The sequence below is a fragment of the Paenibacillus sp. JJ-223 genome (assembly GCF_927798175.1).
Taxonomy (GTDB): Bacteria; Bacillota; Bacilli; order Paenibacillales; family Paenibacillaceae; genus Paenibacillus; species Paenibacillus hubeiensis.
This window is the reverse complement of the sequence record NZ_CAKMMP010000016.1, coordinates 1-57,671: the sequence shown is the minus strand read 5'-3', so window position 1 is coordinate 57,671 and position 57,671 is coordinate 1. Positions and strand designations below refer to the sequence as shown.

Annotated in this window: 49 protein-coding genes and 1 riboswitch (1 of these 50 running past the window's edge); of the genes, 35 read left to right on the top strand and 14 right to left on the bottom strand. The window is 53.7% G+C overall.

The features are described 5' to 3' along the window. Positions 1-617, top strand: the 3' portion of a protein-coding gene (locus L6H98_RS24515; RefSeq protein WP_236420313.1) for a response regulator transcription factor. 82 nt of this gene lie to the left of the window's left edge; the window shows 617 of its 699 coding nt (coding positions 83-699); the start codon falls outside the window, past its left edge; the stop codon is at positions 615-617. Between the two features lie 81 nt (positions 618-698). Here the strand turns inward: L6H98_RS24515 and L6H98_RS24510 are convergent, their stop codons facing one another. Beyond that, positions 699-2,000 carry an alpha-glucosidase/alpha-galactosidase gene (locus L6H98_RS24510; protein ID WP_236420312.1) on the bottom strand — a complete coding sequence of 434 codons (1,302 nt, stop codon included), beginning with the start codon at positions 1,998-2,000 and terminating at the stop codon, positions 699-701. A gap of 222 nt (positions 2,001-2,222) precedes the next feature. Here L6H98_RS24510 and L6H98_RS24505 point away from each other — a divergent pair, with 222 nt between their 5' ends. The 6 genes from L6H98_RS24505 to L6H98_RS24480 all read left to right on the top strand — a co-directional run bounded on the left by L6H98_RS24505 (position 2,223) and on the right by L6H98_RS24480 (position 8,484). Then, positions 2,223-3,071, top strand: coding sequence for an AraC family transcriptional regulator (locus tag L6H98_RS24505; RefSeq protein ID WP_236420311.1), 849 nt, complete (start codon positions 2,223-2,225; stop codon positions 3,069-3,071). A gap of 71 nt (positions 3,072-3,142) precedes the next feature. Next, a riboswitch (cobalamin riboswitch) is annotated at positions 3,143-3,334 on the top strand. Positions 3,335-3,447: 113 nt separating this feature from the next. After that, a complete protein-coding gene (nikB, locus tag L6H98_RS24500; RefSeq protein WP_236420310.1) occupies positions 3,448-4,437 on the top strand; it encodes a nickel ABC transporter permease in 990 nt (329 codons plus the stop codon). Beyond that, on the top strand, positions 4,434-5,270 hold the full coding sequence (gene nikC, locus L6H98_RS24495; RefSeq protein ID WP_236420309.1) for a nickel transporter permease: 837 nt from the start codon (positions 4,434-4,436) through the stop codon (positions 5,268-5,270). The genes nikB and nikC overlap by 4 nt, the downstream gene beginning before the upstream one ends. Before the next feature lie 15 nt (positions 5,271-5,285). Further along, the gene (locus L6H98_RS24490; RefSeq protein WP_236420308.1) at positions 5,286-6,878 is read left to right on the top strand and encodes an ABC transporter substrate-binding protein; all 1,593 of its coding nucleotides are present in this window, start codon (positions 5,286-5,288) and stop codon (positions 6,876-6,878) included. Beyond that, positions 6,875-7,666: an ABC transporter ATP-binding protein gene (locus L6H98_RS24485; RefSeq protein ID WP_236420307.1), complete on the top strand. Its 792-nt coding sequence runs from the start codon at positions 6,875-6,877 to the stop codon at positions 7,664-7,666. The genes L6H98_RS24490 and L6H98_RS24485 overlap by 4 nt, the downstream gene beginning before the upstream one ends. Further along, positions 7,663-8,484 (top strand): dipeptide/oligopeptide/nickel ABC transporter ATP-binding protein, encoded by an 822-nt coding sequence (locus L6H98_RS24480; RefSeq protein WP_236420306.1) that lies wholly within the window; start codon positions 7,663-7,665, stop codon positions 8,482-8,484. The genes L6H98_RS24485 and L6H98_RS24480 overlap by 4 nt, the downstream gene beginning before the upstream one ends. Positions 8,485-8,606: 122 nt before the next feature. Here L6H98_RS24480 and L6H98_RS24475 read toward each other — a convergent pair whose 3' ends face one another. The 3 genes from L6H98_RS24475 to udk form a co-directional block, all read right to left on the bottom strand. Next, positions 8,607-9,755, bottom strand: a complete 1,149-nt coding sequence (locus L6H98_RS24475; RefSeq protein WP_236420305.1) for a DUF4179 domain-containing protein — start codon at positions 9,753-9,755, stop codon at positions 8,607-8,609. Continuing rightward, positions 9,739-10,272 (bottom strand): sigma-70 family RNA polymerase sigma factor, encoded by a 534-nt coding sequence (locus L6H98_RS24470; protein ID WP_236420304.1) that lies wholly within the window; start codon positions 10,270-10,272, stop codon positions 9,739-9,741. The genes L6H98_RS24475 and L6H98_RS24470 overlap by 17 nt, the downstream gene beginning before the upstream one ends. 518 nt (positions 10,273-10,790) lie before the next feature. Next, positions 10,791-11,423: a uridine kinase gene (udk, locus tag L6H98_RS24465; RefSeq protein ID WP_236420303.1), complete on the bottom strand. Its 633-nt coding sequence runs from the start codon at positions 11,421-11,423 to the stop codon at positions 10,791-10,793. Between the two features lie 361 nt (positions 11,424-11,784). On the opposite strand from udk, the gene L6H98_RS24460 reads away from it, so the two are divergent. From L6H98_RS24460 to L6H98_RS24440, 5 genes are all read left to right on the top strand, one after another. Then, entirely contained in the window at positions 11,785-12,633 is an 849-nt protein-coding gene (locus L6H98_RS24460; RefSeq protein WP_236420302.1) for a PRD domain-containing protein, read from the top strand. Between the two features lie 119 nt (positions 12,634-12,752). Then, positions 12,753-14,675 carry a beta-glucoside-specific PTS transporter subunit IIABC gene (locus tag L6H98_RS24455; RefSeq protein ID WP_236420301.1) on the top strand — a complete coding sequence of 641 codons (1,923 nt, stop codon included), beginning with the start codon at positions 12,753-12,755 and terminating at the stop codon, positions 14,673-14,675. 93 nt (positions 14,676-14,768) lie between these two features. Continuing rightward, positions 14,769-16,226 (top strand): family 1 glycosylhydrolase, encoded by a 1,458-nt coding sequence (locus L6H98_RS24450; protein WP_236420300.1) that lies wholly within the window; start codon positions 14,769-14,771, stop codon positions 16,224-16,226. Positions 16,227-16,231: 5 nt separating this feature from the next. Then, positions 16,232-17,182, top strand: coding sequence for a 2-keto-3-deoxygluconate permease (locus L6H98_RS24445; RefSeq protein WP_236420299.1), 951 nt, complete (start codon positions 16,232-16,234; stop codon positions 17,180-17,182). A gap of 243 nt (positions 17,183-17,425) precedes the next feature. Next, positions 17,426-17,896 carry a hypothetical protein gene (locus L6H98_RS24440; protein WP_236420298.1) on the top strand — a complete coding sequence of 157 codons (471 nt, stop codon included), beginning with the start codon at positions 17,426-17,428 and terminating at the stop codon, positions 17,894-17,896. Positions 17,897-17,964: 68 nt separating this feature from the next. Here L6H98_RS24440 and L6H98_RS24435 read toward each other — a convergent pair whose 3' ends face one another. Continuing rightward, on the bottom strand, positions 17,965-20,976 hold the full coding sequence (locus tag L6H98_RS24435) for a DEAD/DEAH box helicase (RefSeq protein ID WP_236420415.1): 3,012 nt from the start codon (positions 20,974-20,976) through the stop codon (positions 17,965-17,967). 5 nt (positions 20,977-20,981) lie between these two features. Next, positions 20,982-22,748, bottom strand: a complete 1,767-nt coding sequence (locus L6H98_RS24430; RefSeq protein ID WP_236420297.1) for a hypothetical protein — start codon at positions 22,746-22,748, stop codon at positions 20,982-20,984. Between the two features lie 137 nt (positions 22,749-22,885). Between L6H98_RS24430 and L6H98_RS24425 the strand changes: the two genes are divergently transcribed. After that, positions 22,886-23,704 carry an endonuclease/exonuclease/phosphatase family protein gene (locus tag L6H98_RS24425; RefSeq protein WP_236420296.1) on the top strand — a complete coding sequence of 273 codons (819 nt, stop codon included), beginning with the start codon at positions 22,886-22,888 and terminating at the stop codon, positions 23,702-23,704. Positions 23,705-23,842: 138 nt separating this feature from the next. Here the strand turns inward: L6H98_RS24425 and L6H98_RS24420 are convergent, their stop codons facing one another. Beyond that, entirely contained in the window at positions 23,843-24,670 is an 828-nt protein-coding gene (locus L6H98_RS24420; protein WP_236420295.1) for a methyl-accepting chemotaxis protein, read from the bottom strand. 478 nt (positions 24,671-25,148) lie between these two features. Here L6H98_RS24420 and L6H98_RS24415 point away from each other — a divergent pair, with 478 nt between their 5' ends. The 15 genes from L6H98_RS24415 to L6H98_RS24345 all read left to right on the top strand — a co-directional run bounded on the left by L6H98_RS24415 (position 25,149) and on the right by L6H98_RS24345 (position 44,929). Continuing rightward, a complete protein-coding gene (locus L6H98_RS24415) occupies positions 25,149-27,443 on the top strand; it encodes a glycoside hydrolase family 88 protein (protein WP_236420294.1) in 2,295 nt (764 codons plus the stop codon). 218 nt (positions 27,444-27,661) lie between these two features. Next, positions 27,662-28,996, top strand: a complete 1,335-nt coding sequence (locus L6H98_RS24410; protein ID WP_236420293.1) for an extracellular solute-binding protein — start codon at positions 27,662-27,664, stop codon at positions 28,994-28,996. A gap of 43 nt (positions 28,997-29,039) precedes the next feature. Then, the gene (locus L6H98_RS24405) at positions 29,040-29,990 is read left to right on the top strand and encodes a sugar ABC transporter permease (protein WP_236420292.1); all 951 of its coding nucleotides are present in this window, start codon (positions 29,040-29,042) and stop codon (positions 29,988-29,990) included. Next, positions 29,987-30,835, top strand: a complete 849-nt coding sequence (locus tag L6H98_RS24400) for a carbohydrate ABC transporter permease (protein ID WP_236420291.1) — start codon at positions 29,987-29,989, stop codon at positions 30,833-30,835. Before L6H98_RS24405 ends, L6H98_RS24400 begins: the two co-directional genes overlap by 4 nt. Before the next feature lie 27 nt (positions 30,836-30,862). Beyond that, positions 30,863-32,719, top strand: a complete 1,857-nt coding sequence (locus L6H98_RS24395; protein WP_236420290.1) for a sensor histidine kinase — start codon at positions 30,863-30,865, stop codon at positions 32,717-32,719. Further along, positions 32,716-34,323 carry a response regulator gene (locus L6H98_RS24390; RefSeq protein WP_236420289.1) on the top strand — a complete coding sequence of 536 codons (1,608 nt, stop codon included), beginning with the start codon at positions 32,716-32,718 and terminating at the stop codon, positions 34,321-34,323. The genes L6H98_RS24395 and L6H98_RS24390 overlap by 4 nt, the downstream gene beginning before the upstream one ends. A 57-nt stretch (positions 34,324-34,380) precedes the next feature. Continuing rightward, complete coding sequence (locus tag L6H98_RS24385) at positions 34,381-34,929, top strand: GNAT family N-acetyltransferase (protein ID WP_236420288.1); 549 nt, start codon at positions 34,381-34,383, stop codon at positions 34,927-34,929. 188 nt (positions 34,930-35,117) lie between these two features. Then, positions 35,118-36,983: a 3D-(3,5/4)-trihydroxycyclohexane-1,2-dione acylhydrolase (decyclizing) gene (iolD, locus tag L6H98_RS24380; protein ID WP_236420287.1), complete on the top strand. Its 1,866-nt coding sequence runs from the start codon at positions 35,118-35,120 to the stop codon at positions 36,981-36,983. A gap of 21 nt (positions 36,984-37,004) precedes the next feature. Beyond that, positions 37,005-37,934 (top strand): myo-inosose-2 dehydratase, encoded by a 930-nt coding sequence (gene iolE, locus L6H98_RS24375; protein WP_236420286.1) that lies wholly within the window; start codon positions 37,005-37,007, stop codon positions 37,932-37,934. Then, entirely contained in the window at positions 37,931-38,941 is a 1,011-nt protein-coding gene (iolC, locus tag L6H98_RS24370) for a 5-dehydro-2-deoxygluconokinase (RefSeq protein ID WP_236420285.1), read from the top strand. The genes iolE and iolC overlap by 4 nt, the downstream gene beginning before the upstream one ends. Positions 38,942-39,385: 444 nt before the next feature. Beyond that, the gene (locus L6H98_RS24365) at positions 39,386-40,861 is read left to right on the top strand and encodes a CoA-acylating methylmalonate-semialdehyde dehydrogenase (protein WP_290371489.1); all 1,476 of its coding nucleotides are present in this window, start codon (positions 39,386-39,388) and stop codon (positions 40,859-40,861) included. A 176-nt stretch (positions 40,862-41,037) separates the two neighbouring features. Beyond that, on the top strand, positions 41,038-42,090 hold the full coding sequence (gene iolG, locus L6H98_RS24360) for an inositol 2-dehydrogenase (protein WP_236420284.1): 1,053 nt from the start codon (positions 41,038-41,040) through the stop codon (positions 42,088-42,090). Between the two features lie 115 nt (positions 42,091-42,205). Continuing rightward, positions 42,206-43,015 carry a 5-deoxy-glucuronate isomerase gene (gene iolB, locus L6H98_RS24355; RefSeq protein WP_236420283.1) on the top strand — a complete coding sequence of 270 codons (810 nt, stop codon included), beginning with the start codon at positions 42,206-42,208 and terminating at the stop codon, positions 43,013-43,015. Positions 43,016-43,168: 153 nt separating this feature from the next. After that, a complete protein-coding gene (locus L6H98_RS24350) occupies positions 43,169-44,176 on the top strand; it encodes a LacI family DNA-binding transcriptional regulator (RefSeq protein ID WP_236420282.1) in 1,008 nt (335 codons plus the stop codon). 393 nt (positions 44,177-44,569) lie between these two features. Continuing rightward, positions 44,570-44,929, top strand: a complete 360-nt coding sequence (locus L6H98_RS24345; protein ID WP_236420281.1) for a hypothetical protein — start codon at positions 44,570-44,572, stop codon at positions 44,927-44,929. A gap of 81 nt (positions 44,930-45,010) precedes the next feature. On the opposite strand, the gene L6H98_RS24340 is transcribed toward L6H98_RS24345, so the two are convergent. The 4 genes from L6H98_RS24340 to pyk all read right to left on the bottom strand — a co-directional run bounded on the left by L6H98_RS24340 (position 45,011) and on the right by pyk (position 48,843). Beyond that, positions 45,011-45,811 carry a DUF4261 domain-containing protein gene (locus L6H98_RS24340; RefSeq protein WP_236420280.1) on the bottom strand — a complete coding sequence of 267 codons (801 nt, stop codon included), beginning with the start codon at positions 45,809-45,811 and terminating at the stop codon, positions 45,011-45,013. A 108-nt stretch (positions 45,812-45,919) separates the two neighbouring features. Further along, a complete protein-coding gene (locus L6H98_RS24335) occupies positions 45,920-46,291 on the bottom strand; it encodes a DUF1304 domain-containing protein (RefSeq protein ID WP_236420413.1) in 372 nt (123 codons plus the stop codon). A gap of 148 nt (positions 46,292-46,439) precedes the next feature. After that, entirely contained in the window at positions 46,440-47,189 is a 750-nt protein-coding gene (locus tag L6H98_RS24330; protein ID WP_236420279.1) for a WecB/TagA/CpsF family glycosyltransferase, read from the bottom strand. A 238-nt stretch (positions 47,190-47,427) separates the two neighbouring features. Next, a complete protein-coding gene (gene pyk / locus L6H98_RS24325; RefSeq protein ID WP_236420278.1) occupies positions 47,428-48,843 on the bottom strand; it encodes a pyruvate kinase in 1,416 nt (471 codons plus the stop codon). A gap of 112 nt (positions 48,844-48,955) precedes the next feature. Here pyk and L6H98_RS24320 point away from each other — a divergent pair, with 112 nt between their 5' ends. Beyond that, entirely contained in the window at positions 48,956-49,735 is a 780-nt protein-coding gene (locus L6H98_RS24320; protein WP_236420277.1) for an AraC family transcriptional regulator, read from the top strand. 56 nt (positions 49,736-49,791) lie between these two features. On the opposite strand, the gene L6H98_RS24315 is transcribed toward L6H98_RS24320, so the two are convergent. Beyond that, entirely contained in the window at positions 49,792-50,472 is a 681-nt protein-coding gene (locus L6H98_RS24315) for a phosphatase PAP2 family protein (RefSeq protein WP_236420276.1), read from the bottom strand. A 298-nt stretch (positions 50,473-50,770) separates the two neighbouring features. Here L6H98_RS24315 and L6H98_RS24310 point away from each other — a divergent pair, with 298 nt between their 5' ends. The 3 genes from L6H98_RS24310 to L6H98_RS24300 all read left to right on the top strand — a co-directional run bounded on the left by L6H98_RS24310 (position 50,771) and on the right by L6H98_RS24300 (position 52,448). Then, positions 50,771-51,556, top strand: a complete 786-nt coding sequence (locus tag L6H98_RS24310) for a CPBP family intramembrane glutamic endopeptidase (RefSeq protein WP_236420275.1) — start codon at positions 50,771-50,773, stop codon at positions 51,554-51,556. A gap of 357 nt (positions 51,557-51,913) precedes the next feature. Beyond that, on the top strand, positions 51,914-52,114 hold the full coding sequence (locus L6H98_RS24305) for a cold-shock protein (protein WP_236420274.1): 201 nt from the start codon (positions 51,914-51,916) through the stop codon (positions 52,112-52,114). A 115-nt stretch (positions 52,115-52,229) separates the two neighbouring features. Next, on the top strand, positions 52,230-52,448 hold the full coding sequence (locus L6H98_RS24300) for a cold-shock protein (protein ID WP_236420273.1): 219 nt from the start codon (positions 52,230-52,232) through the stop codon (positions 52,446-52,448). Between the two features lie 162 nt (positions 52,449-52,610). On the opposite strand, the gene L6H98_RS24295 is transcribed toward L6H98_RS24300, so the two are convergent. Further along, positions 52,611-52,958, bottom strand: a complete 348-nt coding sequence (locus L6H98_RS24295) for a hypothetical protein (RefSeq protein ID WP_236420272.1) — start codon at positions 52,956-52,958, stop codon at positions 52,611-52,613. Between the two features lie 159 nt (positions 52,959-53,117). Between L6H98_RS24295 and L6H98_RS24290 the strand changes: the two genes are divergently transcribed. Then, on the top strand, positions 53,118-53,861 hold the full coding sequence (locus L6H98_RS24290; protein WP_236420271.1) for a class I SAM-dependent methyltransferase: 744 nt from the start codon (positions 53,118-53,120) through the stop codon (positions 53,859-53,861). Between the two features lie 136 nt (positions 53,862-53,997). On the opposite strand, the gene L6H98_RS24285 is transcribed toward L6H98_RS24290, so the two are convergent. Continuing rightward, positions 53,998-54,642: a GntR family transcriptional regulator gene (locus tag L6H98_RS24285; RefSeq protein ID WP_236420270.1), complete on the bottom strand. Its 645-nt coding sequence runs from the start codon at positions 54,640-54,642 to the stop codon at positions 53,998-54,000. Between the two features lie 278 nt (positions 54,643-54,920). Between L6H98_RS24285 and rocD the strand changes: the two genes are divergently transcribed. Beyond that, a complete protein-coding gene (gene rocD, locus L6H98_RS24280) occupies positions 54,921-56,117 on the top strand; it encodes an ornithine--oxo-acid transaminase (protein ID WP_290371488.1) in 1,197 nt (398 codons plus the stop codon). A 64-nt stretch (positions 56,118-56,181) separates the two neighbouring features. Then, entirely contained in the window at positions 56,182-57,144 is a 963-nt protein-coding gene (rocF, locus tag L6H98_RS24275) for an arginase (protein WP_236420268.1), read from the top strand. Positions 57,145-57,671 lie beyond the last annotated feature (527 nt).

Here is a 57,671-nt window from a genome sequence, read left to right as displayed (position 1 = left end):
CGCATCAATTCGAAATCCATGAATGCATGGATGGGGAAGAAGCCGTCGCTCAAGCCGGAATCATGCATCCCGACTTGGTTGTGCTTGATCTAGGCTTGCCTGGCATGTCTGGAATGGATGTGCTGAAGCGGATTCGTGAGTGGTCGCAGGTTCCGATCATCGTGCTGACGGCCAAGGACCGGGAGGAAGATAAAATCGCCGCATTGGATGGCGGTGCCGACGATTACGTGACAAAACCCTTCGGCATGGGCGAACTGGTCGCCCGCATCCGGGTTGCGCTTCGCCATGCAGCCAAATCGGCCGACGAACCCGTATTGCGCTGCGGCGCTTTGACCATTGACCTTGCCCAAAGGCAGGTGGAGTTGGAGGGCATGCCCATCAAGCTGACCCCGACCGAGTACGACATGCTGAAGGTGCTTGCCTCCAATGCAGGCAAAATCGTGACCCAGCGCCAATTGCTGCAGCAGGTGTGGGGCAGTCATCACAACGAATCGGACAGCCATTATTTACGGGTATATATAGGACATTTGCGCAAAAAATTAAACGAAGATCCTGCTCAGCCGCGATTCATCCAGACTGAACCAGGCATCGGATATCGATTTTTAATGCAAGACTAATGCCACTAGCAATAAAAAAGAACAAACGCCATTCCCGTACGATCCGAGAATGGCGTTTATCGCGTTACCACTATTGTAATGTTAAGACGTAAATTTCGGCAGCCAGTCGCCGTGAGCTTCGATCAGCTCGTCGCACAGGGAAACGATGTCGTCGATGGAAAGCTCGGCCGACGTATGCGGATCAAGCATCGCTGCATGGTAGATGTGATCCTTTTTGCCTGTGATGGCAGCTTCGATGGTGAGCAGTTGGGTGTTGATGTTGGTGCGGTTCAGCGCAGCCAGCTGCGGTGGCAGGTCGCCGATGTACGTCGGAGTGATGCCCGATCCGTCGACTAGACACGGTACCTCGACACAGGCTTCGCGCGGCAGGTTGGTGATGAGTCCGGTGTTCATGACATTGCCGCCGATTTTATAAGGACGGTTCGTCTCCATGGCCTCCATGATATGGGAGGCGTACTCCCGGCTGCGGGTATGCTCGATGTTTTCGCTGGCGAACAGCTTCTCGCGCATTTCTTTCCAGCCTTCGATCTGATTGACGCAGCGGCGCGGATATTCGTCCAGCGGAATGTTGAAGCGCTCGATCAGTTCGGGGTAATTCTTTTTGATGAAATACGGATGATACTCGGCATTGTGTTCGGAAGATTCAGTCACATAATAGCCGAAGCGATGCATCAACTCGAAGCGCACCATGTCGTCGTGCTTCTCCTGTTGTTTGATGCGGGCAAGGCGTTTGATTTCCGGATACAGATCCTGTCCGTCCCGCGTGACTTCAAGCAGCCAGGCCATATGGTTGATGCCCGCAATTTTAGCGACAACACCGGTCTGATCGATCCCGAGGGCGTCGAAGAGATGCGGTACGCACACTTGCACGCTGTGGCAGAGGCCGACCGTTTTCACGCCGCCATGCACGCTCATGACATTGGTCAGCACCGCCATCGGATTCGTGTAGTTCAGGAACCAGGCATCCGGGCAGACTTCCTGGATATCCCGGGCGAAATCCAGCATGACCGGAATGGTCCGCAAGTTGCGGAAAATGCCGCCGATGCCGAGCGTATCCGCAATCGTCTGGCGCAGGCCGTATTTTTTCGGAATTTCGAAGTCGGTGATCGTGCACGGATCGTATCCGCCCACCTGGATGGCATTAATGACGTATTTGGCTCCGCGCAGCGCTTCCTTGCGATCGGAATAGGTTTGCACCTTGCAGCCGCTGCCAAGCGAACGTGCCATGCTGACCAGCAGCCGTTCGGAATCGCGCAGCCGCTCGGCATCGATATCGAACAGTGCCAGTTCAAAATCTTGCAGCGCTTCGGTCATCATGACGTCGCCGAGGACGTTTTTTACAAACACGGTGCTTCCCGCACCGAGAAAAGTAATTTTGTTCATTTCAGGCTCAGCCTCCCTGGTAGATTGGTGTACCTCCACTATAGGGCGATTTGGCACGTTTCACTATGGCGCAACCTCACGTAAACATGGCATAATCCCATTTTTGCATTCGTTTACATTGCGATATGGCCCGGTTTGCCTGTTATAATTTTGATAAAACTTGAAGAAGTGAGTCGTGGGTGCAAACGTTGGCGGCTCTCCAAACAGAAGGAAGGGACAGACGTGAGCAGAATCGAAATGAATGTGGTGCCGATGGATTGGACGCAGATGGAATTGGTCATGCTTTTTTTCGGGTGGGAGGACTGTGAGCCTTTGCATTACTGGGGGCCGGGTGTGCGTGACAGCTACATTATCCATTACGTTCACAAGGGACGCGGCAAGGTGCTGATGAACGATCGGCAGCATATGTTAACCAAGGGACAAGGTTTTCTCATTCTCCCCGACACGATCGTGCATTATGAAGCCGACGAGGCGGACCCATGGACGTATTCGTGGTTTGGCTTCAAAGGCGTGCAGGCCAAAGCGTTCATGCAGCGCGCGCAGTTGAATTCCGATCATCCGGTGTTTCGGGCAAGGAACGAGGCGGCGCTGGACGGATTGTATCAGGAAATGGTTCAGGTGTCCGGCCGCTCGGGCGCGGACGTGTTTACTCAAAGCTTGTTGTATCGCCTCATAGCCGAGCTGATTGCTTCTTCACCGGAAGAGGAGGGCAAGCGGCAGCCTTCTTCTACCAAAGAAGAGTACATACGACAGGCGGTGAGATACATGGAGAACCGATATAGCCAAAAAACGAGCGTTCTCGACATCGCGCAGGCCGTAGGACTGGATCGCACGTACCTGTCGGGGCTGTTTAAGGAAAAGTACGGCAAGCCGCTGCAATCTTTTTTTCTGGAATACCGGATGAATCGCGCCGCCGAGCTGCTGCAGAGTCCGATGCTGTCCATTAGCGAGGTGGCACATTCGGTGGGATATACGGACCCGCTATTGTTCTCCAAAATGTTCAAAAAGGTCACCGGCATGTCTCCGAAGGGAGCCAGAACCAAGTCCGCTGAAACGAGTGATACACGATAGAATAAGTCCCTTAAATTTGAAGAAAAAGCTATGATCTTGCCTACCTGCCAGTTATACTGGAACACATACCAATCGAATAGATGGAACTGGGTGCTGTACCCGATCGGGTACAAGCTTAATAGGGAAGCCGGTGAAATGCCGGCGCGGTCCCGCCACTGTAACAGGGGAATCAGGCAGCGATAAGCCACTGGCCATAGCCGGGAAGGCGCTGCAACGATGTTGATCCTGAAGCCAGGAGACCTGCCCGGTTTGACAACACAGCAACAGCCTACGGGAGATAGGAAGGTGTTTTGAATTAGCGCGATTTTTGTATGGGAATCGGTTTATTTGAGGCGTCCTTATCCGGGAATATACGGGAGAGGGATGCCTTTTTTGCATGGCAGAGATCGGGTTTGCTGTGAATCGAAGCAGAGAGGACGGCTGGCTTTTGGGCAAATACATCGGTAAAAGAATACTTCAGCTGGCAGCCGTTCTGTTCGGCATCACCTTCCTGACCTTTCTCCTGACCTACCTGTCGCCGGGAGACCCGGCCAGGCTGATGCTCATGGCTACGGGCGTGACGCCATCCGAGGAGCTGGTTGAGCAGGTGCGGGCAGAATTGGGACTGGACAAGCCCTTTTGGGTGAGGTACGGCCTATGGCTTGGACAAGTCGGGACAGGAGATTTCGGTACGTCGTACAAATACGGACGGCCCGTGTTCGACGTGCTGATGTCACGTTTGCCGGCGACGCTGCGTTTGACAGGCGGTGCCATGCTTCTTGTAGTCGTTGTTTCGTTTCCGCTCGGCATCCTGTCGGCCATCCATAGAAATAAAGTGCTGGATCTCATCATTCGCCTGTTCTCCTTCGCAGGGTTGTCCATGCCAAGCTTCTGGCTGGGCATGCTGCTTATGCTCTGGTTCGGCGTGCATCTGAAGCTGTTTCCCGTCACGGGCAGCTCGGGTCTGCATAGTCTCGTATTGCCTGCATTAACGCTGGCACTGCCTTTGATCGCTCAGTACAGCAGGCAAATCCGCGCCGTCATTCTGGAGGAACATTCCCAGAACTACGTAGACGGAGCCAGAGCCAGAGGCATGAAGGAAGGAACAATCATGATCCGGCATATTCTTCCGAACGCGATGCTTCCGGTCATTACTTTATTAGGCATGTCGACCGGGGCACTGCTCGGCGGGGCCGCAATCGTAGAGAGCTTGTTCGTGTGGCCGGGCGTGGGCCAGATGGCGGTGGAAGCGATCTTTTCACGGGATTATCCGCTCATTCAGGGTTATGTGATCTGGATGGCTACGATGTATGTCGTGTTGAATCTGTTGGTCGATGTATGGACCCATCTGCGAGACCCGCGGATCCGATTGGATGTGGATGTATGATGAGGACATTCCGGCTTACGTTGTCGCAGCATCGTTGGTTCGCCGTGGTGCTCGCGTTGACGGCGTGTTGGATCGTGCTCGCCATGATCGCCCCCCTGTTTGCGCCGCATGATCCGCTGGCCACCAACTTCGGCATGGTGCTGCAACCAGCCAGCCCCGAGTATCCGCTCGGGACAGACCAATTGGGACGATGCATTCTGTCCCGTATCCTGTATGGGGCACGCACGTCGCTGCTGCTGACCTTCATGATGATCGGCATCGTGTTCGGGATCGGCGTAGGCATCGGCATCATTGCCGGTTATGCGCGCGGCATCGTGGATTCGCTGTTGATGCGGCTGGCCGATACGATGATGGCTTTTCCCGGAATCATTTTCGCCATCGCCGTCGTCGGCATGTTGGGTCCGGGTCTGCTTCATACGGTCATCGCGCTGTCGGTGGTCTGGTGGGCCAAATATGCGCGCATGGCGAGAAGTTTGGTCATATCGCTGCGACAAAAGGAATATGTCGCCGCCGCCGCTTTCAGCGGGGCGCGTCGTACCCGAATCGTTTGGGGCACCGTTCTGCCGAACATGCTGTCACCGTTAATCGTGATGGCCATGATGGATGTGGGCGGCATGATGCTCTCCATATCCGGCTTGTCCTTCCTGGGGCTTGGAGCGCAGCCGCCGGAACCGGAGTGGGGAGCCATGCTGAACGAAGGCCGGAGATACCTGCAGACGGCCCCATGGCTATTGCTGTATCCGGGCCTGGCGATATTTTGTACGGTCATGATTTTTAATTTGTTGGGCGACAGCCTCAGGGATGTGCTGGACCCTCGAAAAAACGCAGCTTGACTGGAGGATATAGAAGTGAAAACAACCCGTTTAAAAGCAGTACTGCTTACGTTCGCGTCATTTTTTATTGTATTTGCCCTAACGGCATGCGGAAGTACCGATTCATCCAGCAGGACTGGTACCGGTGGGAAAGAAACAAGCCCGGCAACGAGTGCATCCGCTGCGCCGACGCATTTGAACGTGGCTCTGTTCTGGCTCGGCACCAATCTGGACCCGGCGGTGGAATGGAACGGCTGGACGCTGACACGCGCGGCAATCGGCGAGACGTTGGTCCAGTTTGACGAGAACATGCAGCTTGTGCCCAAAATCGCCGAATCGTGGGAACAAGTCGATGACACCACATGGAAGTTCCAGATTCGCGATGGCGTTACGTTCCATAATGGCAACAAAGTCACGGCAGATGCTGTGAAAAAATCGATTGAGCGTGCCTTGGAGCTGAACGAAAGAGGGCTGTCCACACTGCCGATCGAATCCATGAAGGCGGAAGGGCAAGATTTGACGATCCAAACGACGGAACCTTACGCTTCCCTGCTCGGAAACATTGCGGAACCGCTGTTTGTCATCGTGGACACCAGTGCAGATACATCAAGATTCGAGAGCCAGCCGGTTGCAACGGGTCCGTTCATGGTAACCTCGTATACCCCGGATCAAGAAATTCAGGTGAAAAAGTATGACGGGTATTGGGACGGTGCTCCCGAAACGGATACGATCACGTTCAAATACATTAAGGATGACAGCACGCGAGCACTGGCCTTGCAGTCGGGCGAAATCGACGTGGCGAGCAACGTTGGGCGCAGCAGCCTCTCTTTGTTCGAGGACAAGGGCCAGTATGCCATCGACGAAATTCCAAGCTTGCGCACGCAGTTTGTCTGGTTCAATACAACGCATAAGCTGCTTGCGAATGTCAACGTTCGCCGTGCCATCTCGTATGGCATCGACCGCGAAATGTATGCCGGTACGCTGATCGGCGGCCAGGCGGCAAAAGGACCGTTTACTTCCGCGCTCCCGTTCGGATACGACAAACTCAAAGGGTACGACTATGAACCGGAACAGGCCAAGCAGCTGCTGGACGAAGCGGGATTCAAGGACACGGATGGCGACGGCATTCGGGAGAAAGACGGCCAGAAGCTGACGCTTCAGATGATTCTCAACTCTGCGTACGAGTCGGATGCGACCGTTGCGGCTGCGATGCAGTCCCAGCTCAAGGAGATCGGAGTAAACCTGGAGCTGGCCTCTTACGAGGATTTGACCGACCATCAGAGGAGCGGTAACTACGATCTGGCGCTGACCAGCATTAATACGGGCATTACGGGCGACCCCCAGTACATCCTCGATTTCTATTTCAAAACGGGGGCGGAATGGAACGTTGGCGGATACAGCAATCCGAAACTGGACGAAATCATCGACCGCCTGCATTCCGAGTTCGACGTCGAAAAAAGATATGAACTGGCCGCAGAGGCGCAGCAAATCATTCTGGACGATGCCGCTTATATGTTCATTACGTATACGCCGATCAACATTATCAGCAAAAATACCGTTCAGGGTGCAACCATGTATCCGATCGACTTTTATTTGCTGGATCGCAACATCAAGGTGGAGCAGCAATGACCCCGTTGCTTCAGGTACATGATCTGCATGTGGCTTACGGGAAGGAACAAGCTGCGTTGAAGCACCTTTCATTCGAAATGCATGCCGGCGAAGTGCTGGGCATCGTCGGCGAGAGCGGCAGCGGGAAATCGACGCTGCTGCGGGCTCTGCTCGGCATGCTGCCCAGCAGAGGGACATATGCGGGAGGCGACATCTTGTTTCAGGGCCAATCCGTGATCGGCCTTGCCCCAAAAGACTGGAGCAGGATTCGCGGCAAAAGGATCGCCATGGTATTTCAGGACAGCGGGTCCCACCTGAATCCGATCCGCAAAATTGGCAGCCAATACGAGGAAGCGATCCGCACGCATATAAAAGTAACGCGCAAATCGGCCCAGCGTATGGCCGTGGATACGTTGTCCGGCATGGGACTGGCTGACCCTGAGCGCGTCATGAAGTCTTATCCAAACCAACTTAGCGGGGGCATGAAGCAACGGGTGGCCATTGCCATGGCCGTGACGATGGAGCCGGAGCTGCTGCTTGCGGACGAACCGACCAGCGCGCTCGACGTATCGACCCAAGCCGAGGTGATGAAGCGGCTGCGCGAACTCAGCGACCATAGAGGAACCGGTGTCATCCTGGTTACCCATAACATTGCCGTTGCAGCGCACATGGCCGACCGAATCGGTGTCATGCAGAGCGGAGAGATGGTTGAATACGGGCGGACCGCCGACATCATCACGTCGCCGCAGGCTCCGTACACCCGCAAACTGCTGAACGCCGTGCCCGAATTGGAGGAACATAGAGGATGAGTGGTCATGAAGCGCCTATTTTGGAACTTACGGAACTGAACAAATGCTACGCAGCGCCTGGACATGGTTCCGTGCAGGCACTATGCAACGTTAATCTGCAATTATATCCGGGCGAATGTCTGGGGATCGTAGGCGAAAGCGGCAGCGGAAAAAGCACGTTGGCCAGGTGTATCACACATTTGGAGAAAGTGACGTCCGGACAAATGTTTTATCGGGGGAAGGATATAACGCAGCTCAAAGGAGAACCATTGCGACAGCTGTATAAACAGGTTCAGATGGTCTTTCAGGAACCTTCGTCCATCTTCAATCCGCGGACGAGCATCGGCAAATTCGTGCGGGAGCCTCTCCTGAATTACAAAATGATGCGCCGTTCCGAAGCGGAAACGGCCGTGCTGCGCCTGCTTGAGCGCGTCGGTTTGCCCGCTGAAGCAGCGGATAAGTATCCGCATGAGCTAAGCGGGGGCGAGCAGCAGCGGGCGGTCATAGCCCGGGCGATCGGCGTGCAGCCGGACATCATTCTGTTCGATGAAGCTACTTCCGCTTTGGACGCCCCGATCCAGCAGCAAATGTTGGACCTGCTCGTCCAGCTCCGCCGGGAAACCGGCGTATCCTGCATGTTCATTTCGCATGACCTTGCCGTAGTGCAGAAAGTAAGCGACAGGGTTGCGGTAATGAACAAGGGCGAGATCGTGGAAGTGTTGGAGAGCGCTAAGTTAACCACGGCTGCACGGCATCCGTATACCCGTAGTCTGATGGCATCCGTTTTGTCCGTCAGGAAAATCAGGAATGAAATAAGGGGAACCAAAGAAGTCATATAAAAAACCAAGACTTCCCGAGTGATGTTCTGCCCGGGGAGTCTTGGTTTTTGTTTTGCCGGTTATAACCCGTTTCATCTGTTTCAGGAGGTTAATCTGCAGGCGATGACTGCTTTGAGGCCAAATTAGTGCTGGCTCGCAGGTGTGGGGAGCTGAATGGTCATCTCCATGCCCTCGATGAATTGGCGTTCTTTCACTTTTTCGTTGAAGTCATCTTCAATGATGAACGGCCGTACGACGAGGTAACGGGTACCCCCGGGAGTTGTGCCGTATAGGCGATCACTATCCAACCGATTATCGATATACAGACCCTCGCCGTTCAAGGCGGGAAGCTGTCGCCCCTGATCGTCAAATAGGGCAATGCCGACCTTCCTAAGTTTTTTTTTCTCCTCAAGATTCAGGTTTTTCTTGCCATTCATCAAAATGGACGTGGAGATTCGGGTCGTAATCGGCGTGATATGGATGTCTGACACGGAGGCAGTAAGCTGATCGTTGGAGGCGAAGGCCGCATCCGGCTTGAAATCGACAATGTCTTCCGTTGACTTGGTGAAAGGAACGTCCAGTTTGAATTCATGGTCGATACCCTCCAAGGAAATCGAGACTTCTGCGTTAAAGTGGTCGGGCAGAGAGGCACCCTGGCCTGTTTTTTCGAACACATTTTCGAAGACGAGTACGTCAGGCTCAGTCTCTCCTGCAGAGGAGTAGAACAAACCGCCTGTTTGTTGGTAGCCATCGACTTCAAAAAAGACATTGCTGATTCCGCTGCTTAAAGGAATGATATCTTCGCCGGTATCGTACTTCCCATCCTTGAGATTGGGAGCGTTGACCCGTACCAAAAAGGCTGCGCGCGTTCCGTCATACACCGTTTCGAAGACATCCAGCTTGACATCCTGATAAGAAACGGTGCTGTTTGTTTGGGATACCAGCCCGTCTTTTCCAGCTTGTTGCAGTCCGATATCTGCCTGAATGGTGCTGAACAGGCTGCCGACCAAAGGGATTTTTTTGATCGAGTCGGCCATGGCCGGCGATACAAAACCTGAAGCAAATACGGTAACGGCAGCTAAACTGCTGGCCATGGCAATGAACCCTGCGCGGCGCAGCCGGGAGCGTTTCCGGGCACGCGGCTGCGTCTCAATCTCCGGTTGAGTATGTGCATGCGCTGCCGGCAATGAAGCAAGGGTCTCATCGATGCGGCTGCGGACGAGCTCCGATATTTCCGGTTTATTCTCGCCTGTCTCACGTAGTAATTGTTCAATATTAGATGGTTTCAACATTTAATTTTCCCTCCCGAAACAATTTGAATTTACGGTACAACTCATTTCTGGCACGCTGCAGGCGCATTTTAACCGCGCTTTCGGAAATGTTCAGCGTATCCGCGATCTGCTTGGTGGTAAGGTCTTCAAAGTAATGAAGCACAACAACGATCCGCTTTTGTTCATCGAGCCGGTCAACGGCTTCTCTCAAATCCACATGATCGTAATCATGACCGTGATCGGGATTCTCGGGAACTTCTGCATACGATATGGATCGTGATCGACGGGACAATAGGGTGTTGCATTCGTTGATGAGGATGCGGAAGATCCATGTTTTGAAATATTTCGGCTCCCGAAGCGTATGCATGGCCTTGTAAGCCTTCAGTATCGTTTCCTGGACCGCGTCGGCGACATCCTCTTCTTGGCGAAGCATGCTTTTGGCGGTGTTGTACAATGAATGTTCCATATGTCTGATAAGGCTGACGAACGCCTCTCGATTTCCTTGGATGGCTTGTGGAACAAGTTGGGCCCAATCCACAGCGATCACTCCTTTCTGAATGAGCGTGCTATATAAACCGCACTAATCCATCACACAAGGCCACTGCGAGTGCAGTACCATCTTCCGATCGCTGTTATCCCCGGATTTTTTGACTCCCCTTTTTCAAGGGAAAATCCGGTGAACAGCCTATGCTTTCGAAGCAGCTTTCTTTCAGAAAGCTCTTAGACCGCTCCGCTTCTTCAGATTGGTTCTGCCTCTCCGGTAACGTGTGTATGTTTTTTTGCGATTTATATATTTTTTTATCGTTGATACATTAGTTAGACCTGCGTGAGGCATGACATGGTCACAATTATTTTGGTGTACATGAAATATGGACGCTAATTCAGGGGCGAAACCCTGATGGAAACAAAGATTGGAGAGTGGCATGGAGGTAAGGAAAGACACCGCTAGAGCAGCGTGAAGGAGAGGTATACACAAAAAAACGGATACGCAAAGTGCGTACCCGGTAAATCTTTGGACAAGTATAGTTGGATGGATCCATTCGATCCGGCCAGTCCTTATGCCATATTCCAATTTTCGCCGTTCAGGTATTTCTCGGTGAGAATGGACAGCATCTGAATGCCGACTTCGTTGTGCCCGCCTTCGGGAATGATGATGTCCGCATACTTTTTGGATGGCTCGATAAATGCGTCATGCATCGGTTTGACCGTTTCGAGGTACTGTTTGTACACCGATTGGATCGTGCGCCCGCGTTCCTCGATGTCTCGGAGCACTCTGCGCAAAATCCGCACATCGGAATCGGTATCGACGAATACTTTGATATCCATCAGGCTGCGAAGCTGCTCGTCGATCAACACATGCAGACCTTCCACGATGACGATGTGGTTGGGCTCCAGCTCTACCGTTTCATCGGCGGAGCGATTGTCCAAGGTGAAGTCGTACACCGGCGCGTAAGCCGTCTGTCCGTTTTTCAAAAGGGTAAGATGTTCGATCAACAGATCATTGTCAAAAGCGAAGGGATGATCGTAATTGGTCAATCTGCGCTGCTCGGGCGTGAGGTGGGACTGGTCTTTGTAATAATTGTCCTGGGAGATAAACGTAACTTTGCCTGACCCCAGACGTTGAATGACGGAGCGGGCCACCGTCGTTTTGCCGGAACCGGTCCCTCCGGCGATACCTATAATAAGCATGGTCGTTCCATTAACCTCCTAAAAGTGGCTGCTTTGTCGTTTTGTATATGAAATTGAAGGCCGACTGATTCATAGCCTCTCAGTGAATGCACAATTCTTTTATTGTATCACAATGCAGTGCATTTTTCATCTGAGCGGAGGGCGCCAGATTTGGGGAATTGCTCACCCGAGAGTAAACCGACTAGTGCCGGGGCACCATATTCCTGATAATGGATGGTTGACAATTCCGCGCTGCGAACTATAATAAAGTTATATTCCTAACACGGACTGTTACTGGGCGAACCAGGCATGACCGAATTCGATTGCATAACCTGTAATCGCTTTCGGTCATTTTTTATTTTTTGCAGGGGGGTGAGCGTGCATGAAGGTGATCAAGAAAGTGAACAACAACGTGGCGATTGCCATTAATGACAAAAACGAAGAAGTGTTTGTGGTTGGCAAGGGAGTAGGTTTTCTGAAGACGCCATACGAGTTGACCGAAACAGATATGGTAGAGAAAATTTTCGTAGCTCCCAAAAACATCCGCATGTACGACTTGTTGAACAGCATTCCGATCGAGGATATTTACCTCGCGGAGGAAGTCATTAAGCTGGGCAGCGACATTTTGGGCAAAACGTTCAATCCCAATCTGCTGCTCACCCTGTCCGACCATATCAGTTTCGCCCTGGTTCGTACCCGTGAAGGCGTCTCCATCAAAAATCCGCTGGAATGGGAAGTGCGCACCCTGTACCCGGATGAGACCCGTGTAGGAGAAGCAGCAGTCCGATTGATTGAAGAAAAATCGGGGGTCAAGCTCCCGGCAGCCGAAACCACCTTGATCGCTTTGCATTTCGTGAATGCCCAGGTAGGTTCGGGCGAAATGAGCGATACGACCAAAATCATGACCGTGACCGGCGAGATTTTGTCCATCATCAAATACGCACTGAAAATCGACTTTCAGGAGGAGTCCATTCATTTCATGCGTTTTGCCACCCATATTCGCTACTTCATCATGCGGCAGATGAGCGGCAAGTCGCTGAAAGATGAGAATGAATCCTTGTATGAGGTGGTGAAGGAGAAATTTCCGCGTGAACTGCAGTGCGTGGAGAAGATTGCGGCGTTTCTGCACAACAATTACGGCTGGACCTGTACCAATGACGAGAAATTGTATCTCATTCTTCATATCCAAAGGCTGATCTCCAATGACCAGCCCAACCCATTCGACAACTGAATGTAACCATATGGACTGTTACTGATTCGATCAGGCATGACCAAGCATAGGGGAATGACGATTCCCTGGCTTGGTCATTTTTTTTGAAATCTTCTACTACTTTGTTAAGGAGAATGGTCATGAACAACAAGGAATTGGCCCAAAACGTGCTGGAACTCGTCGGCGGCGAGCGTAACATTTCCTCTTTGACGCATTGCGCCACGCGGCTCAGATTTGTATTGAAAGAAGACGGAAAGGCAGACCTGAAGGCGCTGGACAGCCTGGAAGGCGTACTGAAAGCGCAAAATGCCGGAGGGCAGGTTCAGGTGGTCGTGGGGAACAAGGTTGACGCCGTTTACGGCGAGATTCGCAATCTTACCTCCGGCAACCTGCAAACGGAAGAAGGAGAAGCGGCACCGAATAAGAAACAAAATCCGATCAATGCGGTGCTCGAAACGATCGCGGGCATCTTTACGCCCGTGCTTCCGGCCTTGATCGGCTGCGGTATGATCAAGTGCGTGGCCACCGTTATGGCGGCCCTTGGATGGTTGGAGGGCTCCGGCTTCCTGTCGATCATCAACATGATCGGCGACCTGATCTTCTATTTCCTGCCGTTCTTCCTGGCCGTAAGTGCGGCCCACAAATTCAAAACCAATCCGTATCTGGCCGTGGCGCTTGCCGCAGGCCTGATGCACCCGGTCATTCTTGATGCGGCGGCCAAAATTGCCGATACCGGTGTGAAAACCATTGATTTTCTCGGTATGCCGATCCTGCTCATGAAATACTCTTCGTCTGTCATTCCCATTATTCTAGGCGTATGGATCATGAGTTATGTGTACCCGGTCGTCGACAAGGTCATTCCGAAGTTTTTGCGCGTCCTGCTGACGCCGATGATTGTGTTGTTCATCATGATTCCGCTCGAATTGATCGTGCTTGGGCCGATCGGTTCTTATATCGGTACCTGGTTGACGGATGGCATCAACTATCTGTACGCAACGGTTGGCGTGCTGGCAGGCGCGATTCTCGGGTTCTTTAAACCAATCATGGTTATGTTCGGCATGCATTATGCGATCATGCCGATTCAGATTCAACAGGTGGCGAGCCTGGGTTCTACCGTTTTGCTGCCGGCAGCGCTCGCAGGGAATCTTGCCCAAGCGGGTGCCGCATTCGCCGTGTTTGTGCTTACGAAAAACAAAACGATGAAATCAGCATCGGGCTCTGCCGGGTTTACCGCCTTATTCGGCATTACCGAACCGGCGATCTACGGGGTCAATCTCCGTTATAAACGACCGTTCTTTGCAGGTTGCGCTGCAGCGGGAATCGTGAGCGGTTTCTACAGTATTGTGCATGCCAGTGCTAACGCGATTGCCCTGCCAGGTGTGCTGGCATTGGGGACGTACACGGCCGACAGTTACGTTTATGTGGTCATCGGCTCCATTGCGGCCGTTGTTCTTGGTTTCGTGTTTACGCTGCTGGCAGGCATCAAGGAAGATGCAGACGGGAAGACCGCTGCACGCAAAGAAAAAAATGCAGCTTCCGCCACAACGAGCGCGGTGGCGAACGAATCGCTTGCGGATTCTTCCGTCTCCGCAGCTTCGGCTGCATCCGACATGCTGATCGTGAGCCCGATGACGGGCGAGGTCAAGCCGTTGTCCGAGGTCGAGGACCAAGCATTTGCACAGGAGTTAATGGGCAAAGGCATCGCCATCGTGCCGACCGAAGGCAAAGTATATGCTCCGTTTGACGGGGTTGTCGAAGCGTTGTACAGAACCAAACATGCCATCGGGCTCAAGGCAGCGAACGGCGTAGAAATTTTGATTCATATCGGCGTGGATACGGTGAGCCTGAGAGGCAAACATTTCACATCCCATGTGGAGCAAGGGCAATCCATGCAGGCGGGCGACCTGCTGGTGGAATTCGATCCGGAAGGCATCAAAGCCGATGGATACAATACGATTACGTCCATCGTCGTGACCAACATGCAGCAATTCGGCGACGTGCTCACGGCGTCGGACAGCGGTTCGATCAAGGAAAGCGAAGCGCTGCTCAAATTGATTCCGTAATCGTAATCCAACCACAATCGTGGCGGATGCGTTGGGCCAATGGGAGCGCGGCTCCTTTTTGCCCCTTTTATCACACTCAAGGAGGAAAACAACATGACACAATCTTTATTCCCGGAAGGATTTTTATGGGGAGGCGCACTTTCGGCATGTCAGGCAGAGGGAGCTTACAACGTGGATGGCAAAAGCCTGACCATTCCCGAAGTGATGAAGTTCAATGCCAACAATGACCGCAAAGTTACCAAACAGATGAAAATTAACCGCGAGATGATCGAAGAGGCCAAAAACGACCCGGATACCGTTAAATATCCGAAACGCCGCGGCATCGACTTTTACCATACATTCCGCGAGGATATTGCCCTTTTTGCCGAAATGGGCTTCAAAGTGTTCCGTTATTCCATTGCATGGGCGCGTGTATTCCCTGGCGGAGATGATGCAGCACCAAACGAAAAGGCTTTGCAATTCTATGATCAAGTCATCGACGAGTGCCTGAGACATGGCATGGAACCGCTGATTACGATCAGCCATTTCGACATGCCGATCGTGCTGATCGACAAATTCGGCGGCTGGTATAACCGCAAGCTGGTGGACTTGTACCTCAACTACTGCGAAGTGTTGTTCAATCGTTACAAGGGGAAAGTGAAGTACTGGGTAACGTTCAACGAAATCAACATGAGCGTGAAGGCCGGCGCCAAAACGCTCGGCATTATCGAATACGACAAACCGAATTACGAGGAAATGCTGTTCCAAGGGCTGCACCATCAGTTCGTGGCGGCGTCCAGAGCAACCAAACGGGCACACGAGATCGACCCGAATAACAAAATCGGCAGTATGGTGGCTTATTTCACGACCTACCCTTACACGTGCAAACCGGAGGACGCGCTCCAGATGCAAAAGGATGACCAAATGAAAAACCAGTTCTTCCTTGACGTGCTGAACCTGGGCGAATACCCGTATTTCGCCAAGACGTACTTCAAGGAAAAAGGAATCGAGCTGCAGATGGAGGATGGCGATCTGGATAGCATCCGCGCGTATACGGCCGACTTCGTGGGCATGTCCTACTACAACTCCATGATTTCCAGCAGCGACACGGAACAGTTGGAATTGACGGCAGGCAACGTGCACAGCGTGTACAAAAACCCGCATTTGCCCGAAAACGAGTGGGGCTGGCAGATCGACCCTGTGGGTCTCCGTTACACGTTGAACCTGGTATATGACCGCTACCACAAACCGGTATTCATTTTGGAGAACAGCTCCGGTTTCTACGACAAAGTGAATGAAGACGGCACGGTAAACGACCCTTACCGCATTGATTTCTTAAGCAAACATATCGAACAGATGGGCCTGGCCATTCAGGACGGCGTGGAAGTGATCGGGTATACGATGTGGGGACCGATTGACATGATCAGTTCTTCGACGTCGGAGATGAGCAAACGTTACGGTTTCATCTATGTCGATCAGGATGACTACGGCAACGGTACGATGAAGAGAACCCGCAAAGACTCCTTCTATTGGTATCAGAACGTGATCCGGACGAACGGAGCCGAGCTATAGACGCAATGAACATTCTGGGATCGGTTAAAAAAATTCCCGGCGGCCTGCTCATCGTGCCCATGATGCTGGCAGCCGTCGTCAACACGGTGTTTCCGCAGTTCTTTCAGATGGGTGACCCGACAACGGCGCTATTCACCTCGAAAGGAACGATGGTGCTCATCGGCATGATTCTGCTCGTATCGGGCACGCAATTGAACTTGCGGAAGCTCCCTGTCACGCTGAAGCGGGCAGGGGTGCACTGTCTGGCCAGAGTGCTGATCGCCTGGCTGTTCGGCTGGACATTCGTGCAATGGTTCGGCGTGGAGGGCTTTGCCGGCATTTCCGCCGTTGCGTTCATCGCCGTGTTGACCAGCTGCAATCCGGGCCTTTACATGGCCTTGATGAATTCCTATGGAGACGATGTGGACCAGGCAGCATTCGGCATTTTGAACCTGATCGCCGTTCCGGTCATTCCGGTCATGATCCTGAATTCGGCCAGCGGCGTGGGGATCGATTACCTGAGCGTGCTGGCCACGCTGGTTCCTTTCCTGATCGGCATCCTGCTGGGCAATCTTGATGGCAATATCCAGAAGATGTTTGCTCCGGGAACGGTCATTTTGCTGCCGTTCTTGGGGACAAGCTTCGGGTCGAACATCGACCTGGGCGTTGCTTTCCGTTCGAGTCTGTCCGGGCTGCTGGTAACGCTGCTGTTTTTCATCCTTTGTTTACTGCCGCTGATCATGATTGACCGTGCTTTGTTAAAGCGCCCGGGGTATGCGGCAGCAGCCACCTGCTCGGTCGCCGGATTGTCCATGGTGGTGCCTGCCATGGCCGCCGGATTCAATCCGGCTTATGCTCCGTATGTTGAATCGGCTATTGCGCAGATCGCTTTTGCGGTTATCCTGACATCCATCACCGTACCTTATATCGTGAAACGGCTGGCCGGAAAGGGAGCATCGACGGAAACGGCACATTAACCCAATAAACATGAGCATCCATTGCGGTCCATTGCCTTGCCCAGATGTGGGAGAGGAACGGACCGCTTTTGGTTTGGTTGGACAGGGTGAGTGAGGGTAAACTGCCGCATTTAGAGCCTGGAGTATCAAATGTGTCTCATTTTTGCGATTATGGGTTGAAGGTTGTAGGACCTTTGATATAATGGCGTCGAAAGATGTCTCTTTTTGTATAGTCGTCTTTCGAAATTGGGGGAGGTGTTTTCGGTGAAAAAAACGGGCAAGTTCATTACGTCCACCGTGATCGCCACGGTAGCAGCCGTATCCATCGGTTCTGCCGTGTCGGCGCAAAGCAGTACATATGTGGGATCGTCCATCCCATCCGTGACTGGCATCGATTTGCAAAGCATGGATTTGGAGACGGCGCTGATGATGGTCCAAACCCAGCGTGCCGCATTGCTGGAACAACAGCTTAAATCGCAATTGGACGCGGTGCAGCAGCGCAACCAGCAGATTGCGCAATTGAATGAACAATTGCAGCAAGCTCAACTGCGCGGGGACCAAGCGGCGGTCCAAGCGATCAAGAGCCAGATCGATGCACTGGGCAGCTCGCAGCAAATGGACATGCTTCGCCTGCAGTCGTTGAGCAACAAGCGCAACGAGGCATTTGACGTCATGACCAATTTCATCAAAAAAATGCAGGATTCCAGATCGTCCATTATCGGCAACATGCGATAAGACAGGGAAGAGCGGGTAAGCAAAGAGCGAAGGCGGAGTTTTGACTCCAGCCTTCGCTCTTTTTTAGGTCAAGACCAATCCCGCCGACGGGTGAACAAGTCCTGCAATTCATCGGTCGACAGCTCGGTAATCCAGTTTTCGGAGCTTGTAATGATGTTGTCGCTAAGCTGCTGTTTGCTTTCCAGCATTTCGTCGATGCGCTCCTCGAGCGTGCCAAGCGAGATGAACTTGTGTACCTGAACGTCCTTGGTCTGGCCCATGCGATAGGCGCGGTCGGTGGCCTGGTTCTCGACGGCCGGGTTCCACCAGCGGTCGAAATGGAACACATGGTTGGCCGCCGTCAGGTTAAGGCCGACTCCGCCTGCCTTGATCGACAGGATGAAAACGGAAGGCTGTTGGTCCGCCGGCAGCGTCCGGGATTGGAATTGTTCGATCATGCGATCGCGCGCTTTTTTGGACGTGCCGCCGTGCAGGTAGAGCACGGGTTCCTGCAGTTCTTGCCGCAACACCCTCTGGAGCATTTCGCCCATGCCGATATATTGCGTGAAAATCAGGCAGCGCTCGCCTTCCTCCCGCAGCTCCCGCACAAGCTCCATCAGCCGTTCCAGCTTGGCCGACCGGCTGATCAGCATAGCCATGTCCTGCGGGCTGTACGTGTCGTACTCCGAGTCGGCTTCGCCTGCGGACAGCGCCTCGGGAGGCGGTTCTTTCGTAACCAGCAGCGGATGGTCGCAGAGCTGCTTGAGCTGGGTCAGGGCGGACAGGATCGCGCCTTTGCGCTTGATGCCCTCCAGCTCTTTCATTTTGTCCATCAATTCCTTGACGGATTGGTCATAGAGGGCGCTTTGTTCGCCGGTAAGATGGATATAGGTTTTCATTTCGTTTTTGTCAGGCAGATCGAGCTGGATGTTCGGGTCCTTTTTTTTGCGGCGAAGCATGAACGGTTTCACCAGCTGCTGCAGGTCCTGCATGCGGTCCTCGTCTTTATCCTTCTCGATCGCGCTGATAAAGCGGTTCTGGAACGCTCTGGCGCTGCCCAAATACCCGGGGTTGATGAAATCGTAGATCGACCACAGCTCGGCGAGCCTGTTCTCGATCGGCGTACCTGTCAGCGCAATGCGATGTTTGGCGGGAAAGCTGCGTACGGCGAGAGACTGTTTCGTCTGCGCGTTTTTGATATTCTGCGCTTCGTCCAGGCAAATGGAAGCCCAGGTATAGGACTGCAGCATTTCCTGATCCAGCGTTGCGGTAGCATAGGACGTGATGACGATATCCACTTGCTCCGTCTGGGCCCGGAATTCGTCTCCGCTGCTTCTGCGCGCCCCATAATGAAGCAGGACGTTCACGGACGGGGCAAAACGGCTGATCTCCTTCTGCCAGTTGCCCAGCACGGAGGTGGGACAGACGAGCAGGGCAGGCGCCTGTCCTGCGGAACGTGGTTCGTTTTCCTTCAGATGCAGAAGGTACGTAATGAACTGAATCGTCTTCCCAAGCCCCATGTCGTCGGCGAGACAGGCCCCAAGCCCGAATCGGCGCAGGAAGCCCAGCCAAGAGAAGCCTTCCTTCTGGTAGGAACGAAGCTCGGCGTGCAATCCGGCCGGCACCGGCAGCGAAGGAGCGCCACCCTGACCGCCGCCAAGCTGGGCAATGATGCGGTTCAAGTGTTCGTTCAGTTCCACTTCCAGATGGACGCGATCCGGCGATTCTTCAGGTTCTTCTTCCTGCTGTCCTTCACGCTGCTTGAGCTTGCGATATTCGCGCTGCTCGTTATGCAGCAGATGCAGATGCAGGATGTCCTGGAACGACAATCCCTGCTTTCGGTCCACGCCTTCCATCGCCCGCCGGATCTGTTCCAGGAGGGCGGGATCGAGCGGTACCCATTCACCGCGGAAGCGGACAAGCCGCTCGTTGCGCGCGACCAGGTCGGCGAATTCCTCTTCGCTCAGGTCCGTATCGCCGATCGCAATGCGCCAGTCGAAATGAATGATGGAGTCCAGTCCAAAAAAAGACTGACCGCGTTCTTTGCCTTCTTCTTCCTTGACTTTGGCGCGAAGACGCGGCTTTTTCTTGCGGGCGGCTTCCCACCACCCCGGCAGCAGCACCTGCCAGCCCGCTTCGAGCAATCGGCCGCTCTCCACCGTCAGGAACTGCCAAGCCTCCTGGTCGCTCAGCGGTTCGCTCAACACGTCGCGGCTGCCACGTTCCGAGCGGTGGACGCGCGTTAATTGGCCGCGCAGCTGATCCAGCCAACCGGCGGAACGATCCAGGATGAAGGCCTCCCATAGCTGCGGCCATTCTCCTTCGGCGCGGCCTTGCGAGTCCAGCCTGATCGGCAGCAGCACGGAGGCGTCCAGCTTGTCCTGCAATACGAGCCGCAGCCGCCAGGCGGGGGAGTCGTCATCCGGCTCCAGCAATTGCAGCAGCGGACGGAACGGTGCCGCGTCCGCTTTCCAGCCGATCGAGACAAGCCATGCCTGTGCATCCAGGCCGGGCGCAACCTTCGGCAAGGCGCCGCCTTGAGGGAAGAGCTGCGGAAATTCGCGCCGCAGGTCGGTCGCGGTTTCTTCCGTGCCGTAGCAGTGCTGGAAAACGGAGGCCGAATATGCGGCGGCAAGGCCTTCGCCGAAGCTTTCGTCCGTTTCCTCCAGCGCTTTGGCGAGAGCGGAGCGATCCTGCGCTTTAAGGCTGGCACCATCCCAAGACCATTGCAGCCGCCCCGAGCGAAAAGCGTCGAAGCTGGGCACGAATTTGCGGTCTTCGATGGTTGCTGCCAGAACCGGGGCCAGCCTAATGAGGTGAGCGGCCTGTTCGTCCCACTGCCATTCGATGTGCAGCAGGGTGTGCATGTCGGCAAAGAACGGAATGACTTCTTCGGCGGGAAGCACGGCCAGCTCAATCTCTTCGATCTGCCGGGTTTCGAGTTCGGTACCGTAGAACGAAGGGGCGTGCCAGGCAAATAAACGCTGTTTGAGCGTTTGTCCGGGAACGAATTGGTAGGTGTTCGAAGCCCCGTAGAACAGGGCGTCCCCGTAACCTGTCAGAGCAACATGGACAACGATGGTTTCGGTATATGGATGAATGGCGCTCATGAGATCAATTTCCCTTTCCGAAGCTCTTCCTGCAAGGCCCGCAGCCGGCTGTTGCGAACAGCGAGTGAAGTAATGAACGCTTCCCAGCGTTCTTCCTGCTTCAATTTTTTATACAATTTGGCCAGCCGCTTGAGCAGTTTGACCGCTGCTTTGTATCCGTCCCGGTTGCGCTGCTCGATATGGCGCTCGGCAGCCTGGTGGTAGAAGGGCAGCAGCAGCTCCGGCGCCTCCTTCTCGATCGGTTCCAGCATAGCGACCCGGAAATCGAGCGGCTCAGCGCCTGTGCTTAATTGAAAGTCGATCCATCTGCGCCATTGCCCACGCTGATGCATCGCTTCTTCATAGGCCGGACGGGAATGGGGAAGCATACCGACCAAGGTATCCCACATCCGGTTTTCCTCTTCCGGCAGATGGCGAAGCGTGTCGTCCCATAGCTGCATGTATGCCTGCAGCGAATCGTTGCGGCGGCCGACCAGAAGCGGCCCGAGCTCGCCGAGCCATGCGGCTAGACGTTCCCAGCGGGAATCATCGGCGAGTACATGCAGAAAATGCATCAAATGCTCCGGCGGCATACCGAATGCGGAGTGTCCGCGACCCAGCAGCTGCCAAGCCCGTTCATCCCGTTCCAGGTGAAACAGGATCCATCCCTGCGCCAGAGCAAGGGGGAGGGAGCCTGCAGCGGCTGGCTTAACACGTTGTTCGGACCCAGAGCCATTTGCAGCTCCATCCCGGCTTCCGCCTGTCGGCATTGAAGCACGTTGAATTTCCTGCTCTACCGCCACAAGGGTACGCAATTCGGATTCAAGCATGGGTACCCGCTTGTCCGACATGGGAACGATCCAGTTCAACCAGAGCTGCCGATAGATCGGCGTGAAAAACAATAGGGTTTGCGTTTCGGACAACATCTGGCTGCGCAGGTATTGAACCGTCTCTTGCACCCGGCTCCAGATTCGTTCCCGCTCCGCTTCGCTTTGATTGGATAGCTCAAGCGGTCGATTCAACTCGTTTTCCGCGTTCTGCAGCAGGGCATCGGCAGCCATTTGTGCGGCAACATTCAAATAGATGGGCATACTTGGAATTGAACCGCGTTCCGGCACGCAAAAACGCAGCAGATGCAAGTGTGCGTGCAGTGCGAACAACTGGTCCATTCCGGGGGATAACTTGGGCTTGATCGCGTAGAGCTCGTCTTGGGCTTCCTGCACGTAGGATACGCTGGGCGTTCCCGTGCCAAGCCGGACCAAACATTTGGCGAACAGGTCATGCCATGTATCGATGTGCAGCTCCGCCAGCGCCGCGGCTTCTTCCTTCAGTTTCATATAGCCGTAATCGGGAGGCGTCTCCGTCCGGGGAACCGCCGTGTGTCCGGCTCTTCCGCTGCTTGCCTTGCCAACCGGTTTGGAGGAATTGCGTTTCAAAACCGTGCTTGTATGCGCATTGGCTATGGCCTGAACGGGGCGGCCAAGCTGTTCGGCCCAACTCATCATGATTGCAGCGATGTGCCTGCAGCCCGAAGCTGCCGGACAGGTACATTGACTTTCCGATAACGCGTAGGGGTTCAGCGTGGCTTCTTCGTGTTCGTCCGAACCTTGAACGGTGGCCGAGACGTTGCCTTGTTCGCTATAATGCAACGCAGCGACGCGTTTTTGTTTATAATATTGGAAGCCGCGCATGAGGGTCAGGCTGTCATACTGGTCGGCCACCTGGGCGATCAGCTGCTGCCACTGCGCGTCAGTCATGTTCATGTCATTCGATATGTTCATCATTCCATCTCCTGGCTACGTCATGCTCTATAACCATCATATCAGTTATGGACTGCCTCGTGCATGAATTCTGCGAATAGTTTCCGTTTCGATGCAGCGCCGACGACATGCAGCCAGAATATAACTACGGGAGCGAGCTTATGAAACTGTTAACGTTAAACGCCCACGCATGGGTAGAAGAAGACCAGATGAACAAAATCGGCGGACTGGCCCGGTTCATTAACGAAAACCGGTTCGATATCGTCGCCTTGCAGGAGGTTAACCAAACCGCGCAGGAGCAGCCGCTATCAGCAGAGGAGCTGGACCGCTATGTTGTTGCCGAACCCGGTACGGTCATTAAAAAGGATAATTACGCCCACGTCCTGCTTGGGCAGCTGGATACGCCCTACTATTGGACATGGATTCCGACCCATGCCAGCTTCGGCAAATTTGATGAAGGACTGGCCATTTTGAGCCGGACGCCGATCAAGGCGGCGTTTGGAGAGTATGCTTCGCATCTTCAGGATTACTACAATTACCGGACTCGCAAAATCGTTGGGGTGCAAACGGTCGTTGAAGGACAGGCAACCTGGTTTGTGAACGGTCACTTCAATTGGTGGAACGACGAGCTGGAGCCGTTTAAAGAGCAGTGGGATCTCACCGAGGAAAAGCTGGCCCCTTACAAAGAACAGCCGTTATACATTATGGGCGATTTCAACAATGTGGCGGAGATTCGTGGCCAGGGTTACGATTACATGGTGGAAAAGGGCTGGAATGACCTGTACGCGACAGCCCTCAGCAAAGATGAGGGAGCAACAGTAGTCAAAGCCATTGCTGGTTGGTCGGACAACAGCCGTCCTCTGCGCATTGATTACATTTGGTCCGCGCATCCGGTTCAGGCCCAATCTTCAACGGTTGTGCTGAACGGAACGAACGGTCCGGTTGTATCGGATCATTATGGCGTGGCGGTGGAGATCTAGAATCGCTCAAAGGTTCGTGTGGATAGGCCCAACAAAGGCCGCCCGTCGTAGTTTTCTTCGAAATCTACGGCAGGGCGGCCTTTTACATCATTATGTCCTGTCTATGTATCGATCTTAAAGGTGACTTAGCGATCCTTTCTATTCCAAGGCCAGCATCTGGTGCACGAATTTTTTCAGATCGGCGCTCGTTTGGCTGAGCTGTTCGATGCTTACCATGAACTCCGCGACCAATTGGGCTTGATCCACCGTGGCAGTCGTAATTTGACTGATTTCCTGCTCCATATGTTTCATGGACTCGCGAACGTTGCCCAAAGAGGATTCAATGTCTGCAGCAGCTTGCTTCGTGTGATCCGACAGCTTGCGAACTTCGCTGGCCACCACGCCGAACCCGCTTCCCAAATCGCCTACTCGTGCCGCTTCAATCATGGCGTTAAGTCCGAGCAGGTTCGTTTGTTCCGATACTTCGCGAATCACCGAAGTGACTTTGGTTACGCTTACCGAGTTTTCCACCGCCTGTTTCGAGTTGCGCAAAATCTCCTCCGATGTGGCAGACAGCTCCTCGGAATGCGCAGCAACCTGCTGAATGCCGCCGAGCAGCGCGTTGATCGTGGATTCGTTCTCGTTGATCAGGTTTTCCAAGGTAAGATGATTGTCCAGAGAATAGTTCACGCCCAGAATGCCGACAACCTCGCCGTTTTCCTTGATCGGAATCAGAATGGAGTCGAAGGGTCTTCCCTGCAGGTCGCCAGGCATGCGAACAATGGTACGAGAGTCTTTGTTGGCAAGCATCTTGAAGTTTTTGTAATCGTCATGAAGCTCGTCCCCGACTTTTACACCGATCTCCAGGCTTTTGGCTTCGGAGAAATAGAGCACTTTCTCATGGTCATTAATGGATATCGATACGTCGTCGCGAAACATTTGCTGCACAAAAGGCATGGCATTCACCAAAGATTCTAGCGTATTCATGGTTCATCGTTCCTTTCCAATGCAAATGGCTTGAATTAAAATGGGGGGATTCCCCAGTTAAATCGTGGAAATTTCCACCTACTATCTATATCGGCAGTTGTTGTCGGAAACTAAACCGTTGTTTGAAGGTTTTGCGGACATCCCCTTCTGCGGTTGAACTAGACGAAACGTTGAATCTGGAAGCAGGGAACGGATGGCTTTACGGCAGGTGGTTTCATCAACCAACCATGCCTCGATGGACGATCTTTCCTGTCCGACCGGGGATGTAAACGCAACCAAAAAACTTGTGGCGTCCCATGAGGCCGTCGGGTATACTGTGGCTATGATCTGTCGTTCATCAGAAAAAGGGAAAGGCGGGTCCTGCATTGAGAAATGGTATTTCTTATGGAGGTTAAGCGCTAAACCTAGCTTTATATGAAGTTCATTATGGCTTTTGCTGCATGTTGGCATGATTTCAGCGAGAGAGGGATGTATATCTATGACGATCTATTTCAATGAACCGCAGAGCATGTACCACCGATTCGGGGATGACCCCGAACACGTATTGAAGGTGCTGGCCGAGCGTTACATCGGGGCTAATCCGCAAGCGGATTTCGTGTATCGAAAGTTTCAGAAATCCGGTATTTTGCAGAATGATCAAGGGCTCTATGATCTGAATCTGGGGGAACGCTTCCCCGATGCGAAGCAAGGACAGGTTTCTTATGCCGCTGCGCTGGTCTGGGGGGATGAGGATCGGAATTTGGACGTGCTGGTGAGCTGTTACGGTCCGGTTCGTTTCTGGTTCAACGGTCTATTAACCTATCGTTCCACGGTCATCGATGAAATCAAGCCTGATGCAACCGTGAAGCTATCCTTGGATATCAAGCCAGGCTGGAACACGCTGCTGCTGGAACTGAAAAATACGGCTGCCGGATTCGGCTGCCGATTCGGCTCCGACGAAGGCAAGGTCCGCATCCTGAACGTGCTGGCTCCGTTTCGGGGGAGAAAAGGTAGCGCGGGCTGGGTATATTCCGAACCGATCTGCCCGGATCACGTTCCCGCAGGCATTGGCGACCTCCTCGGCGAGGAGGGTCCGGACTTGCTTGGCGACGAGGCGGCCTGCGGTCTGAATTGGCTGCCAGAAACGCGGTGGTCCCCCGAGCGGCAGAACCTGCCTGTGCCGGAGCGTTTATTCGGGCGGCTCCCGGGCCGGCGGGTGTACGGCTGGACCCGAATTCAGGCGGGCAGCCCCGCGGGGATTCCCGTTCGCCTGTCAGGCCATGCGTCGGGACCGCTCCGTATTTGGCTGGAGGGCAAACTAGCGGCAGCACTGCCTGAGGCGGGTTCGTTCGACGTGGAGATCGAAGCGGGACCCGGAACGGGCAATTTGCTGGTTTGCAGCGAATGCCCCGCGGCCGGTGAGCCATGGCAGTTTCATGTGGGCGCAGCCATCGGCGCGGAGCCGGTTGCCCACGAGCTCCCATGGCGGGTTCATGGCGCGGAAGGCGAAACATGGCTGTATGCAGGTCCTTTTGAAGCCGAGGCGGAACCTGATGCGATGGAAATGTGCCGTATGGATCGGATTTTTGCGGTGCAGGGCAATGGCGCAGATCACGAACCGGAGCATACGTATTGGCGGCTGGATGGACCCGAGGCATGGGTGCGTCCTTATTACGAGAATGCGATGCTGAGCAACAAGTGGACCGTCGGTTCCGTTACCAATTACGGACGCTGGGATTATCCGCTCGGCGTAACCGTATATGGTTTGCTGCAGACGGGACGTTACCTGGACAGGCCGGATATGATCCGTTACGCAGCCGAGCATGTGCAGGCGTGTACGACCATGTACGAGTACTCGCTGTGGGACCGGAAGCAGTATGGCTTTCCGGCCATCAACCAACAGCTCGTCATGATGAAAATGCTGGATAATTGCGGTTCGTTCGGTTCTGCCATGCTGGAAGCGTACGGCGATTGCCGGGAGCAGACCTTTTTGCCCATCGCGGACAAGATCGCGGACTTTATGCTCAACAAGCTGGAACGGCGCGAAGATGGAGCCTTTTACCGGAAATGCCCGGGCGAATATTCGGAAAATACGATGTGGGCGGATGACCTGTACATGAGCACGCCGTTCCTTGTCCGTTATGCACGCCTGAAAGGCGACCCGGCTGCGCTCGACGAAGCGGCGAAACAATTTTTGCTTTTCCGCAAATACCTGTTTATGGCCGATCAGAAGATCATGTCGCACGTTTATGACTTCAAGTATGGACAGGCCACGCGCATTCCGTGGGGACGCGGCAACGGCTGGACGCTGTTCTCGCTGTCCGAGGTGCTTGCCGCGCTGCCGGAGCAGCATGCGGACAGACCGGCATTGATCGCGTTTTTCAACGAATTATGCGAAGGATATGCTGCCCTTCAGGGGGAGAGCGGATTATGGCACCAGGTGCTGAATGAGCCGGATACTTACGAAGAGGCCTCGTGCACGGCGATGTTTGCATACGGGTTCGCCCGGGGAGTGCGCTTTGGCTGGTTTAAGAAGCCGGAAGTGTATGCCGAAGCTTCGCGAAAGGCATGGCAGGGATTGACCCGCGTGGCCATCGACCGTCAAGGAAACGTGCATGGCGTATGCAGCGGATCGAGATATGCGTTTACCTCGGAATACTATGACAAGGACTTGTTGACGGTGACCAATGATAACCATGGCATCGGCATCATGATGCTGGCAGGCACCGAGGTAGCGCGTATGCAGCAGCATTTGGAACAACGCCAATCGCCAGCAGCTGTCCGGTCATCCTGAATACCGCAAAGGCAAAGGCCGAGAAGGCGACATGTGCGTAAAACGCCGCCGGGAGTGCATGCTCCCGGTGGATTTTTAGATCAGGAAGATCGATCCTCCTCCCAACCCCTTACTTTTTTGACAGGATGGCTTACTTTTGTTTATGTTCCGCCTGAAGAACTCCCGGTACAATATATTTGTAAGCGATTACATGTTAAAAAAGGGGAGGAAATTCATCAATGCTGCATATGAAAAAGTGGGTAACCCTGTGCTGCCTGACCCTGTTATTATTCGCTACAGCCTGTTCGGGGGGAACCTCCAGCCCTGCGGCGTCATCCGACGGCGGGGATAAAGGAGAAACTTCCGGCAATATCGAGCTCCGCATGACGTGGTGGGGGTCGCAGACGCGGCATGATCTGACCACCAAAGTCATCAAGCTGTTTGAAGAAAAGCATCCCGGCATCACGATCAAGCCGGAGTACTCCGGCTGGGACGGATATATGGATAAGCTGACCACTCAGGTCGCCGGCTCCAACGCGCCGGACATCGTGCAGATGGACTACGCGTTCCTGACCGATTTTGCCCGGCGAGGGGCCTTGCTGGACTTGACTCCGTATGCAGACAGCAAGGAGCTTCGCACGGAAGACCATGACGAGAGCATGATCAAGGCCGGAACGATTGACGATAAATTGTACGCCATCACGCTCGGCGTGAATGCACCTGGCGTCATCTATGATGCAACGCTGTTCAAGGAGCTGGGCATCGAGGAACCGCAGGAAAGCTGGACATGGTCCGACTTCAGCAAAATTGCCGCCAGCATCGCCGCGGCCAAGGGCGAAGGCTTCTACGGTTCGGCGGATATTTCGGGCGCGACGAACATGTTTGAAGTGTTCATTCGCCAGACGGGCAAAGGGCTGTTCGACGGGGGCACGCTGACGGCAACCAGCGAAGAGCTGCAGCAGTGGTTCGACATGTGGGGAGCGCTCCGTGCCAATGGCGGCGCAACGCCGGCCGAGGTGACGGCATCCACGACCAACGCCACGGAGACGCGTCCGATCTCGCTCGGAACGGCCGCCATGGACTTTGCCTGGTCCAATCAATTGCTGACATTCCAGCAGGTGAACAAAAACCAGGATCATACGCTGGGAATCCAGGTCATTCCGCATTCCGAAGGCGAGAAACAGATCGGCGAATACCTGAAACCGGGGCAGTTCATATCCGGGTATGCCAAAACGAAGCATCCCAAAGAGGTGGCGATGTTCATCGACTTCATGGTGAACGATCCGGAGGCGACCGCCATCCTGGGATCAGAGCGCGGCGTGCCGGTGAACTCCAGCATTCGCGAGCAGTTGAAGCCCAATCTTTCCGAAGGGGAGCAGACCATTTTCCAATTCATCGACGTTGTATCTCAGCATTCCAGCGAGATTGACCCGCCGTATCCGCAAGGGTTCTCCGAAGTGGATGCCAGCTTCAAAACGGCGAGCGAACAGATCGCATTCGATCAGGGAAGCATGCCGGATGTCATTGCGCAATTCATCGAAGGCGCCAAGGCTGCGCTGGGTTCAGGCCAATAACAGTCTGCACGTATCCGGAATCCAATGAGCGGGAGGAAATGACATGAGTACAACGCAGGTCAGCCATGCGACAACCGAACGCGTGGCTGCCCGGGCCGCGAAACGGAGATATGCCCATAACCGGGCAGCTCTCCTGTTCCTCGCCCCGTGGCTGGTAGGTTTGCTGCTGCTGACGCTTGGACCGATGATTGCTTCGTTATATATTTCGTTTACCGACTACAGCATCCTGACCTCGCCTGTATGGGTCGGCCTGGAGAACTACGTTACGATGTTTACGTCGGATAAGTTGTTTGGCCAATCGCTGAAAGTCACCTTTACCTATGTGGCCGTCTCCGTGCCGATCAAACTGATTTTTGCGCTGATGGTGGCGCTCCTGCTGAACAAGGGGATCCGTGGACTCGGGCTCTATCGAACCGTTTATTACATTCCGACCTTGCTTGGCGGCAGCGTGGCGATTGCCATGCTGTGGCGCAAAATGCTGGGCGGTGACGGCCTGCTGAACGGGCTGCTCGCCATGATCGGCATCAAGGCCCCCGATTGGGTGGCGAACCCGAAGTATGCCCTGTATTCCATCGTGCTGCTGTCCGTGTGGCAGTTCGGCTCGTCGATGATCATTTTTCTGGCTGGACTGAAACAAATTCCGCCCGAGTACGAGGAGGCATCGGCGGTGGACGGCGCAGGCCCTGTACGCCGGTTTTTCAACATCACCTTGCCGATTTTGTCCCCGGTCATTTTTTTCAATCTGGTCATGCAGCTGATCACCTCCTTTCAGTCATTCACGCAGGCTTTTGTCATCAGTAACGGAAGCGGCGGACCGGTCAATTCCACGCTGATGTATTCCCTGTATTTGTACAAAAAGGGTTTTTCGTTCTTCCAAATGGGTTACGCCTCTGCCATGGCGTGGATTCTCGTTATTCTGATCGGCGTGTTTACTTTGCTCGTGTTCCGCAGCAGCCGCCTGTGGGTGCACTATGAGGATGGTGGAAAATCATGATTGGACAACGCAGCTCTACCGCATGGGTCGTTGCAAAGCACGTAATGATCTCGGCGATCGCCTTTGTCATGCTGTACCCGGTGCTCTGGATGTTAGGCAGTTCGTTTAAACCGGGGCACATGATATTCACGGAAACGTGGTTCTGGCCGAAGGAATGGAACTTTAGCAATTACGTGAGCGGCTGGACGGGGATTCAGGGCAATCCGTTTTCCCGCTTCCTGACCAACTCCGTCGTATTGTCGCTGGGCGCCGTGCTGGGCAACGTGATCTCCTGCTCGATGGCTGCTTATGCCTTTGCCAGACTGGATTTCCGCTTCAAGGCGGTGTGCTTCGGGCTGATGCTGATGACGATCATGCTGCCGCATCACGTGACGCTGATCCCGCAGTATATCTTGTTCAACCATCTGGAATGGATCAATACGTACCTGCCGCTCGTCGTACCGAAATGGCTTGCCACGGACGCGTTCTTTATTTTCCTGATGGTGCAGTTTTTCCGCGGGCTGCCCAAGGAGCTTGACGAAGCGGCCACGATCGACGGCTGCGGTCCGGTTCGCATTTATACCAAGGTGATTCTGCCGCTTGCGTTCCCGGCGCTCGTCACCACGATGATCTTTACCTTTTTGTGGACATGGGACGATTTCTTCAGCCAGCTGATCTATTTAAGCGACGTCAGCAAATACACGGTGCCGCTCGGTCTGCGCCTGTTCTTGGATTCCAGCTCCCAATCGGATTGGGGACCGATGTTTGCGATGTCCGTGCTGTCTCTGCTGCCATGCTTTATCGTCTTCATCGTCTGCCAGAAATACTTCGTGGAAGGCATCGCGACCTCCGGGCTCAAAGGGTAATTCCAAGACGAAGGTAGGGACTTTAGGATGAGGAAACGAAGCGTATCCTTGTTTATCCGCCATAGGCTGCAGCAAAGCAAGCTCACCACTTTGATGGTGACTTGCTTTATTGCATTTAATCTGCTGCTTGTATCGGTGATCGTATGGCTGTCCTATCAGTCGTTCTCCAAAGTGACGTTCACCGAGATCAGCAATGCGCGCCTGGCGCTCCTCAACGAAAGCACGCGCCGAGGCTTCGATTTCATCACGAACGTAACGGGCACCGCGTATTCCCTGGCAAGCAACCGGGAGCTGTCCAGCCTGCTTGAAACGGCAGGCACGGGCAGGCTGACGCAGATTCATCAAAGGCGCGAGGTCGCCAAAATACTGGAGCACACCGTAGTCGTGAGCGAGGGGATCACCTCGGTGGAGCTGTACACCGATGCGTTCAACGGCGTAGCCGTGACGATGGCCGATCGCATTTACCCCGTCGATACGGTAGCGGCCGATTCGTGGTACGGCGCGCTGGAAAACGCGGATGCCGCCTGGGTCCCGCTCAGGGAGAACGGATCGGGGCATTCGCTCGTCGGATACGCCCAGCGCATATTCGACAGTCATGGCGGCACGGTAGCTTATGTACTGATCCGGTTAAGCCGGGAGGACATCGTTCGGCGTTTTGCCGATCTGCCGCTCGTATTGGACGGACAGGTCCTGCTCGTGGATACGTCGGGGAGCGTCATCATGCAAATGGGCGAAAACGGAGCGGATGGCACGGCCTTCGGCAATGGCGACTCGTCAAGCGCGGAAACAGCGACGGTGGGGGATGCTGCGCCTTGGGTTGATCAAGCCTGGCTTGAGGAACATGCAGCGCATGCAGGGGACGGCTTTGAGGTGGCGTCTGCCCCGGGCGGCTCGCAGCTCGTGCTCTATTCCCGGCCTGCCATGCTGCAGTGGCGCTTGGTGCAAATCATTCCCGTGCACATGTTATTAACCCCTGTCCGTGCGGCGGGTTGGCAGGTGCTGGGGGTAGCCGTCATAGGGTTACTGTGTTCGGCCGTGTTGGCCTGGTTGTTCGTTCGCGGCATCGTGCGGCCTCTGCGGCAGTTGATTAAACGCATGCGGCAGCTGGAGCGCGGGAACTTCGACACGCGCGTCGAACTTTCCTTTACCGAGGAGTACGCCCATCTGGCCTACGGCTTCAACCACATGGCCTCCCGGTTGACGGATCTGATGGACCAGGTCCGCGAAGAGAGCCGAGCGAAGCGGGAGGCCCAAACGAGCCTGCTGGAGGCGCAGATCAAACCGCATTTTCTCTACAACACGCTCGACATGATCCACTGGCGCGCCATGGACTATCAGGCACGCGACATCAGTCGCATGATCGTGCAATTAAGCAAACTGCTGCGCATCGGGCTGAGCGGAGGCAAACTGTTTATTCGCGTGCGGGACGAGTTGGAGCACGCCCGCTGTTACGTGAGCATTCAAGCGGAACGACTGCCGTTTGCCATCGACTACGAAGAGCGGGTCGACCCGCTCGTGCGCGGGTGTTACATTCCGAAGATCATCCTGCAGCCTTTTATCGAAAATGCGGTCATGCATGGCCATCCTGCGGACGGGGTGCTTCAAATTCGGGTGGACATCCAGGCGGAAACAAGTAATTCAAAGGACCAGCTTGTTATTCGCATTACGGATAACGGGCAGGGACTGCCGGACGGTTGGGCGCTGGGGGAAACCACCGGCATCGGCGTGCGCAACGTACATCAGCGCATCCAATTGTACTGCGGAACAGGGTATGGCGTGCAGCTTGGCACGGCCGAGTCGGGCGGCGTACGGGTGACGCTTACGCTGCCGCGGATCGAGAGCGAGGAACAATTGAATCTGTGGGTAGGCGGTGAGAGCGCATGAAAACGATCCTGCTGGTGGATGACGATCCGCATATGATCCGGGCGCTGACCCATCATGTCGATTGGCCATCCCTTGGCCTGACCATTGCAGGAACTGCCGCGAACGGCGCGGATGCATTGGAGCTGTTTCGCGGCGTGAAGCCGGACCTGGTTATGACGGATATCTACATGCCGGGAATGACGGGACTTGAGATGACGCAGGCGCTGAGGAGCGAGCATCCCGACGTTCCTATCATTATTCTGAGCGGGTACGACGAATTCGAGAATGCACGGGCGGCGATGCGGTGGGGCGTGAACCACTTTTTGCTGAAACCGGCGGAGGTGGAGGAAATCGAGGCCGTGCTGCGCGAGGTCATGCTGGAACAGGATGTGAGAGAGCGGCGAGAGCGGCTGGAGCGCGTTTATAAACAGGAGATCGGACGTGTGCTTCCCTATCTGAGAAAACAGTTCCTGCATGAGCTTCTCACCACGCGCTACCGTCCGGAAGAAATGTCGCGGGACCGAATGGAATATGTCGGATTGAGCGATGCCGGACGCGTTCGGGCCATCAGTCTGCAGCTGGGTCGCCCCGAATTCCTGACGCGCATGAAAGAACGCGACTGGCAATTGCTCAGGTATGGCGCGGCGGACATCATCAGGGAAACCGTGCAAACCCATGCTTCAATGATGGCAGAGAGGCAGCATATCGAAGTGATCGACTACTCGGATCGAGTGTTCGTGCTCGTTATGCTGGAAGGCGATTCTTCGGCAGAGTCGATTCAGCGGCTGCTGCAGCGCATGATCGACCAGGTGTTCACGTATCTCAAAATGGAGATGAACGCAGGCGTCGGCGGGTGCAAGGGCCATTTATGCGAGTTGATGGACTCCTATCTGGAGAGCCGGGAGGCGCTGGAAACGGCAGAATTCCAGGGGGGCAGCCGGGTGTATTGTTATGAAACGGACGGGTGGCAGGAAGCTCCTGCTCCCGATTACTCCATACAGCTTCGGCAATGGAGCGAAGCGTGGACCGACATGCGGCCGGACTTGGCGGAAGAGGTATGGCGCCACATTCGCTGTTTGTTGGAGAAAGGGAGCGGAACGAGCATGCAAGAGGTACAAGTGGTGGCCGTGAGCCTGTTCGATACGCTGACGCAAAGTTGGAGCAGCCGATATCCCAGGCTTGACCCTCCGTTGGCAATGAGCGACTTTTTGCGCGAAATTCAGCTTAAATATACGCTGCAGGATCTGATATGCTGGATGGACGGCGTGATTCGGAATTGGCTTGAGCAGGCAAGGAAAGAAACGGCCGAGAAGAAAACCAACAAGCTGGTGATCCAGGTCAAGCGATACGTGGAGGAGCACTATGCGGAAGAGATCAGCTTTGAGGCCATTGCGCGGGGGTTGTACGTTCATCCCAAATATTTGAGCCAACTGTTCAAGCGGGTGACGGGGGAAAACTTCGTCAGCTACCTTAACGGATATCGGGTTCGGAAGGCCATGGAGCTGCTCAAGACGGGAAGATACATGGTGTACGAGGTGAGCGAGATGACGGGATTCCGCAATGCGACCTATTTCAGCCAGGTGTTCAAAATGCTGACGGGAAAAAGCCCGTCCGAAGTAGACTAACCGCGGATCATGAACAGATGACATGCTGAATAGAATACGAAATGGAGTTATGAGGAAATGGTAATTGAAGAACAGCGGTTTCAGTCAAAGGGCAAGACATTTGCGATCAGTTCGGCGCAGGAAGGAGACGGAGAAGCGTTGTCGGCACTGCGCTTGCGGATTGACGGGGAGACCGAACATATGGATCGCGAGCCGGGTGAAGCGTTTATCGATGCCATCGGTTTTGAAGATCTGATTGCCCGGGATACGATCAAGCCGCGAAATCTGTTTTTGGTGGCTGTGGCGGATGGGAAGATCGTGGGATATTCGAGATGCGAAGGGAGCGAATTGAAGCGGTTTGCGCATAAGGTGGAATTCGGCGTAGGCGTTGCGCAGCATTATTGGGGGTACGGGATTGGTACGCGGCTGCTGGAATGTTCACTTGGTTGGGCGGATGCACAAGAGGCGATTAAGAAAGTGGCGCTGACCGTGCTGGCTGCCAATGCGAAGGCGCGAGCCCTGTACGAGAAGGCGGGGTTTGAGGTGGAAGGCGTGCTGCATAACGACAGGCGGCATGCGGACGGAACGTACCATGATACGATCGTGATGGGAAGATTCAGGCCGTAATTTGGCGAGTCTGTGAAAGAGGAAAAGCGTTTTATGGGTTCTGTAATAAAACGCTTACAAAAAATACTTGCCTAAATGATACGGCTGTAATATCATGTGAATTAAGCGCTTAACCTTCAGGGGTAAGGCGCTTAACTTTAACGTAGATTAAGCGCTTAACCCATGAAGGGAAAGGAGACGATTCATCCATGACAACGATTCGGCTGACGATGGCTCAGGCATTGCTCCGCTATCTCGACCAGCAATACATTTCCGTGGACGGCGAGGAAACGAAGTTCGTAAAAGGCGTCATCGGCATTTTCGGGCACGGCAACGTGACCGGCATCGGGGAAGCGTTGGAACGCAGCCCCGGCAGCCTGACGTATTTGCAGGGCAAAAACGAGCAGGGCATGGTGCATACCGCAGCAGCCTACGCCAAACAGAAGAACCGCAGGCAAATCTATGCCTGCACCACGTCCATTGGACCGGGTGCCTTGAACATGATCACCGCTGCAGCGACGGCTACGGTCAACCGGATCCCTGTGCTGCTGCTCCCGGGAGACAATTTCGCTACGCGGGAGCCTGACCCGGTGCTGCAGCAGCTTGAAGTTGGAAGCGATTACACCATTTCCGCTACCGATCCGTTCAAAGCCGTAAGCAAGTACTGGGACCGCATCGTACGGCCGGAGCAATTGATGACGGCGTTGTCGAACGCGATGCGGGTGCTGACCGACCCGGCCGAGACGGGCGCGGTGACGCTGGCGCTCCCGCAGGACGTGCAGGCCGAGGCATATGATTATCCCGCGGCATTTTTCGAGCGGCGGGTGCACTACCTGGACCGGCGTCCCCCGGTCCGGGCCGCCCTCGAGCGGGCGGCTGAGCAGATCGCCCGCGCACGCAGGCCGCTGCTGATCGCAGGCGGCGGCGTACTGTACGCCGAGGCGTCCGCGCAGCTTGCGGCCTTCGCCGAAGCCTTCGGCATCCCGGTCGCCGAGACGCAAGCCGGCAAAAGCGCCCTGGCATGGGACCATCCGCTCAATGTGGGAGCGGTTGGCGTAACCGGTTCGCTGGCGGCCAACCGGCTGGCGCGGGAAGCGGACGTTGTCATCGGCGTCGGCACGAGGTTTTCGGACTTCACGACGGCGTCGAGGTCTGCTTTCCAGCATCCCGACGTATCCTTCGTCAATATCAACCTGAACGGCATGGATGCCGCGAAGCTCGGCGGCGAAGCGGTGCTGGCCGATGCGCGGGAGGGTCTTCAGGCTTTGCAGGAGGCGCTTCAACTGCGGAAATATCGCAGCGGATACGAGTCATCCGAGGTGGCGGATCTCCGTCGACAGTGGGATGCCGAGGTCGATCGGCTGTATGCGCTCAAGCATGAGGCGGGATTGGCGCAGACGCACGCGCTCGGCATCATCAACGACGCCATTCCATCCTCATCCGTAATCGTCTGCGCCGCGGGGAGCCTGCCCGGTGACCTGCACCGTTTGTGGCGGTCGGCCGAGCCGAAGACGTACCACATGGAGTATGGCTTTTCTTGCATGGGCTACGAAGTGAGCGGCGCGTTTGGGGTAGCCTTGGCCGAGCCGGATCGTGAGGTGTATGCGTTGGTTGGCGACGGCAGTTATCTGATGCTGCACTCCGAATTGGTGACCAGCCTTCAGGAAGGACGCAAAATGACGATTTTGCTGTTCAACAACAACGGCTTCCAATGCATTCACAATTTGCAGCGGGAGCACGGCAGCGACGGGTTCGGCAACGAATTCCGCTATCGCGAGGCCGGATCCGGACGTTTGACCGGGGAGTACATGCCGATGGATTTCGCCGCCCATGCCCGCAGCTTGGGTGCAAAGGGTTATCGGGCGGAGAATGCGGAGCAGCTGGAACAGGCGCTTCGAGCGGCGCAGGCCGAGACGGTCACGACATTGATCGAAATTCCGGTGGTGCCTGGCACCAACTCGGGCGGTTATGAATCGTGGTGGAACGTGGGCGTTCCCGAAGTATCCGCAGAGGGCAAGGTGGTAGAAGCACACGGCGCCATGCGGCGGAATCGCGCCAAAGCAAGGCTCATCTAATCGCAAAGGAGACGGGAATATATGAGCAAGCTTCCATTTCGGATCGGCATTCATCCGATCAATTGGGTCGGCGAGGATGTGAAGGAACACGGCAACGATACGACGTGCGAACAAATTTTGGACGACATTCAGCGTCTCGGGCTGACGGGCACGGAGATGGGGCGCAAGTATCCGACGGATCGGATTGAGCTTAAGAAGGAACTGGATCAGCGGGGCATCCGCCTCGTATCCCAGTGGAAGTCGGTGCTGTTTTCCGATCCTTCCTATCGGCAGTCCGAACTTGACGGTTACCGCCGCCACGCCGAATTTTTGCAGTCCATGGGCAGCACGGTGATCAGCACATGCGAGGTGGGCGGTTCCCTGCATTTCGACCCACGGCGCACGCCCCATGAAAAAGAGGTGCTGAGGCTGGGAGAGCCGGAGTGGCAAGCCTTGGCGGAAGGGCTAAACGCCGCCGGGGAGATTGCCCGCGAGCATGGTTTGAAGCTGACGTATCATCATCACGGCGGCACGGCGGTAGAACAGCCGGAAGAGATCGATAAGCTGATGGAGCTGACCGATCCTGCCCTGGTTCACCTGCTCTATGATACAGGGCACGCTTATTACGGAGGAGCCGATCCGTTGGAAGTGCTGCGCAAGCATTATGACCGGATCGCTTACATTCACCTCAAAGATGTCCGTCCACAAGTGCTGGCAGAGGCACGGGCGGAGCAGAGCGATTTTGTGGGGTGCATTCGCAAAGGAGTATTCACGGTCCCGGGTGACGGCTGCATCGACTTTGCCCCCATTGTGCAGGAGCTCGTTTCCCGAGGGTACAACGGATGGGCGATGCTTGAAGGGGAGCAGGACCCGGCAGTGCATAACCCTTACGAATATGCAAAGCGTTCCCTGGCGTATATCGATTCTCTTGTCCGGGAGCCAAACGATACGGAAAGGAGCCCGCTCACATGAACTACGTTGATTTCCCCGCTTCGCGGAAAATGGATTTCACGGCGATCGGCCGCCTGTGCATCGACTTGAACGCCAATGAAATCAACCGTCCGATGGAAGACACGATGACGTTTACGAAGTATGTCGGCGGTTCGCCCGCCAATATTGCAATCGGGATGTCCCGTCTTGGCTTGAAAACGGCTTTTGTCGGCAAAATCGCGGACGACCAGATGGGGCGGTTCATTCACCGCTACCTGGAGAACAACGGCATCGATACGTCCAATGTAGTTACTGATGATACCGGTGCGGTTACGGGGCTGGCTTTCACGGAGATCAAAAGCCCGACCGATTGCAGCATTCTCATGTACCGCGACAACGTAGCAGATCTGAAGCTGCGCGCCGGAGAGGTGCAGGAGCAGTTGATCGCCGACTCGCGCGTATTGCTGATTTCGGGCACGGCACTGGCGCAAAATCCTTCCCGCGAAGCGGTGTTTCAGGCTTTGGCGTATGCGAAGCGGCATGGGGTGGTGATCGTGTTTGATCTCGATTACCGTCCTTACACGTGGACGTCGCCGGAAGAGACGGCGGTGTACTACAACCTTGCGGCCGAGAAATGCGACATTTTGCTGGGCACCCGCGAGGAGTTCGACATGATGGAGGCATTCGACCACAACCCGGACCGCAGCGATCAGGTGACGGCCCGGAAGTGGTTTGATTTTTCGGCCAAGATCGTCGTCATCAAACACGGCAAGCAAGGCTCCATCGCTTATACGAGGGAGGGCCAATCCCACCGTGCGGACAGCTATCCGGCGCGGGTGGTGAAGACGTTCGGCGCGGGCGACTCCTATGCTGCCGGTTTCCTGTACGGCTTGATGCAGGGCTGGACGATCGAGCAAAGCATGGGTTACGGCAGTGCGGCTGCATGCATTGTGATTTCCAGCCATAGCTGTTCGGATGCGATGCCGACAGTAGAACAGGTCAACGACTATATTGAGCGCTGCAACCGGGGCGAGATTACGGTGCCCTGAATGGTGACGCAGGCAAGAAGTAGCGCAAGCCCATTTAGGATGATATTGCTGGAATGTGTGAGGCTGGGTCAGGAAAATTTGGTTTCCGGTTCAGGCAGGAACTCCAGCAACTTTATAGAGGATGGCCGAAGTTTCAAAGGCTGTGACAATGTGGTTGGAAAATGTAACGAACATGAGGCACCTTATTCCCTCGAAAATGGAGGCTGTCTAATCCTAACGAACTTCAGCGGCGTTATTTACCGGAATTAGCTGCGACAAGAGCATAAATGGGGCAAATAACGCTTCTCATGTTCGTTAGAATTCCAGATGGTCGAAGTTTCGCCGAATAGCGTGCATCAGGTTCGTAAGAGGTAGACATCGACAGCCGCTACCAACGCCAGAGCCAGGGTTGCTATGCAGCAGAGACGAGTATACCGACTAGAACACCGTTGAAAGGGGAACAGGATGATGGGAAATGAAACTTCAACGCAGACGGGCGTTAAAATCGTGCAAAACTGGATCGGGGGTGCCTGGACTAGTCCGGCAAGCGACCGCAACGAGCCGGTGGTGAATCCGGCGACGGAAGAGGTCATCGCCCTCGTTCCGTTGTCCGAACAAGCGGACGTGGATCTTGCCGTGAAGCGTGCGAAGGAGGCGTTTGCCTCGTGGAGCAAAACGCCGGTTCCGCGGCGCGCGCGCATTCTGTTCCGCTACCAGCAGCTGCTGGTGGAGCATTGGGAGGAGCTGGCGCGGCTGGTTACGCTGGAGAACGGCAAAAGCTACAACGAAGCTTACGGTGAAGTGCAGCGCGGCATCGAATGCGTCGAATTCGCGGCAGGCGCTCCGAATCTCATGATGGGCAAACAACTGCCCGATATCGCCACAGGGCTCGAATCGGGTATGTACCGGTACCCTATCGGCGTTGTAGGGGGAATCACCCCCTTCAACTTCCCGATGATGGTACCGTGCTGGATGTTCCCGCTGGCGATCGCGTGCGGGAACACCTTTGTCCTGAAGCCGTCCGAGCGTACACCGCTGCTGGCATGCCGCCTGGCGGAGCTGTTTCAGGAAGCGGGGCTTCCGGACGGCGTGCTGAACGTCGTTCACGGCGCGCACGACGTCGTGAACGGGCTGCTTGAACACCCGGATGTTCAAGCGATCTCGTTTGTCGGCTCACAGCCCGTGGCCGAATACGTGTACACGACTGCCTCCGCGCACGGCAAACGGGTGCAGGCGCTCGCCGGTGCCAAAAACCACTCCATCGTCATGCCGGATGCCGATCTGGACCTGACGGTGAAGGAAATCACGAGCGCCGCTTTCGGCTCCGCAGGTGAGCGCTGCATGGCCTGTTCCGTCGTCGTTGCCGTCGGCGACGTGGCGGACGCGCTCGTGCAGAAACTGGCGGATGCCGCCGACCGGATCACGATCGGGAACGGCATGCATGACGGCGTATTCCTCGGCCCGGTTATCCGCGGTCCGCACAAAGAGCGCACGCTGGGCTATATCGAGTCCGGACAGCAAGAAGGGGCGAAGCTCATCCGTGACGGCCGGAAGGATGAAGCGGCCGGAGCATCGGGGTATTTCGTCGGGCCGACCATCTTCGATGACGTGGACAGCACGATGAAAATTTGGCGGGACGAGATTTTTGCGCCCGTGCTTTCGATTGCGAGAGTAGCTACGCTGGAGGAAGCGATCGAGCTGGCGAACCGCTCCGAGTTTGCCAACGGGGCATGCCTGTTCACGCAGAGCGGTTCGAGCATGCGGCAGTTCCGGGAAACGATCGATGCGGGCATGCTAGGCATTAATCTGGGCGTACCTGCCCCGATGGCGTTTTTCCCGTTCTCGGGCTGGAAAAAATCCTTCTACGGCGATCTGCATGCCAATGGCACCGACGGCGTCGAGTTCTATACACGCAAAAAAATGGTGACGGCCCGCTGGTAATCGGCGGCAAGCCAAACGCATTAAAGCGCAAGTGCATACTTGCATGCGTGCATGGAACGGCGTTTTTGCGAAGCATCCCCTCTACGATCCGTGGTGGAATGATGATTCGCGTCATAAGAAGCTCCGCTCCTTGAATGGTTGCAGTATGTCCAGTCGCATACGGGGAGGATAAACGAATGACGAAGGACAAGGTGAGAATCGGAATTATCGGAGCAGGCAGGATCGGCAAAATCCATGCCGACAATCTGCTCCGCAACCCGCATGCCGAAATCGTCGGCATCAGCGATCTATATGCAGGGCCCGAACTGGAGAGCTGGGCCGCAGGACGCGGCATCCCGGTTGTCACGACGGACAGCGGCAAGCTGCTGGCCATGTCCGACGTGGACGCGGTGCTGATCTGCTCGTCCACTGACACCCATGTGCCGCTCATGGAACAAGCGGCGCGCGCAGGCAAACATATTTTCTGCGAGAAGCCGGTCAGCATGGATCTGGCGCAGACCCGTTCTGTTGTGGAGGCGGTCCGGCAATCGGGCGTGAAGCTGCAGATCGGGTTCAATCGCAGGTTCGACCATAATTTCAGAAGGGTACGGGAGCATGTGCAATCGGGTGCCATCGGGGACCCGCACATCGTCAAGATCACGTCCCGGGATCCCAGCCCGCCTCCGGCGGAATACATTCGGGTATCGGGCGGCATTTTCATGGATATGATGATCCACGATTTCGACATGGCCCGTTATTTGACGGGCAGCGAAGTGGAAGAAGTATATGCGCAGGGCAATGTGCTGATTCATCCGGTCTTTGCCGAACACGGCGACGTGGATACGGCGATTGTTACCCTGACGTTCAGCAACGGCGCGATTGGGGTCATCGATAACAGCCGCCAGGCGGCATACGGTTATGACCAGCGCGTTGAAGTGTTCGGATCGCTCGGCAGCGTCGCCGCGGCCAATGATCATCCGAACACAGCCGAGATCAGCACGGCGGCAGGTCTGATGCGCGACAAGCCGCTGCATTTTTTCCTGGAGCGGTATAACGAAGCTTACGTGCAGGAAACGGCTCTGTTTATCGACGCGATTCTAAACGATGTGCCGGTGCTGGTTGACGGTCATGACGCCGTGCAGGCAGAGCGCATTGCGCTGGCGGCCCGCATGTCGATGCAGCAGGGAAGACCGGTCAAGCTTAGCGAAGTGCCGGGGGCTCCCGTCGGATCGAAGACGGTTTCTTTGTGAAGAACGTCAATCATTGGAACGAAAAGCCGGATCACAGATATGCTGCAAATAAAGGATCGGCAATCATGGGCATATTGAATGCTTCCAAGTTCATGGAAAGGAGTGTTATCCACAAATGTCGGAATACATCATCAAACCGAAGAGCACGCCTGACGAAGACGGAACGATCCTGACGGTAACCCCGGAGACTGCCGGATGGGAGTATGTCGGTTTCCAAGTGGCGAAACTGGCGAAGGGACAGACGCTGACGCGGGAGAGCGGCGATCAGGAGTTATGCATCGTCTTTCTCAGCGGGGTGGGGGACGTCTCCACCAGAGAACAGACCTGGGAGCATGTGGGGAAACGCATGAGCGTTTTCGAAAAAATTCCCCCGTACTCCGTGTATGTTCCAAATTTGGATCGGGTAAAAATTACGGCACGAACAGCGTTGGAGCTGGCCATCTGCGCGGCCCCGGGAAAAGGCAGTTATCCGGCACGGCTGATTGCGCCCGAGGATGTCGGCGTGGAGGGACGCGGTTACGGAAACCTGGAACGCCAAATCCATAACATTTTACCGGAGCAGAAGGAAGCCGACAGCTTGCTGGTGGTGGAAGTATTTACGCCAAACGGCCACTGGTCCAGCTACCCGCCGCACAAACACGATCAGGATGCATTGCCGGAAGAATCGTTGCTGGAGGAAACGTATTACTTCCGCGTGGAGCCCGAGCAAGGGTTTGCCATTCAACGCGTGTATACCGATGATCGTTCCTTGAATGAGACGTTAGCCGTGAACAACGGAGAAGTCGTGCTGGTTCCTCGCGGATATCATCCGGTAGGCGCTCCTCCAGGGTATGACGTGTATTATCTCAACGTGATGGCCGGCCCGACACGAATTTGGAAGTTTCGCAACGATCCGGATCACGATTGGCTGATGCAGCCTAAATAATTCACACCCGTCTTCGTTGCCGTTATGCCGGTTAGGATACAGCTTGTGCCTGAGCTGGATGGGCGGATCATGACAGTCCATGCCGACTCATGTTGCTTATGGGGGCATCCGCCTGCATAATGGGATGTAAACGAAACCAAATGGGGAATCTCGATGAAAGCAACCATTTACGATATTGCGCGGGAGGCCGGGGTATCTATTGCAACCGTCTCCCAAGTCATTAACGGCAAAGGCAAAATCAGCGAAAAGCGGCGTGCCGAGATCATGGAAATCATGGAGCGCCTGAACTATCAGCCCAGCGCCATCGCCGCGGCTCTGACGGGCAAACAGACGTACACCTTTGGGCTGCTCGTACCCGATATATCCAATCCGTATTTTGCGGAACTTGCCAGGGCGGTGGAGGATCGAAGCCGCAAATTGGGCTACAGCGTCGTTATTTGCAGTACGGACAACAAGGACGAGCGGGTAGAGCGCTATTTGAACCTGTTACAGCAAAAAAGAGTCGACGGCATGATGATCGGAACAGGGATCAGCAATGCCGAAATTTTGGCGCCGCTCCTGCAGCAGTCCATTCCCGTGGCCTTGATTGCCCGGCACCTGCCGACACTGGAGGTGCACACCGTCGCAATCGATGACCGGTTGGGCGGGGCCCTGGCGGCGCGTCATCTGCTGGAGCTTGGGCATGAACGCATGGCGGTTCTGGCGGAGCAAGCGGGGGTGAGCAGCAGCCGCGAGCGGGTGCGCGGCTTCCGTGAAGCATTGGAGCAAGCAGGGCATGAGCTGGCAGCAGAGCGAGTGCTGGAGTCTGCAATCGAGCCCGGCGCAGCCAAAGCGGCCGCGCTGCAGCTGCTCGGCGCATCCCCTCGGCCGACGGCGCTCTTCTGCTGCAACGACATGCAGGCCATCGGAGCGCTTCAAGCCGCCAAAGAACTGAAGCTGCGGGTACCGGAGGAACTGTCTGTCGTTGGTTTTGACAACACGATCCTTGCCTCGGTGACCAGCCCGCCGCTCACCACGATCGCCCAGCCGATCGAGGAACTTGGGCGCCATGCCGTGGATTTGCTGATCGATGAGCTCAAAGAGGAAAGGCAGCCTGCCCGGAACATGATCCTGAAGCCCGAGCTGGTTGTTCGGGAATCGACGGCCAAGGCCCGCTCATAATCGCTCGGGCAGTGCAATCCAATCAAAAAACAAGCCGAGATCACGCTCAAGCAAGGCGTGAAATGCACCCCGATTGTTAGACACACTCTAACAGTCGGAGGTGCATTTTTTGTTTTATTTTCGGCGCAGTGCCTCATAACTTACGTCGATTCGTTCGAACTTGTTGAACGAGTGATATAAGATTTAATGGTATACTGGGAAATATGAACATTTACTTCAGTTACATGAATCATTCTTAAAATATGCAAATGGAGTGAGGGGATTTTGCTGAGGACAAAAAGAGGCATCATTATTGCTGTCATTTTGATGGCAATAGTTGCAATTATGATACCGATATACATCAATCAGCAACGTCACACGACGTTTCGGGCTGAAGTGCTGGAGCATTTTGGGATGCTGGATCGGTTTAAACGATTGGAAATCCGGCAAATATCCAAAACAGGGAACGAAGCTGACGAGGAACGTGTTATTGAAGACGCTGAGGAGATCAGGAAGCTGCTGAACGATTATAAAGATCACGGATTGAAGCGGGCCGATCGCCCGAGCCTCAGCGAAGAAGCATCACCTTATTACTACGAATGGAGACTATTGATCAATAAGGAGGGCAGGGAATCGTCCGGATTCAACATCACGTTTTACGACAAGCAGCACATCGAAATATTCGATGCTTCCGCAACAAGGGATGCACTGACGAGTTATAAAGTGGATGAGCCGATGAACTGGTCCCGGATGGAACAGTATTTCAAGGATTGAAGAGAGGACAAGTTCACATAACAAAGGGAAACCGCGGCTAAGTCGTCGTTTTCCCTTTTGTTATTATATGGAATTGTACATTTAAAATCCAATTTTCAAGCTGCTGCCTTCGACGGCAACTCCTTCGGTAAGGGTGATCGGCAGCTTTTGCTCGGCCGAGAACCCGAGGGTCTCTCCTTCGTGCAAGGTGACGTTGTTTTCGACGACATAGGTCATGGTCATGAACATCATCTCGAACACGTCACTTATATGTTGCTGGGAATGAACGATTTCCATTTCTTTCTTACCGAAGTTGCGGAGTCCTGCGGTATAGGCAGATGAGCCTTCAGGTCCCTGATACAGCCCGATAAAAATCCAGAGCGACACTGGCAGCTCGCCGTCTTTCAGTGAGCGGCTTGTCTCTACGTATTTATTCGCTTCCGCAACCATTGGTGCCGTGTAGATGGCCAGGGCGTGATCCAACTGCAGCAGCGCACAAGCTGTTTTCGTAAACAACACATGTCCGCGGATCGGATCATCTGCATTGAGCACCGATACGATGATTTGCGATTGATGTCGTGAGGTTACCTGTTCCGCTTCGCGCCAGAGCACATTCAGTTTGGCGTTCTCCTCCACTTCACGGTCTGGAATCGGTGCTTCGATGTGGGCACATACGACCTGCATATCATCCACTTCGAAAAAAAGATTTCCCTCCTCCGGGCGCTCCGCAATTTCAATGTTCCATTCGCGTTTCATCGTGTCTATGAAAGCATCGAAATCGCAGTCCAGGCGCTCGAGCAAAACGAAACCGACGATCGTTTCATTGTAGGGCGCTTGCTCTGTCGCTCCAGAGGTCGACGGGGTTTCCTTTTTGCGTCGTCTAAGTTTGTCAAACAGTCCCATGAGACGTTCTCCTTCCCGAATTCATCACAATGATCGGCATGTCCATGCCATGACCCTAACATACCATATCCAAGGCACGCTTGTAATGACCGGTCGGCCATTTCCCCTTTACGGGAGGAAGAGAACCAATAACAGGGCAATGATTGCAGGCAGACCCTGCTTGATAATAATAGAGCGGGAAGCTGTTGCACCCCCATATAGAGCGGCGATGACGACACATGCCAGGAAAAAGATCTGGATCTGGTGTCCGAAAGCCGCATTCGGATGAACGAGTCCCCAGATCAGTCCTGCGGCGAGAAACCCGTTGTACAGCCCCTGATTCCCTGCGAGTGCTTTCGTGGATTCGGCGAATTCCGGCGTGGTTCCGAACGTTTTCATTGTACGTGGACTAGTCCACATAAACATTTCCATTACTAAAATGTAAATGTGCTCAATGGCTACAAGAGCCACGAAAATCATGCTGATCAAACGAACCACCATACTTTCTCTCAATGTAATTTATTGGCTTCTGCTTCATTATAAGGTCTGGCACTCTAAATCGGAAGCGAAAAAGTTTTGGGCAATTAAATTGTGTGAATGCATAGTTGGTCGAATACCCAATCAAACAAAAACAACGACCCCGGATACATCAGGATCGTTGTCGTTTGGTTTCTTTGAAAAGCAATGCCTGAACGGCGAAGCGCGGCAAAATGAGTTGTCTTCGCCATCTGGAAGGCTGGCGCATGAGGCGATACAGCCACTCAAGATGGAGTTTCTGCCATAGAGCCGGGGCACGTTTTGTTTTGCCTGCCACGATATCGAGGCTTCCTCCGACGCCGATGGCCACGCGGGCCTGCAACCGATCCCGATATCGGTGTATCCATTCCTCGGCGTAAGGCGCGCCTAGGGCAACGATCAGAAAGTCAGGCTTGGCCGCCCCGATCTCTTCCACAATACGCAGCTCATCTTCCTCCGTAAAAAAACCGTGATGACGTCCGCATATCGAGACGCCGGGATAATTTTTTTCGATGATATCGGCCGATCTTGCGTTTACATGCTCTTCCGCGCCGAGAAGGTAGAAAGACCAACGTTGGCGATCGCCCTCCTCCAACAGGCGAAACAGCAGATCGCAGCCGGTGACCCGTTCGGTCAACTTACCTCCACGCAGCCTCGAAACCATGATAATGCCCGCTCCATCAGCCGTAACGAGCCCTGCCTGATCGACAATGGAGCGTAGGCGGTCGTTGTATTGACAGGACATGACGATTTCCGGGTTGCCTGTAATAACGTGAAACAGCGTGGCATCATTTCCTTGAATAACATCGCCTAATAAGGATAACGTTTGTTCCATATTTACGTTGGGGAAGGGAATCCCCATAATGTTGGTTGTTTCGTTCATCGGTTTATCCTTTCTGGTTTCACCCCTGCATGTTTCAATAATTATCCGTAAACCCAACTTATCCCAGTATATCGAAAGCGGCCTTCGATGACTATGGCGAAATGACGATGAGTTTCTGCTTCCAGCTGCAAATAAAAAAGGCCCACCGGCATAACCCGGCTGACCCGTAATCGAACAAAAGCAACCCGTGAGGCCGGGTTGCTTTTGCGCGCTGCTATTCACTTGCTTGTATATGGGATTATACTTGCAGGACCTTGATCAGGTTCGTATTGCCGGATTGACCGATCGGAACGCCCGCAGACAGCACGATGATGTCGCCTTTTTCAATGTAACCCGTTTTGATAGCGTTGCGCGTGGACGATTCGAACATTTCGTCCGTCGTGGTCACTTTGTCGCCCAGCACCGGAATAACGCCGGAGAGCAGGCAGATTTTTGCGAGCACTTTCTCATGCTGCGTGACCGCGATGATCGGCGCTTTTGGACGATATTTGGAGATCATGCGCGCCGTAAATCCGCTCTCGGTGGAAGTAATGATCGCTTTTGCATTCAGCACGAGCGAAGAGCTAACGGCACCTTGGCTGATGACTTCAGTGATGTTAGCCACCTGTTGGGCCGATTTCTGATTGAATTGTTCCTTATAGTCGATCATCGTTTCGGCGCGGCGCGCAACGGCAGCCATCGTACGGACCGATGGGATCGGATATTTACCCGCAGCGGACTCGCCGGACAGCATGACTACGTCTGCACCTTGCAGCACGGCATTGGCTACGTCACTCACCTCGGAACGGGTAGGACGCGGGTTGACCTGCATCGATTCCAGCATGTGCGTGGCCACGATGACCGGTTTGCCGGCACGGTTACATTTGTCGATCATTTCTTTTTGCATCATCGGCACGTCTTCGATCGGCACTTCGACCCCAAGATCGCCGCGCGCAACCATGATGCCGTCCGATGCTTCGATAATGTCGTCGAGGTTGGTCATGCCTTCCTGGTTTTCGATTTTGGAAATAATCTGAACATGCTCGGCGCCACGTTCTTTGAGAATGCTGCGGATTTCGCGAATATCGTCGCCCTTGCGCACAAAGGAAGCCGCAATGATTTCGATATCGTTTTCGATCCCGAATCCGATATGCATGACATCGCGTTCGGTTACGCCCGGAAGGGTCGTTTTGATCCCTGGCAAGTTTACGCCTTTGCGAGGTTTCAGAATGCCGCCGCTAACGATATCGCAATGAATTTCGGTGCCTTCGACAGAAGTGACCGTCAGATCCACCAGACCATCGTCGATCAGAATGCGGTCGCCTGGCTTCACCACGAGATTCAACTCAGGATAGTTTACCGAGATCCGTTCGGCATCGCCCAGAATTTCTTCCGTGGTCAGCGTCAGTTTTTTGCCAGCCTGCAGATGGCAGGAAGCCTCTTTCAATTTGCCGATACGCACTTCAGGTCCCTTGATATCCATCATGATCGGCACATATTTGTTCAGCGCGGAAGCAGCCGCGCGAATGTTGTTGATCCGTGCAACATGATCCTCGAGCTCGCCATGCGCCATGTTCAGACGGGCCACTGTCATGCCTTCCTGAATCATTACCTTCAACGTTTCAATGGAGTCACAAGCAGGTCCCATGGTACAAATAATTTTTGTTTTCAACATGTTATTTCCTCCTCATATCCTTTGCTTATAGGGTCATTGTAGCGTTTTCTGTCGAATCCGAATATGAACTATAGTACAATGATTGGAGTATAGTCCAATGACGAGGTGTTTTATGATTACCCCACTAGAAGTGCGGCACATCAACAGTGTCGGCTGGTACGAAAAGGGCGTGCCATCAAGGGGGACTTGGCGGCTCAGCTTGGTCACCTATGGAAAATGTGTATATTGGGTGAACGGCGAGAAACAGATCATGGAAAAGGGAGAACTGCTGCTGATCCCGGAGAGCGTATCTTACTACGGCAAAAGCATCCCGACCGTTACCCACACCCAGATTGTCGTCCATTTGCAATGTCCTGCTTCCGGTGAATTGCCGATGTTGGAACAACCGGAAACGCTGCGGCATAAACCGGGCTGTTACGAACTTATCCTGGAACGCATGAAAACGATTCTCCAGCAGTGGCAGGAACGGCCATCTTATTATGTCATGATGAGCCAAGCCTTATTGACGGAAGTGTTAATTTACGTGAATCGGGAAGTGGACCGGGGCGTGATCCCGCCCGAGAAACATGTGCATGCGGAGCGGATGAAACGATACATCGAACGGCATTATCGCGAAAAGGTGACCAAAGAGGAGCTTGGGGATGCGATCGGCAGGACGCCCAATTATGCGGCGGCATTATTCAAAAGCATGACGAATCAAACGATCAGCCAGTACGTGCATGATCAGCGGATGAAACGGGCCATGTACATGTTGACGGAGTCCCGGCTCTCCGTGCAGGAAATTTCCGAGTTTCTCGGCTACCGGGACCTCTCTTATTTTTACCGCATATTCAAACGCCTTACGGGAACATCCCCATCAGACCTGTTGCAGGAACGCCCGCCAACGATATAAGCAGATGATTGCATAAAAAAAGAGGGCATATCGCCCTCGCAAATCATGAATTCGTATTACGCACTGCCGCTTGTACTCTTTGTCCCCGACGCACCAAGCGGTTGCTTGGCTGTTTTTTGTGCGCGCTCTTTGCGGCCGGCAAAAGCATGGACCGCCCAATAGGCCGCTTCCGCGAACGCGATGCCTCCGGCTACGTCCAGCAGGGAGTGCTGCTTCACGAACACGGTCGATGCAATGATGAGCCATAGCCACACTGACCAGGAGATTTTGGCCAGCGGTTTGAACGTAAGATGCCGTTGAACGATGATGAACAGCAGATAGCTGGTCAACACGTGAACGCTCGGAAAACAGTTGTATGGAGCGTCATTGCTGTAAATGAACTGTACCAGCAAACTGCTGAGGTCGCTGCCCTCCACAACCGGACGGGGAACGTGCGTAGGAAAGACCGCGAAACAGATGTTTGCGGCAATCACGCCAACGTTATACGTGAACAACGCTCGCCAGAACAGGGATTTGTTGGTTATGCCCAGATACAAAAAGCCTAGATACAGGATTGGCATCCAGCTTACGTACGGATATATGAATTCTTTGATAAACGGAATTTTAGTATCGATCAACGCATAATTGTAAAAGACATCGCTGCCTGTATTCCTGCCCAGCAGGACGTAGATGGAGCCCTGAAGCGGAACGCAAAGGATCGCAAGCAAGTGCCACCAGCGCTTAAAGAGTGCTTTCATGAATTACCCCCTGATTGTTTTTCTGAATGAACCATGAATCCCGATGTCTTCTGCCTAAGAAGACGTTCGGAAACGGCGTCAACCCTGCATCCGTATCATTATTTTATGTGAAATGGCTTGAAGGGCAATGAATCTTACCTGATTTTAGGGTAATCACGTCCCAAGAAAGTCTCTATTTTGTTACTTTTGCAGTTTAATCCAATCTACGATATACATATTGTGGAATATGTGATACAACTATTGTTGGTTATCAATTCGCATGACAACGAAAAAAGAAAACGAATGGGGAAGAATTTTTATGTTGGTTTCCCAGTCCCAAGACAGTAAATCTTTTTCCGGGCGCAGGCCCATACTCGCTGTGGTCATTATCGAATTGCTTCTGCTGCTGGCTGTTTTTGCCGCCGGGGCCGTCGCTACCATTCGGGAAATGGACTATACCGCGCCTGTATGGATGTCTTTCACGCCGATCGCGGTCGTGCTGATAATCTATTTGACGTTCCGGCGCAGATGGGGTTTGATCGGATTTCGCTCGTTGCGAACGATTTCGGCCCGGCAGTGGATGTATTATATCCCGCTGCTCCTTCTGCTGGGCACGCTGCTTTTGAAGGGGTTCGGAGAATTGACCCTTTCCAAATCGGTCTTTTTTATTTTCTTTACCTTGTTGGTCGCTTTCGTTGAAGAAACGATTTATCGGGGATTGATTTTTACGATCTTGTTGCGCAAAAGCGTAGTCGCGGCTACAGTTGTTTCCAGCGTTCTGTTCTCCGTTACGCATATCATGAACGCCATGTCGGGCCAGAGTCTGGGCGATACCCTGCTGCAACTGGTATATGCATTGTTGGTCGGAGTGGTTCTTGCCCTGCTTATGAGTCTGAACGGGAATATTTGGCCGCTTATTTTTTTCCATTTTGTTCATAACCTGATTCAATTTCTGGGGGATGACCATCAAGGGGAAGGCTCGCTTCCTTACGATATTTTTGTTCTTGTTGTGTTGGCCGCTCACGCGATCTGGTTGGTGCTCCGCCTTCGGGCCGATTCTTCGAGCGTCAGTCAACCCAAACAGGGCCCTGCAATGATGAAGTAAAATCATCCTTTGGATATGCAGTTCAAAATTCGATCAGAAATAAATGTATAAATTGGTTTCGATCTGCATATCCTTTCATAAGACGAAGCGTGGTAAGCGCGGCGGTGACCTTTTCCGGGTTAGACGAATAACATGTATTTCCATAGCTGTTTGAAAACAAAATACAGGAATTGCTTTTTGGCAGAAGTAGAGGTATAATACAAGAAAGTTGATAAAAAGTGTCAAACCTAATTCACATATTGTAAAGGGCGATCACTTGGAAGTTATGACTGGTACCTTTTATAATGTGTGAATTTTTATTTGCTTGTGCAAAGAACAAAGGAACATGTTAATTTTTGATTTGGAGGTGTAATTCACATGCAAAACGGAACAGTTAAATGGTTCAACGCTGAGAAAGGCTTCGGTTTCATCGAAGTTGAAGGCGGAGAAGATGTATTCGTACACTTCAGCGCAATCCAAGGCGAAGGCTTCAAAACGCTGGACGAAGGTCAACAAGTGCAATTTAAAATTGTACAAGGAAACCGCGGTCCTCAAGCAGAAGAAGTTGTAAAACTGTAATTCAAGCATAGCTGCCCTTAACATGTTATAATGATTAAAGGCAGCTTTTCTTTTTTTGCTACTGTGAAATAACGTCTGCAGGATGTGTTTCCAATATCAAAAGGGGGTAGAAGTCATGTATAATCGCAAAAAACCGATTGAAGAGATTCCGCAAGCGGATGCGGCAATCTGGGAATGTACGAGCGATACGTGCAAAGGATGGATGCGGGACAATTTTGCGTTTGACAGCGTACCAACTTGTCCGATATGTACTTCTGAGATGGTTAGCACAACGAGAATGCTGCCATTGCTTGAGAATTCGACGAACCCTGCAAAGACAACGATGTCCAAGTGAAATCGGATATAGCATCGTTTTCTCACCTCTAGCGAGGTGTTTTTTTTATTGCTGGCGTGACCAACGACGATTCAAAGAAAAAGCATGGGCCCCATCGCTAACGATGGAGACCATGCTTTTTTGATATTTTCAGGCTGGAATGGCGAGCGGGGAAGGCCGAGGTCAGATGAATAAGAACGGGATCAGCAGCAATGTGGCTACGAGTGCCAGGTCATAACCGGCCCCATATCCAGGTCCATAAGATCCATAAGGTCCATAACCATAAGGTCCGTAGGCCGAGGAATTCACTTTTTTTCCAGCCGTACGTTTTTTGCGGCTTTTGCGAAGTTGTTGTCCGGGTTTAACGGAAGACAAACGCGGACCTTCGAAGCAGTTGTTCAGGTAAACTTTTCCATCCCGAAAGCCGCCCAGTGCGCCATACATGTGCTTTCCGTCTTTCATAATGAGACAAACCGGACGTCCAATGTGCGGTGACACCGTCTCTTCGCAGATCGGATGAATTCTGTGCATGCATATCCTCCTTCGCGTTGCGAATTGCCGCCTGAAATCAACGGTTTGTATATCATAGTAAAAGCCGGCGGGATTGGTATGGGTGTGTACCCGTAAAACGTATGGGGATGTGCCGTTTTTGGCGTTGGTCCATACACTGGAGAGGAGGGGGATGAAGTTATGGACTATCATGATATGCTGGCAAAGCTTGGAGAGGGGAGTGCTCATCCTGGGGGATTTGCGGCAACGGTCCAACTGCTTCGTTCGTTGTCGCTGCCTGCGCATGGAAGTGTGCTTGAAGTTGGGTGTGGAACAGGACGGACGGCGTGTTTGCTTGATCGGGCGGGATATCGGGTTACGGCCGTGGATCGGCATCGAGGGATGCTGGAGAAAGCGGTAAGGCGTGCGAGGCGAGAGCGGCGTCATATCCGTTTTGTTCAAGCTGATGGCGAAGCATTGCCTTTTCCGGATGACAGTTTCGATATTGTATTTGTGGAGTCGGTCACGATTTTTATGCGGCGCCGCCGCGCCCTGTCCGAGTATAGGAGGGTACTGAGGCCGGACGGTCTGCTGATTGATCGGGAGATGACTTTGTCGGGAAGCAGATCCGATAAAATGTCGGAGGAACTGAAGCGGTTTTTCGGGTTAAGAACGCTCGCTACGGTGACCAGATGGAAGGAGTACTTTAAGGAAGCCGGGTTCGATACGGTGAAGGTGCTTGAACGTTCTTCCTCAATTGGAAGGTGGAGAATCGACCATGATCCCCTGCGGGAGATGGACCCGGATCTGTATGAAGACGTGCAGATGAAGAGAATGAGTCGCCTCAATGACCGGTTGCTTGCGAAGTATGGCAGGCGCCTGGGTTATGCCGTATTTGCTGCGAGTGCGCCAGTAGTGGACGATTACATGAATGCAAAACAATGAAGTTTTCAATAAGCACATTCTTGGTATAAAAGATAAAAGGCATTCCAACCGTATTGGGCTCTGTCCTGTTGTAACTAACAGACGAGGAGCTTCAGCGGCTGGAATGCTTTTTTATATGGTCTAGTTATGCGCTGCATTACAACATGTCGTTATCGATGATACGCCAGTGATGCTTCAGCAAGGATTCCAATAAAGGTTTATCCTTGTCTTTGAATGCGTCCAAAATGTGGCGATGCTCTTCATTGACTTCGCGGAGTATGCTGAAGAGTCTGTTTTTGTCCTCGCTTGCATAAGACTGCCTGATAAATCCGTTTTTCAGCATGTTCAGCATTTCGATCACGGTAGCGTTGCCGCAGCGCTGAATGTACAAATGGTGGAACTGGTACTGATCTTTATTGTAGGCCGGAAGATTGAGCTTGGCGATATCTTCGTCCATTCTTGCGATCAAGGCCTCCATTTCAAGCAAATCGGCATGGGTTAACTGGTCTGCCGCCAGAGTTCCGGCAAGTGCCTCCAATGCTCCGATGGCTTGGGAGAATTCAAGCTTTTTGGCGGCATCGAAGGGCGTGACGATGAATCCTCTGCGCGGGATGTATTGCAGAAGGTTATCCGATGCGAGTTGGAACAATGCCTCCCTTGTCGGAGTTCGGCTGATGTCGAGTTTCTTGCAGATCTCCGCTTCATTGATTTTCTGATTAGGGAGCAATGCGCCGTTCTGTATTTTTTCGGCGATATATTCGTAGACATGGTCTTTCAAGGACCGGTATTTGGGTACGTTCATATCGAATCCCCTTCCATGAACCGTGATATTGTGATATGCGCATGGGCACAGAGCCCGGTGCAGTGTCCGTTCGAGTGGCTGAAGTTTAAATCATATTAACACCGGGACTGGAGTTGGGCAAGCGGGCAGAGCGGTCAAGGGAGCTCTACTCAGGCTGAGGATTATGGAATCAGTAGGCTATGGCATAAAAAAGGCGAAGGAGTCGTAATCCGGCGAGGCACAGCATACATTGATATTGTATTTTGTATACAAATCAACAAAAGTTGGTGATGGGACATATGTCAACATCAGAAGTGTTTATTCATTGGTCTGAGAAGCACGCTGCGCCTAACTATAACCCGCTCCCGATCGTCATCGACAAGGCGGAGGGGGTGTGGGTGGAGGATCCGGAAGGGCATCGGTACATGGATATGTTGAGCGCATACTCGGCCATGAATCATGGTCACCGACACCCGACGATCGTGCAGGCGCTGAAAGAGCAAGCCGAGCTGGTCACGCTGACATCACGAGCATTCCACAGCAGTGCGGCTGCGACATTTTACCGAAAGCTGTCGGAGTTCACGGGCAAATCAAAAATTTTGGCGATGAATACCGGTGCCGAAGCGGTTGAAACGGCGATTAAGGCTGCACGCAGATGGGCTTACCGCGTCAAAGGCGTACCGGAAGATCAAGCTGAAATTATCGTTTGCTCAGGCAACTTTCACGGACGGACCCTGACGGTAACTTCTTTTTCTTCTTCATCTTCATATAAAAAGGACTTTGGTCCGTTTACTCCAGGGTTTCGCATTGTTCCTTACGGTGACATCGAAGCGCTCAGGCAGGCCATTACGCCATATACGGCAGCATTTCTCGTAGAGCCCATTCAAGGAGAAGCGGGGATTGTTATACCGCCTGACGGGTATTTATCGCAGGCGATGGCATTGTGCCAGGCGCAGAACGTTCTGCTGATGGCCGACGAAATCCAGACCGGATTCGGCAGAACAGGCCGGAGGTTTGCGTCGGATTGGGAGGGGGTGGAGCCGGATCTATGGATTATGGGCAAAGCGCTGGGGGGAGGCGTTATGCCTATCTCCGCCGTAGCCGGCGAGTCCGAAATTTTGGATCTGTTCGAGCCGGGTTCGCATGGGTCGACGTTTGGCGGCAACCCGCTTGCTTGCGCGGTGGCCGTTGCCGCCCTGCAAGTATATGAAAACGAGAGGTTGGCAGAGCGATCAGAGCGCTTGGGGAACTATTTTATGAAGCGGCTCCAGAGTGTCCGGAATCGATGGATTCGCGAAATACGCGGAAGAGGTCTATTCATTGGAATGGAGCTGCATGCTCCTGCGCGTCCGTTCTGTGAAAAATTGATGCGTTCCGGTTTATTGTGCAAAGAAACGCATGAAACGACGATTCGGTTCGCCCCGCCGCTGACGATCAGGGAGTCGGAAATCGATTGGGCTGTGGAGCGGATTGAACGGGCTTTTGTTAACGCATAGATTGGGGATGGGAAGAGAACGCCGCTTATTACTTCCAATAATGAAGAACAAGGAGGCAGCTTCCATGGGGGAAGAGCATGTTGAACGATGTCAGGAACTCGAAAAGCCGGAAACATCGGTACGATCGGGTGTCCGGCAGATTGCCGTCGTTAAGGTGCCCTTCGGTCTTGGTGGCGCGCAAAGGGGAGCGGAGTTCGGGCCCGGCGAATTGATCGCCGCCGGATTGAAGCGGGAATTGGAGTGGTTGGGTTATGTGGTTTCTGAAGAGATACGAGTGGATTGTCTGATGGAGAGTTCCGCAAAGCCTGGCCAGGATGGTACAAAGTATCTGGCTGAGGTGGAGCAGATGAGCAGAAATGTGTGCGCCGCAGTTTCCGGCGCCGTGACCAGAGGTTCCTTCCCGCTTGTCCTTGGCGGAGATCACAGTGTTGCAATCGGCACGATCGCCGGATTGACCGCAAAATATGCGAAGCTGGGAGTCATATGGTTTGATGCCCATGCGGACATAAATACGGAGAAGGCAAGTCTGTCAGGAAACATGCACGGCATGGGTTTGGCCGCGGCATTGGGCCATTCGTCTTTTAATATATCCCGTATCCCTGGAGCCGGACCGTTCATCGATCATACAAACCTTGTATATGTAGGTTTAAGAGATCTGGACGAGTATGAAAAAGAAAAGATCGGGGAGCTTGGAATCCTAAGCTTCACCTTACGAGATATCGATCGAATGGGCATTCAGCATGTCGTTGAACAGGCGTTGTCCGCGGCCGGAAACGGCACGGACGGCATTCATGTCAGTTTTGACATGGACTGCCTGGATCCCCGTGAGGCGCCTGGCGTGGGTACTCCCGTACCGGGTGGATTGAGTGGTCGCGAGGCTCATTTTGCGCTGGAACTGCTGGCCGCGACGAATCGGGTAACTTCTATGGAGTTAGTCGAGGTAAACCCGTTTTATGACATCAACAGGCAAACTGCAAGAATGGGTGTTGAATTAATTGCTTCTATATTAGGCAAACGAATATTGTAGAGATTGTGCATGGGTAAGGAAAGCGATCGGAGACAAGGCCGGATATGATGTTTCCTTCGATGAGGCGGATGTCCGGCTAAACCGAATCATTTCAATGAAGGTGAGTATGAGTCGTTTCAGTGATCGGAAATATGAAGGGGAACTTTTTTTGAAAAAAGTACTTGCATAATGTTAATGTACATGGTATATTCTAATTCCGGCCAAGAAAACACCGAGAAACACACGGTGCGGCAAGCAAAGCAAATAAGCTTCGAAAAAGAAACTTAAAAAAAGTGCTTGCAAAGTTGGTTCGGATGTGATAAGATATAAGAGTTGCTAAGGACAATAACTTAGTAACGAAAACAAAGTTTGATCTTTGAAAACTGAACAACGAGTGAGTAATGCGAAGGTTTTTGGTACATGTCGTATGACTGTATAAAAACCGGAGTGACATTGAGATATTTTATCTCGTCAGATTCAAAATGAGCTAATCGCTCTTTTCAATACCTCAGATGATTTTCATCACGATTAACCTCGTGACCGAAATT

What these genes read in the sequence shown, in the direction of transcription:
- L6H98_RS24510 (WP_236420312.1), bottom strand. Translation starts at nt 2,000, where the DNA reads ATGAACAAAATTACTTTTCTCGGTGCGGGAAGCACCGTGTTTGTAAAA.
- nikB (WP_236420310.1), top strand. Translation starts at nt 3,448, where the DNA reads ATGGCAGAGATCGGGTTTGCTGTGAATCGAAGCAGAGAGGACGGCTGG.
- nikC (WP_236420309.1), top strand. Translation starts at nt 4,434, where the DNA reads ATGATGAGGACATTCCGGCTTACGTTGTCGCAGCATCGTTGGTTCGCC.
- L6H98_RS24485 (WP_236420307.1), top strand. Translation starts at nt 6,875, where the DNA reads ATGACCCCGTTGCTTCAGGTACATGATCTGCATGTGGCTTACGGGAAG.
- L6H98_RS24480 (WP_236420306.1), top strand. Translation starts at nt 7,663, where the DNA reads ATGAGTGGTCATGAAGCGCCTATTTTGGAACTTACGGAACTGAACAAA.
- L6H98_RS24475 (WP_236420305.1), bottom strand. Translation starts at nt 9,755, where the DNA reads ATGTTGAAACCATCTAATATTGAACAATTACTACGTGAGACAGGCGAG.
- udk (WP_236420303.1), bottom strand. Translation starts at nt 11,423, where the DNA reads ATGCTTATTATAGGTATCGCCGGAGGGACCGGTTCCGGCAAAACGACG.
- L6H98_RS24460 (WP_236420302.1), top strand. Translation starts at nt 11,785, where the DNA reads ATGAAGGTGATCAAGAAAGTGAACAACAACGTGGCGATTGCCATTAAT.
- L6H98_RS24455 (WP_236420301.1), top strand. Translation starts at nt 12,753, where the DNA reads ATGAACAACAAGGAATTGGCCCAAAACGTGCTGGAACTCGTCGGCGGC.
- L6H98_RS24450 (WP_236420300.1), top strand. Translation starts at nt 14,769, where the DNA reads ATGACACAATCTTTATTCCCGGAAGGATTTTTATGGGGAGGCGCACTT.
- L6H98_RS24445 (WP_236420299.1), top strand. Translation starts at nt 16,232, where the DNA reads ATGAACATTCTGGGATCGGTTAAAAAAATTCCCGGCGGCCTGCTCATC.
- L6H98_RS24430 (WP_236420297.1), bottom strand. Translation starts at nt 22,748, where the DNA reads ATGATGAACATATCGAATGACATGAACATGACTGACGCGCAGTGGCAG.
- L6H98_RS24425 (WP_236420296.1), top strand. Translation starts at nt 22,886, where the DNA reads ATGAAACTGTTAACGTTAAACGCCCACGCATGGGTAGAAGAAGACCAG.
- L6H98_RS24420 (WP_236420295.1), bottom strand. Translation starts at nt 24,670, where the DNA reads ATGAATACGCTAGAATCTTTGGTGAATGCCATGCCTTTTGTGCAGCAA.
- L6H98_RS24415 (WP_236420294.1), top strand. Translation starts at nt 25,149, where the DNA reads ATGACGATCTATTTCAATGAACCGCAGAGCATGTACCACCGATTCGGG.
- L6H98_RS24410 (WP_236420293.1), top strand. Translation starts at nt 27,662, where the DNA reads ATGCTGCATATGAAAAAGTGGGTAACCCTGTGCTGCCTGACCCTGTTA.
- L6H98_RS24405 (WP_236420292.1), top strand. Translation starts at nt 29,040, where the DNA reads ATGAGTACAACGCAGGTCAGCCATGCGACAACCGAACGCGTGGCTGCC.
- L6H98_RS24400 (WP_236420291.1), top strand. Translation starts at nt 29,987, where the DNA reads ATGATTGGACAACGCAGCTCTACCGCATGGGTCGTTGCAAAGCACGTA.
- L6H98_RS24395 (WP_236420290.1), top strand. Translation starts at nt 30,863, where the DNA reads ATGAGGAAACGAAGCGTATCCTTGTTTATCCGCCATAGGCTGCAGCAA.
- L6H98_RS24390 (WP_236420289.1), top strand. Translation starts at nt 32,716, where the DNA reads ATGAAAACGATCCTGCTGGTGGATGACGATCCGCATATGATCCGGGCG.
- L6H98_RS24385 (WP_236420288.1), top strand. Translation starts at nt 34,381, where the DNA reads ATGGTAATTGAAGAACAGCGGTTTCAGTCAAAGGGCAAGACATTTGCG.
- iolD (WP_236420287.1), top strand. Translation starts at nt 35,118, where the DNA reads ATGACAACGATTCGGCTGACGATGGCTCAGGCATTGCTCCGCTATCTC.
- iolE (WP_236420286.1), top strand. Translation starts at nt 37,005, where the DNA reads ATGAGCAAGCTTCCATTTCGGATCGGCATTCATCCGATCAATTGGGTC.
- iolC (WP_236420285.1), top strand. Translation starts at nt 37,931, where the DNA reads ATGAACTACGTTGATTTCCCCGCTTCGCGGAAAATGGATTTCACGGCG.
- L6H98_RS24365 (WP_290371489.1), top strand. Translation starts at nt 39,386, where the DNA reads ATGATGGGAAATGAAACTTCAACGCAGACGGGCGTTAAAATCGTGCAA.
- iolG (WP_236420284.1), top strand. Translation starts at nt 41,038, where the DNA reads ATGACGAAGGACAAGGTGAGAATCGGAATTATCGGAGCAGGCAGGATC.
- iolB (WP_236420283.1), top strand. Translation starts at nt 42,206, where the DNA reads ATGTCGGAATACATCATCAAACCGAAGAGCACGCCTGACGAAGACGGA.
- L6H98_RS24350 (WP_236420282.1), top strand. Translation starts at nt 43,169, where the DNA reads ATGAAAGCAACCATTTACGATATTGCGCGGGAGGCCGGGGTATCTATT.
- L6H98_RS24345 (WP_236420281.1), top strand. Translation starts at nt 44,570, where the DNA reads ATGCTGGATCGGTTTAAACGATTGGAAATCCGGCAAATATCCAAAACA.
- L6H98_RS24340 (WP_236420280.1), bottom strand. Translation starts at nt 45,811, where the DNA reads ATGGGACTGTTTGACAAACTTAGACGACGCAAAAAGGAAACCCCGTCG.
- L6H98_RS24335 (WP_236420413.1), bottom strand. Translation starts at nt 46,291, where the DNA reads ATGGTGGTTCGTTTGATCAGCATGATTTTCGTGGCTCTTGTAGCCATT.
- L6H98_RS24330 (WP_236420279.1), bottom strand. Translation starts at nt 47,189, where the DNA reads ATGAACGAAACAACCAACATTATGGGGATTCCCTTCCCCAACGTAAAT.
- pyk (WP_236420278.1), bottom strand. Translation starts at nt 48,843, where the DNA reads ATGTTGAAAACAAAAATTATTTGTACCATGGGACCTGCTTGTGACTCC.
- L6H98_RS24320 (WP_236420277.1), top strand. Translation starts at nt 48,956, where the DNA reads ATGATTACCCCACTAGAAGTGCGGCACATCAACAGTGTCGGCTGGTAC.
- L6H98_RS24315 (WP_236420276.1), bottom strand. Translation starts at nt 50,472, where the DNA reads ATGAAAGCACTCTTTAAGCGCTGGTGGCACTTGCTTGCGATCCTTTGC.
- L6H98_RS24310 (WP_236420275.1), top strand. Translation starts at nt 50,771, where the DNA reads ATGTTGGTTTCCCAGTCCCAAGACAGTAAATCTTTTTCCGGGCGCAGG.
- L6H98_RS24305 (WP_236420274.1), top strand. Translation starts at nt 51,914, where the DNA reads ATGCAAAACGGAACAGTTAAATGGTTCAACGCTGAGAAAGGCTTCGGT.
- L6H98_RS24300 (WP_236420273.1), top strand. Translation starts at nt 52,230, where the DNA reads ATGTATAATCGCAAAAAACCGATTGAAGAGATTCCGCAAGCGGATGCG.
- L6H98_RS24295 (WP_236420272.1), bottom strand. Translation starts at nt 52,958, where the DNA reads ATGCACAGAATTCATCCGATCTGCGAAGAGACGGTGTCACCGCACATT.
- L6H98_RS24290 (WP_236420271.1), top strand. Translation starts at nt 53,118, where the DNA reads ATGGACTATCATGATATGCTGGCAAAGCTTGGAGAGGGGAGTGCTCAT.
- L6H98_RS24285 (WP_236420270.1), bottom strand. Translation starts at nt 54,642, where the DNA reads ATGAACGTACCCAAATACCGGTCCTTGAAAGACCATGTCTACGAATAT.
- rocD (WP_290371488.1), top strand. Translation starts at nt 54,921, where the DNA reads ATGTCAACATCAGAAGTGTTTATTCATTGGTCTGAGAAGCACGCTGCG.
- rocF (WP_236420268.1), top strand. Translation starts at nt 56,182, where the DNA reads ATGGGGGAAGAGCATGTTGAACGATGTCAGGAACTCGAAAAGCCGGAA.